The sequence below is a fragment of the Pseudoalteromonas sp. RWi3 genome, assembly GCF_054960735.1.
In genome coordinates, this window is sequence record NZ_JBHNYL010000012.1 from 1 (window position 1) to 57671 (window position 57671).

At 40.3% G+C, this 57671-nt stretch carries 49 protein-coding genes, 1 pseudogene and 1 riboswitch (1 of these 51 running past the window's edge); of the genes and pseudogenes, 24 read left to right on the forward strand and 26 right to left on the reverse strand.

From position 1 onward, the window contains the following. Window positions 1–17: 17 nt before the first annotated feature. From ACFI4Z_RS14310 to nadK, 5 genes are all read right to left on the reverse strand, one after another. On the reverse strand, window positions 18–458 hold the full coding sequence (locus ACFI4Z_RS14310) for a hypothetical protein (RefSeq protein ID WP_462671169.1): 441 nt from the start codon (window positions 456–458) through the stop codon (window positions 18–20). Window positions 459–1018: 560 nt separating this feature from the next. Continuing rightward, window positions 1019–1339, reverse strand: coding sequence for a GRAM domain-containing protein (locus tag ACFI4Z_RS14315; RefSeq protein ID WP_462671170.1), 321 nt, complete (start codon window positions 1337–1339; stop codon window positions 1019–1021). Between the two features lie 588 nt (window positions 1340–1927). Then, the gene (recN, locus tag ACFI4Z_RS14320; RefSeq protein WP_462671171.1) at window positions 1928–3601 is read right to left on the reverse strand and encodes a DNA repair protein RecN; all 1674 of its coding nucleotides are present in this window, start codon (window positions 3599–3601) and stop codon (window positions 1928–1930) included. Window positions 3602–3785: 184 nt separating this feature from the next. Then, window positions 3786–4343 (reverse strand): hypothetical protein, encoded by a 558-nt coding sequence (locus ACFI4Z_RS14325; RefSeq protein WP_462671172.1) that lies wholly within the window; start codon window positions 4341–4343, stop codon window positions 3786–3788. A gap of 78 nt (window positions 4344–4421) precedes the next feature. Next, window positions 4422–5306 carry an NAD(+) kinase gene (gene nadK / locus ACFI4Z_RS14330; RefSeq protein ID WP_394190342.1) on the reverse strand — a complete coding sequence of 295 codons (885 nt, stop codon included), beginning with the start codon at window positions 5304–5306 and terminating at the stop codon, window positions 4422–4424. A 104-nt stretch (window positions 5307–5410) separates the two neighbouring features. On the opposite strand from nadK, the gene ACFI4Z_RS14335 reads away from it, so the two are divergent. Together ACFI4Z_RS14335 and grpE are read left to right on the forward strand one after the other, a co-directional pair. Then, complete coding sequence (locus ACFI4Z_RS14335) at window positions 5411–6376, forward strand: HrcA family transcriptional regulator (protein ID WP_462671173.1); 966 nt, start codon at window positions 5411–5413, stop codon at window positions 6374–6376. 58 nt (window positions 6377–6434) lie between these two features. Further along, complete coding sequence (gene grpE / locus ACFI4Z_RS14340) at window positions 6435–7043, forward strand: nucleotide exchange factor GrpE (protein ID WP_099295749.1); 609 nt, start codon at window positions 6435–6437, stop codon at window positions 7041–7043. Between the two features lie 24 nt (window positions 7044–7067). Here grpE and ACFI4Z_RS14345 read toward each other — a convergent pair whose 3' ends face one another. Further along, on the reverse strand, window positions 7068–8270 hold the full coding sequence (locus ACFI4Z_RS14345) for a Bcr/CflA family efflux MFS transporter (protein ID WP_462671174.1): 1203 nt from the start codon (window positions 8268–8270) through the stop codon (window positions 7068–7070). Between the two features lie 188 nt (window positions 8271–8458). Between ACFI4Z_RS14345 and ACFI4Z_RS14350 the strand changes: the two genes are divergently transcribed. Further along, on the forward strand, window positions 8459–9256 hold the full coding sequence (locus ACFI4Z_RS14350; RefSeq protein WP_099295747.1) for a M48 family metallopeptidase: 798 nt from the start codon (window positions 8459–8461) through the stop codon (window positions 9254–9256). A gap of 97 nt (window positions 9257–9353) precedes the next feature. Here ACFI4Z_RS14350 and ACFI4Z_RS14355 read toward each other — a convergent pair whose 3' ends face one another. The 6 genes from ACFI4Z_RS14355 to ACFI4Z_RS14380 form a co-directional block, all read right to left on the reverse strand. After that, window positions 9354–10130, reverse strand: a complete 777-nt coding sequence (locus ACFI4Z_RS14355; protein WP_462671175.1) for a nucleoside-binding protein — start codon at window positions 10128–10130, stop codon at window positions 9354–9356. Window positions 10131–10274: 144 nt separating this feature from the next. Beyond that, the gene (locus ACFI4Z_RS14360; RefSeq protein ID WP_394191627.1) at window positions 10275–11588 is read right to left on the reverse strand and encodes a Na+/H+ antiporter NhaC family protein; all 1314 of its coding nucleotides are present in this window, start codon (window positions 11586–11588) and stop codon (window positions 10275–10277) included. Between the two features lie 321 nt (window positions 11589–11909). After that, window positions 11910–14123 carry a TonB-dependent receptor gene (locus ACFI4Z_RS14365; RefSeq protein ID WP_462671176.1) on the reverse strand — a complete coding sequence of 738 codons (2214 nt, stop codon included), beginning with the start codon at window positions 14121–14123 and terminating at the stop codon, window positions 11910–11912. 6 nt (window positions 14124–14129) lie between these two features. Then, the gene (locus ACFI4Z_RS14370) at window positions 14130–15428 is read right to left on the reverse strand and encodes a lysine N(6)-hydroxylase/L-ornithine N(5)-oxygenase family protein (RefSeq protein WP_462671177.1); all 1299 of its coding nucleotides are present in this window, start codon (window positions 15426–15428) and stop codon (window positions 14130–14132) included. Beyond that, window positions 15422–16375, reverse strand: coding sequence for a GNAT family N-acetyltransferase (locus ACFI4Z_RS14375; protein ID WP_462671178.1), 954 nt, complete (start codon window positions 16373–16375; stop codon window positions 15422–15424). The genes ACFI4Z_RS14370 and ACFI4Z_RS14375 overlap by 7 nt, the downstream gene beginning before the upstream one ends. Window position 16376: 1 nt before the next feature. Then, complete coding sequence (locus tag ACFI4Z_RS14380; protein WP_462671179.1) at window positions 16377–18101, reverse strand: IucA/IucC family protein; 1725 nt, start codon at window positions 18099–18101, stop codon at window positions 16377–16379. Between the two features lie 90 nt (window positions 18102–18191). Between ACFI4Z_RS14380 and ACFI4Z_RS14385 the strand changes: the two genes are divergently transcribed. The 6 genes from ACFI4Z_RS14385 (at window position 18192) to ACFI4Z_RS14410 (ending at window position 26656) form a co-directional block, all read left to right on the forward strand. Continuing rightward, window positions 18192–19337 carry a hypothetical protein gene (locus ACFI4Z_RS14385; protein WP_462671180.1) on the forward strand — a complete coding sequence of 382 codons (1146 nt, stop codon included), beginning with the start codon at window positions 18192–18194 and terminating at the stop codon, window positions 19335–19337. Between the two features lie 171 nt (window positions 19338–19508). After that, window positions 19509–20309 (forward strand): 4-hydroxy-tetrahydrodipicolinate reductase, encoded by an 801-nt coding sequence (gene dapB / locus ACFI4Z_RS14390; protein ID WP_462671181.1) that lies wholly within the window; start codon window positions 19509–19511, stop codon window positions 20307–20309. 207 nt (window positions 20310–20516) lie between these two features. Continuing rightward, window positions 20517–21653, forward strand: coding sequence for a glutamine-hydrolyzing carbamoyl-phosphate synthase small subunit (gene carA / locus ACFI4Z_RS14395; RefSeq protein ID WP_462671182.1), 1137 nt, complete (start codon window positions 20517–20519; stop codon window positions 21651–21653). Between the two features lie 16 nt (window positions 21654–21669). Then, window positions 21670–24888, forward strand: a complete 3219-nt coding sequence (gene carB / locus ACFI4Z_RS14400; protein WP_462671183.1) for a carbamoyl-phosphate synthase large subunit — start codon at window positions 21670–21672, stop codon at window positions 24886–24888. Between the two features lie 51 nt (window positions 24889–24939). Continuing rightward, entirely contained in the window at window positions 24940–25416 is a 477-nt protein-coding gene (gene greA / locus ACFI4Z_RS14405; protein WP_462671184.1) for a transcription elongation factor GreA, read from the forward strand. A 196-nt stretch (window positions 25417–25612) separates the two neighbouring features. Next, entirely contained in the window at window positions 25613–26656 is a 1044-nt protein-coding gene (locus tag ACFI4Z_RS14410) for a S66 family peptidase (RefSeq protein WP_462671185.1), read from the forward strand. A 27-nt stretch (window positions 26657–26683) separates the two neighbouring features. On the opposite strand, the gene ACFI4Z_RS14415 is transcribed toward ACFI4Z_RS14410, so the two are convergent. After that, on the reverse strand, window positions 26684–27340 hold the full coding sequence (locus tag ACFI4Z_RS14415; RefSeq protein WP_462671186.1) for a nitroreductase family protein: 657 nt from the start codon (window positions 27338–27340) through the stop codon (window positions 26684–26686). Between the two features lie 110 nt (window positions 27341–27450). Between ACFI4Z_RS14415 and ACFI4Z_RS14420 the strand changes: the two genes are divergently transcribed. Further along, window positions 27451–28389: a LysR family transcriptional regulator gene (locus ACFI4Z_RS14420; protein WP_462671187.1), complete on the forward strand. Its 939-nt coding sequence runs from the start codon at window positions 27451–27453 to the stop codon at window positions 28387–28389. A gap of 53 nt (window positions 28390–28442) precedes the next feature. On the opposite strand, the gene ACFI4Z_RS14425 is transcribed toward ACFI4Z_RS14420, so the two are convergent. From ACFI4Z_RS14425 to ACFI4Z_RS14440, 4 genes and pseudogenes are all read right to left on the reverse strand, one after another. After that, window positions 28443–28664 carry a tetratricopeptide repeat protein gene (locus ACFI4Z_RS14425; protein ID WP_462671188.1) on the reverse strand — a complete coding sequence of 74 codons (222 nt, stop codon included), beginning with the start codon at window positions 28662–28664 and terminating at the stop codon, window positions 28443–28445. 5 nt (window positions 28665–28669) lie between these two features. After that, a pseudogene (locus ACFI4Z_RS14430) lies at window positions 28670–29950 on the reverse strand (serine hydrolase domain-containing protein). A 133-nt stretch (window positions 29951–30083) separates the two neighbouring features. After that, window positions 30084–33263, reverse strand: coding sequence for an efflux RND transporter permease subunit (locus tag ACFI4Z_RS14435; RefSeq protein ID WP_462671189.1), 3180 nt, complete (start codon window positions 33261–33263; stop codon window positions 30084–30086). Window positions 33264–33266: 3 nt separating this feature from the next. Beyond that, window positions 33267–34439, reverse strand: a complete 1173-nt coding sequence (locus ACFI4Z_RS14440) for an efflux RND transporter periplasmic adaptor subunit (RefSeq protein ID WP_462671190.1) — start codon at window positions 34437–34439, stop codon at window positions 33267–33269. Window positions 34440–34564: 125 nt separating this feature from the next. Between ACFI4Z_RS14440 and ACFI4Z_RS14445 the strand changes: the two genes are divergently transcribed. Beyond that, window positions 34565–34828: a YkgJ family cysteine cluster protein gene (locus ACFI4Z_RS14445; RefSeq protein WP_462671191.1), complete on the forward strand. Its 264-nt coding sequence runs from the start codon at window positions 34565–34567 to the stop codon at window positions 34826–34828. A gap of 68 nt (window positions 34829–34896) precedes the next feature. On the opposite strand, the gene ACFI4Z_RS14450 is transcribed toward ACFI4Z_RS14445, so the two are convergent. Then, a complete protein-coding gene (locus ACFI4Z_RS14450) occupies window positions 34897–36750 on the reverse strand; it encodes a TonB-dependent receptor plug domain-containing protein (RefSeq protein WP_462671192.1) in 1854 nt (617 codons plus the stop codon). 187 nt (window positions 36751–36937) lie between these two features. Between ACFI4Z_RS14450 and ACFI4Z_RS14455 the strand changes: the two genes are divergently transcribed. Further along, window positions 36938–37456, forward strand: a complete 519-nt coding sequence (locus ACFI4Z_RS14455) for a peptide-methionine (S)-S-oxide reductase (RefSeq protein WP_462671193.1) — start codon at window positions 36938–36940, stop codon at window positions 37454–37456. 61 nt (window positions 37457–37517) lie between these two features. Here ACFI4Z_RS14455 and ACFI4Z_RS14460 read toward each other — a convergent pair whose 3' ends face one another. From ACFI4Z_RS14460 to ACFI4Z_RS14475, 4 genes are all read right to left on the reverse strand, one after another. Beyond that, the gene (locus ACFI4Z_RS14460; protein ID WP_462671194.1) at window positions 37518–38066 is read right to left on the reverse strand and encodes a DUF4136 domain-containing protein; all 549 of its coding nucleotides are present in this window, start codon (window positions 38064–38066) and stop codon (window positions 37518–37520) included. 293 nt (window positions 38067–38359) lie between these two features. Next, window positions 38360–41137, reverse strand: coding sequence for an AAA family ATPase (locus tag ACFI4Z_RS14465; protein ID WP_462671195.1), 2778 nt, complete (start codon window positions 41135–41137; stop codon window positions 38360–38362). After that, window positions 41137–41682 carry a condensin complex protein MksE gene (locus ACFI4Z_RS14470; protein WP_462671196.1) on the reverse strand — a complete coding sequence of 182 codons (546 nt, stop codon included), beginning with the start codon at window positions 41680–41682 and terminating at the stop codon, window positions 41137–41139. The genes ACFI4Z_RS14465 and ACFI4Z_RS14470 overlap by 1 nt, the downstream gene beginning before the upstream one ends. A gap of 5 nt (window positions 41683–41687) precedes the next feature. After that, a complete protein-coding gene (locus ACFI4Z_RS14475; RefSeq protein WP_462671197.1) occupies window positions 41688–42983 on the reverse strand; it encodes a hypothetical protein in 1296 nt (431 codons plus the stop codon). Window positions 42984–43142: 159 nt separating this feature from the next. Here ACFI4Z_RS14475 and nhaD point away from each other — a divergent pair, with 159 nt between their 5' ends. Together nhaD and lysC are read left to right on the forward strand one after the other, a co-directional pair. Next, on the forward strand, window positions 43143–44390 hold the full coding sequence (nhaD, locus tag ACFI4Z_RS14480; RefSeq protein ID WP_462671256.1) for a sodium:proton antiporter NhaD: 1248 nt from the start codon (window positions 43143–43145) through the stop codon (window positions 44388–44390). A 113-nt stretch (window positions 44391–44503) separates the two neighbouring features. Then, window positions 44504–44675, forward strand: a riboswitch (Lysine riboswitch). A gap of 76 nt (window positions 44676–44751) precedes the next feature. Then, window positions 44752–46152, forward strand: a complete 1401-nt coding sequence (lysC, locus tag ACFI4Z_RS14485; RefSeq protein ID WP_462671198.1) for a lysine-sensitive aspartokinase 3 — start codon at window positions 44752–44754, stop codon at window positions 46150–46152. Here lysC and ACFI4Z_RS14490 read toward each other — a convergent pair. After that, a complete protein-coding gene (locus tag ACFI4Z_RS14490; RefSeq protein ID WP_462671199.1) occupies window positions 46126–46875 on the reverse strand; it encodes a 4'-phosphopantetheinyl transferase family protein in 750 nt (249 codons plus the stop codon). The two genes, lysC and ACFI4Z_RS14490, sit on opposite strands and share 27 nt — an antisense overlap. Before the next feature lie 153 nt (window positions 46876–47028). On the opposite strand from ACFI4Z_RS14490, the gene ACFI4Z_RS14495 reads away from it, so the two are divergent. Genes ACFI4Z_RS14495 through ACFI4Z_RS14505 form a run of 3 tightly spaced genes read left to right on the forward strand, consistent with a single transcriptional unit; the run spans window position 47029 to window position 49312 of the window. After that, on the forward strand, window positions 47029–48351 hold the full coding sequence (locus tag ACFI4Z_RS14495; RefSeq protein ID WP_462671200.1) for a sodium-dependent transporter: 1323 nt from the start codon (window positions 47029–47031) through the stop codon (window positions 48349–48351). Window positions 48352–48396: 45 nt separating this feature from the next. After that, complete coding sequence (locus tag ACFI4Z_RS14500; RefSeq protein ID WP_462671201.1) at window positions 48397–48825, forward strand: biotin/lipoyl-containing protein; 429 nt, start codon at window positions 48397–48399, stop codon at window positions 48823–48825. Between the two features lie 7 nt (window positions 48826–48832). Next, window positions 48833–49312 (forward strand): zinc-ribbon domain containing protein, encoded by a 480-nt coding sequence (locus ACFI4Z_RS14505; RefSeq protein ID WP_462671202.1) that lies wholly within the window; start codon window positions 48833–48835, stop codon window positions 49310–49312. A 171-nt stretch (window positions 49313–49483) separates the two neighbouring features. Here ACFI4Z_RS14505 and ACFI4Z_RS14510 read toward each other — a convergent pair whose 3' ends face one another. From ACFI4Z_RS14510 to ACFI4Z_RS14520, 3 genes are all read right to left on the reverse strand, one after another. Further along, window positions 49484–50044, reverse strand: a complete 561-nt coding sequence (locus ACFI4Z_RS14510; RefSeq protein WP_462671203.1) for a hypothetical protein — start codon at window positions 50042–50044, stop codon at window positions 49484–49486. Window positions 50045–50414: 370 nt separating this feature from the next. Further along, window positions 50415–51404 carry a 2-hydroxyacid dehydrogenase gene (locus ACFI4Z_RS14515; RefSeq protein ID WP_462671204.1) on the reverse strand — a complete coding sequence of 330 codons (990 nt, stop codon included), beginning with the start codon at window positions 51402–51404 and terminating at the stop codon, window positions 50415–50417. Further along, a complete protein-coding gene (locus ACFI4Z_RS14520) occupies window positions 51361–51882 on the reverse strand; it encodes a glutathione peroxidase (RefSeq protein WP_462671205.1) in 522 nt (173 codons plus the stop codon). Before ACFI4Z_RS14520 ends, ACFI4Z_RS14515 begins: the two co-directional genes overlap by 44 nt. A 122-nt stretch (window positions 51883–52004) precedes the next feature. On the opposite strand from ACFI4Z_RS14520, the gene ACFI4Z_RS14525 reads away from it, so the two are divergent. From ACFI4Z_RS14525 to ACFI4Z_RS14555, 7 genes are all read left to right on the forward strand, one after another. Beyond that, entirely contained in the window at window positions 52005–52886 is an 882-nt protein-coding gene (locus tag ACFI4Z_RS14525) for an NAD(P)-dependent oxidoreductase (protein ID WP_462671206.1), read from the forward strand. A gap of 198 nt (window positions 52887–53084) precedes the next feature. After that, the gene (locus tag ACFI4Z_RS14530; protein ID WP_462671207.1) at window positions 53085–53723 is read left to right on the forward strand and encodes a thermostable hemolysin; all 639 of its coding nucleotides are present in this window, start codon (window positions 53085–53087) and stop codon (window positions 53721–53723) included. Beyond that, entirely contained in the window at window positions 53723–55195 is a 1473-nt protein-coding gene (locus ACFI4Z_RS14535; RefSeq protein WP_462671208.1) for an AMP-binding protein, read from the forward strand. Before ACFI4Z_RS14530 ends, ACFI4Z_RS14535 begins: the two co-directional genes overlap by 1 nt. Next, the gene (locus ACFI4Z_RS14540; RefSeq protein ID WP_462671209.1) at window positions 55192–55881 is read left to right on the forward strand and encodes a TenA family transcriptional regulator; all 690 of its coding nucleotides are present in this window, start codon (window positions 55192–55194) and stop codon (window positions 55879–55881) included. Before ACFI4Z_RS14535 ends, ACFI4Z_RS14540 begins: the two co-directional genes overlap by 4 nt. Then, window positions 55878–56654 carry an SDR family oxidoreductase gene (locus ACFI4Z_RS14545; RefSeq protein WP_462671210.1) on the forward strand — a complete coding sequence of 259 codons (777 nt, stop codon included), beginning with the start codon at window positions 55878–55880 and terminating at the stop codon, window positions 56652–56654. The genes ACFI4Z_RS14540 and ACFI4Z_RS14545 overlap by 4 nt, the downstream gene beginning before the upstream one ends. 20 nt (window positions 56655–56674) lie before the next feature. After that, the gene (locus ACFI4Z_RS14550; protein WP_462671211.1) at window positions 56675–57322 is read left to right on the forward strand and encodes a hypothetical protein; all 648 of its coding nucleotides are present in this window, start codon (window positions 56675–56677) and stop codon (window positions 57320–57322) included. A gap of 1 nt (window position 57323) precedes the next feature. Further along, on the forward strand, window positions 57324–57671 hold the 5' portion of the coding sequence (locus tag ACFI4Z_RS14555) for a response regulator transcription factor (protein ID WP_462671212.1). The gene runs 312 nt beyond the window's last position; only the first 348 of its 660 coding nucleotides appear in the window; it begins with the start codon at window positions 57324–57326; its stop codon lies beyond the right edge, outside the window.

Below are 57671 nucleotides of genomic sequence, written 5' to 3' on the forward strand. Positions count from 1 at the left end.
CTTTAAGTATTAAAAACTTATCTGGCAAATGGGTCTGGGTTTATTTTATCAACGTACCATTTGCCTTTCTTACGCACCATTTTCACACTGCGCATATCATCAACCTTGTTACCATTAAAGTAACCGGTAAAAATAAGGTTTATATTAGCCTTATCGCCATACTGCTCTCGAAGGCTCATGTTTGTCATATCGACTTCAATAACAACTTCGTCATATTGCATATTAACTAAATTGCGAGCGAATTGTTTAGAAGTACCATAGGACTTCATTATTCTGCCTAATTTAGGCGTAGCCATTGTCATCGCCTTATTTAGATCTTTAGCGTTATACAAGGCATCAAAATACATAGTAGCACCTTCTCCTGGTGTACTTGAGTCACCAGAAGTGGACTCTTCACTGCCACAGCCTTGCAGTGAAAGAATAGAAATGAGTGTAAAAATAGTTAATAAATATTTCATTTTAAATTGTTTTACAGATTCCAGATAATTCAAGTGTGAGACGAATTAATAAAGATGTAAAGTTTAATAGCGGTATTAATTGGATTTAATGATATTTTACAGTACTAAAAGGTTAGTTTATGTTATTACAATTATACTAATGATAATACTCTATAAAAAAGCTAAGTAGACTTATTAAAATAGCCCATAAACTTATGCTAATGAACGAATACTAATGTACTGTTAAAAATGATCTTCTCTAGGTTTAGTTGGTCTTGCAAGGTTGATTTTTAAGCAGTTTGTTTGGTGTTTAGGCAAGGTCAAAGCGTCTATGCTGCGGGTTTTACCCATAAAAAGGTGATAACGCAGCATCAATACCCTTTGTGTTCTGTGCCTACATGGATGGTGGTAAGGAACGCGGGTAGGACGTTTAAGCGTCGCTCGGTTTTTACTTATTTTCACATAGATTTTAGGCATTGGGTAACGTAATAGCAGTTTTCTAGACCAGAAGGTTACATACCCGTACCGCGATTAAGTCGCTCTAGTTTGAATGTATTTTAATCAGTAGAGGCCAACTAACCTTAGTGGTCTGCTCTTAAGCTGTTTAGCCATTGTTCGGGATCGGGTAAAATAAACTCAATATTATGATTCTGTTTCGTTGTAATCTTAATACCGCTTTGTGTTATCGGAATGATACCCGCCACTTTTCCTGTACAGGGTTCAACACGACTAATGGTGTTTAATTTAATTGTATATGAACCTAAATTTAACTGTTTATTGAGTGATTCAAAATGAAGCAAGTGCTCAGTTAATGTTAATCGCCCATCCGCTTTTGCTGAACCAAGCTGCAGTGTTGCGTAGCTGCTTTTTAGCTGCGTTACGTCAGAAAGTAACATACCCATAATTCGCTCCATGATAGTTTGTATCAAATATTATGTTGCTAGTTGGAATGTGTCAAACTTGTAAATGAAACTTTGCTTTCTTGTTGTAAAACTGCCGTTACAAAAAATATTTGTCTCTGTTATGTTTTTGTTGGTGTTTACTCACAGATACAAAAACTGAAATTGCGACCAACATTTGTAAAAATAGTGCAGCTAACATGATGATTAAATCCAATCGACTACTCATAATATGTGTGTTGCTTAATTCTATGAACCACGCGAGTACAAGCATCCCAAGCAACGAAAAATGAATAAATTGTTGCAACTTAACTTTGAAGGCAAGTGGTTTATATTGGCTAAATACCAGTAATACAGAGCTCACTATGGGGGTCAATAATATACTGGCGTAGATAAGTGTTAAAATCGGACCCCATTGAAATTGATTGGTATTTATTGACTGAGCTATTCTTGTCTCACACCCAGCTAGCATAATTAAAGCTAATAACAGGGTTAAGGTCCTTAATAAGTAATTCTTCATATATTCTGTCTAATTTTATAGTGGCTTAAAATGTGTAATTAAATGTTTAACTAAATCAGTCATAAAATGTTTTAGCCATGTGCAGAGATGAGCTCTTTGGCATTCGCTTTTGCCATTTTACTAATGTTGTCACCAGCGAGCAGCCTAGCAATTTCGTCGATTCTGCCATCCTTATTCAAGGATTTCATATGGGTGAATGTTTCGCCGTTTGCAATTTCTTTGGCTACAAAAAACTGTTGATGACCAGAGCTTGCCACTTGAGGTAAGTGTGTCACACAAATGACCTGTGTTGATTTGCCTAATTGGCGTAATAACTTTCCTACAGCAGATGCCGTAGGGCCAGAAATACCCACATCTACTTCATCAAAAATAAGTGTTGGCGTTGTTACTTTTTGCGCAATAATGACTTGTATGGCTAAGCTAATTCGTGAAAGCTCTCCACCTGATGCTACTTTTGATAATGGCTGTAAAGGTTGCCCTGGATTTGTTGAGACTAAAAATGCAATAGAGTCAAAGCCTAGTACTGTAGGCGCGCGTGTTGGTTCTTGGCTCAGTTGAATCTCGAACTGCCCGTTTTCCATCGATAAATTCGCCATACTTTGACTTATCAGTTTATTTAAATCACTTGCTGCTTTTTTCCGGCTCTCACTTAATAAACAAGCGGCCTCTTTATAAAGATCTAAAGACAAGATTATTTCAGATTCTAATTGTTCTAACCGTGATGAATTATTGCTAATTGATTCCAGCTCACTACTGATTGATTGATGAAAATCTACGAGCTCTTCAGGCTTTATATGGTGTTTTCGAGCTAAATCTAAAGCACCACTCAAACGCTCTTCTACTTCAACAAGGCGACTTGGATCTAGTTCAGTTTGATCAGCATAATTTCTAATTTCACGACTGGCTTCTTCTACTTGTACAGCGGCCTCTTCTAATAAAGTCGCTACGCTATTTAAGCTGTTGTCGTAATGTGCCAACTCAGCAAAGCGTTGAGCACTATGCTGTAATATTGAGCAAGCATTTTGCTCATCACTTTCGTATAAATGCTGTAGCTCACGTTGGCACGATTCAAGTATCGTCTGGCTGTGGCTTAACTTATGGTGCTCAGCTTCAATCTGTTGGAATTCATTTTCTTGAAGAGCAAATTCGTCAAGTTCGGCTACTTGGTATTCTAGAAGCTGTTTTTGCGCCGCCTCTTTCAGTTGAGACTGCTCCAGAATAGAGTACTCCTTTTGCAAGTTTTGGTGTTCCCGATAGCGTTTACGCACATTCGCGACCAATCCAGAGTGTCCTGCGTAGGCATCTAACAAATTGAGTTGGTGGTCTGCTTTTAAAAGATATTGGTGCGCATGCTGCCCATGAATCGAAATTAGGTGCTGGCCTAGCTCTTTTAGCTGTGTGGCTGTAACAGGACTACCATTGATATAACTCTTACTACGACCGTTTTTACAAATCACACGTCTTAATAAACATTCGTTTTCATCATTTGTTAATAACTGCTGTTGTAAATAGTCAGTTGCATTAGGCAGGTTAGCAATATCAAAGTGAGCACTAATTTCTGCGCGCTCTGTACCAGGACGCACCGCAGTGGCATCAGCACGTTCACCCAAGCAAAGTGATAATGCATCTATTGCAATTGATTTACCTGCGCCAGTCTCACCAGTAATAGCGGTCATACCACTATGCCACTCGGTGCTGAGATTATTTACAATGGCAAAGTTTTTAATTTCGAGTCCAATTAACATACTGTTCATCCATCCAGTCAATTAACTGTTAATTTATACAGTGTTTCGTTTTTTTGCAAATAAAATTTCTACTTTTGTTCAAATTCCAAAGTAGTGGCTGTTGCTAGAGAAGTGTATTTGAAGTCGGGGATGTGCTTTGAAATGTAAAAGGTAGGGTGCTTTAGCACCCTGAGGTATTTAACTATTAGTTACTCAATTGTTGAGTAAATGACTGAGTATTTGAATCGTCAGAGTCTTGTTCTTCATCTACTTCAGGCACACCTTGATCACTTGTGATATCAGGTGATTCTAATGTTTTAATTAATGAAGGGAGTGTCTCATAATAAAAATCACGGTTATATTCAATTCCCGCATAGGGTAACTCAGCAACAAAAAGAGAAAGTTGCTCAGCTAACTTGTCACGTTCACCGGTGACAAACGATTTAGTCAGTTCGCTATTTACTGTTGAGATGAAAGATTCGACAATTCGTTCTAAATACAATAAGTTTTCATCACTATGGGGTTGTACAACAAAAAAGTTGCTAGCAATGACTTGTAATCGCGGAATATATTTAGGCCTAAGTATATGAGCCTCAGAAAAGTAATTTAATTTCCCTTTTAAATTGCTCGTTACTTCTGCCACACGGTTATTAAACAGCTTTTTTTCCGCCTCTCGTGCATTACGGCGGTTATTTTCAATTACAAGGTATGTACCTAGTAAAGTTATTAATAACAAAATAGCAAAAAATACAACGTAAGTCATCGCTAATAAACATTCCTGATTTATGTGATTATAAATTTCATGGTATTTTGCGCTAATGTATGAGTTAGCGCAATAAAATTAATACAAACGACTACCCCAATTTAGCTTTGTACGTAAAACATGATAGTAAGAGTATTCTTTTGGATGAATAAGCCGGAGTCTTTTATCTGCTTTTTTTATCACGACTTCATCACCTGGTAACACAGCTAGTACTACATGACTATCACAGCTCACTTGTAAGCTATCCGTATTTTCTAAACTTAGTTTTAATCGAACTTCATTATCGGCATCGACGACCAAAGGTCGACTTGATAGGGTATGAGGAAACATTGGGACCAGCGAAATAGCATTCAGCTCAGGGGTCAAAATAGGTCCGCCACCAGATAATGAGTAAGCTGTTGAGCCTGTGGGGGTTGAAACAATTAAACCATCTGAACGTTGAGAAAAGACAAATTCATTATTTATAAATGCTTCAAATTCAATCATATGAGCAACTTTGTCGGCGTGAAGTACAGCTTCGTTTACGGCCGAATTAGCACTTTTGAGTTCAGCATGACGATAGACTTCAACTTCAAGCAAGAAGCGGTTTTCTTCGATATATTGGCCACTTAACACTTGCTCTAGGCTTGCTTCAAAGCCATCAGGGTTTAAGTCTGTTAAAAACCCTAAATTCCCTCGGTTCACACCAATTACCGCAACGTTAAAGCGAGCAAGTACACGCGCCGCACCTAGCATATTACCATCGCCTCCAACAACAATTGCTAAGTCGGCTTTTTCACCAAGCTCAATTAATTTAACGAGTTTGTCTTTAGGAATATCGTCTATTTGCTGTCCAGTTCGTTGCTCAACAATAACAGAAAAGCCTAATGCATTTAAAAAAGTGTACAGGCGTATTAACGTTGCGGTTGCGCCATCGTGATTTACTTTTCCAATTAAGCCTATGGTTTTAAAAGGTGATTCCATGGTATTCACGCAAATAATTATAATAACGCTAGAGTACTTAAAAATGAGTGAATTGAAAACCTCAGAGCCTTGAAATAACTTCTCTTTGCCCCGATATAAGCTTTATGCAGCAAGATGTAGATAATATGAATATAAATCCTCGAGATCAGCAAATATTTTCCGCCGTTATGAGCTTGTATTGTGATGGTGAAGGCCTTCCCGTGGCATCCAGTAAAATAGCAAAACAAAAAGGCATGGCAGTGTGCTCGGCCACCGTGCGTAATGCCATGTCTCGGCTTGAAAAAGTAGGTTTACTATACTCACCCCATACATCTGCTGGGCGCGTTCCGACCAATGCAGGTTTTGAGTATTGGTTAACGGAGTTTTTTGCATTAAATGAGATTGCTCAATATTGGCATCCAGCGCAGTCAAAGCTTGTAGAGTTAGCCCACGATTTAAGCCAGCGTTTTAAAGTGTGTTGTTGTGTTGGCTTGCCTCAAGTCCGCTCTCAGCATGTTTTCAGAGTAGAGGTGCTTGATTTCGACAGTAATGATTGGCTCATATTATTGATTGATAGAGCAGGTCAAAGCCATAATATTTGTATTCACAAACCTGATGATTCATCAGACGCTGTTCGATATCAATTTGCCACTTGGCTCAACACGGTATTTAGTCAACAAACACTCATGGAAGGCTTGTATCGTATGCAAGCAATGGCAAATACAGCGCCACGTAATTGTCATGACTCATTAACACAATGGACCCGCGAATTAAGCCAGAAACTTGGCTCAGACAATAGTATTGTGGTGGGTGAAAATTACTTATATAAGCAAATGGATTGTCAGCAAAGTTTAAATATTGGCGTGTCATTTTTAAATTATGTTGAAGATAAACTGGCTTTTAAAAATGGTGTTTCTGTGCTTAATTCAGAACAACTGCCATTTGCAGATTGCTCTGAGTTAATGGTAATTAGTGTGCCGTATTTTCAAAATCAAGAATATCAAAGTCGTTTTTGTATAATTTGTCCAAAATCGGCGCAAATTGAAGCAATCATCCAAGAATTTAAACTAATCGAGTCATCTGACTCTTGAATCTTTTTATTCAATCCCCATAATTACCGCAATTGAAAAGAATTGGAGTACGTTTATTATGTCTGAGCAGACAAAATCACCAGAGCAAGAAGTAGAATTAAACGAAGAGTTAGAGCAAATGCAAGCAGACGTTGAAGCGGCTGTAGAGGCTGCTGATGCGCATGAAGCTGAAGAAGTTAGTCCAGAAGCTGAAATCGCCATGCTTTACGCAGAGCTCGAAGCGGCAAAGCAAACAATCAATGATCAGAAAGATGGTGTTGTTCGTGCTGCAGCTGATGTTGAAAATATTCGTCGTCGTGCAGCGCAAGATGTTGAAAAAGCGCATAAATTTGCTTTAGAAAAGTTTGCTAACGAACTACTTCCAGTGATTGATAACCTAGAACGTGCAATTGAATTCTCAGACAAAGAGAACGAAACACTTAAGCCGTTACTTGAAGGCATTGATATGACAGTGAAGAGCTTTAATGATGCTGTAGCTAAGTTTGGTGTTGAAATTGTAAACCCACAAGGTGAGCAGTTTAACCCTGAATTTCACCAAGCGATGTCTATCCAGCCAAGTAATGATGTGTCACCTAATACAGTACTAGCAGTGATGCAAAAGGGTTACACTTTAAATGGTCGTTTACTTCGCCCTGCAATGGTGATGGTGTCAAAAGCCGCTGAGTAATCTAAAATATTCTAGGAATGCCCGTTAATTACGGGCATTTTTTTTGCTTTGTATTCGGTGCCAAACTTGAGCAAGTAAAGTTAGCACTAACGCACTGAACATTAAACTTGAAAAGGGCACGGCACTTTGCGCATGCATTAAGGCTAGTATTGGCCCAACAAGTGCACCACTGCCAAAGCGTAAAGTACCGATGACGGCGGTTGCCGTTCCTGACTTTTCTTCAAACTGCATTAAGATAAGGGCATCTGCATTACTGGCAATAATACCTAGGCTCATCATAAGAGGTGCAATAGCCGCGACTATAAAGTACAGCGATAAATGAAGCACGCTAAATGATAACAACGCGCTTCCCGACATAAACCCTACAAACAAACCATAATAGAGCATCTTTCTAGAGCCTATTCGCGGTACTAAACGAGTATTTAAAAAGTTACCAAACATCAGTGCCATTACATTAAAAGCAAACAATAAACCAAATAATTGTTCAGATACTGAAAAATAATCAAGGTATACAAAGGGCACAGCAGTTAAAAAGCAAAAAAAGCCAAAAGAAACAAACATTGAGCTGGCTATGTCTGCACGCGCATTTTTATTTTTAAATACGGTTTTATAACTATCAAAAAAAAGTGCAAAACCTGAAAGTGGGCTTTTAAATATTGGAATATCAATTAAGTATCTTTGAGTTAGCGCTAAAATAGTAAAACTATAACAAGCGAGTACAATAAAAATCGTCTGCCAATGAGAAAGCCCCATTATCATTGAGCCGACAGTTGGCGCAACGAGAGGTGCCACCATCATGATCATGGATACATAAGACATGCCTTTAGCCGTGTCTTTTTGATAAATATGACGAATAATACCTGGCACAACCACAGTTGCAGCTGCACCAGTAAAAGCTTGTACTACACGTAAAAACCAAAAAAGGTGTATGTCATTACAAAATGCTAAAGCAAGGGAGCTTAATCCAAATAAAGCTAACCCGATCTTTGCGAGTACTCGCCGTCCTATTTGATCGGCAATTGGGCCGAAGAAAAGCATTCCTAGTGCGTAACCAGCAAGGTACAAGCTTAGAGATATTTGCACATTAGGCATACTTGTATTGAGATCGTTTGCAATGATTAGCATCGCAGGTAAATACATGTCGATTGCCAGAGGGGTAATAGCAACGATACTCGCTAAAAGAGGGAGTAAGATGCGCTTGTTAAGCACAGAAGATTGTATTTGCATGCGCCACTCGAAAACAGAATTTGGTGCGCATTGTATCAGCGGGATTTACAATGCGATAGCCAGTGTATGGATTAGTTTGTGATTAATTTTGTCAGTGTGGTTAGGGGGTTGAATAGTAATATTATGTTAAGGCGATATTTGCTATATTGAAACAATATCAATAAACGGAATGTTAGTTGGGAAATACAATGAAAAAACTAGTTTTAGCAGTACTCGCAACAGCCGTGTTAGCCGGGTGTAAAACATCACCAACGGGTCGGACACAAATCGCTTTGTATAGCGATCAACAAATGAGCCAAATGGGTCAGCAAAGCTTTGCTCAAATGAAAGAAACCCAAAAAGTAAATAAAGATCCAGCTGTGAATGCGTATGTTAAATGCATTACCAAGGATGTAATTGCTGTTTTGCCTCAACAATACGCAAGCCAAAATTGGGAAGTGGTCGTCTTTGAAGACGATTCAGCCAATGCTTTTGCATTACCAGGGGGCTATATTGGTGTTCATACGGGGTTACTTAATGTAGCTAAAAACCAACACCAACTTGCAACAGTCATTGGTCATGAAGTGGGTCATGTTATCGCGGAGCATTCAAATGAACGTGTATCACAAAGTTCACTGTTGCAAACAGGCATGCAGGTAGGCAGTGCAGCACTTGATATAGGCGATGTAAAATACCGTAATGAGATAATGCAAGGACTCGGTTTGGGTGCACAATTTGGTATTATTTTACCATTTAGTCGCTCTCACGAGTCAGAGGCGGATATTATCGGCTTAGACTTAATGGCTAAAGCAGGGTTTAACCCGAAAGAGTCAGTCACATTATGGCAAAATATGAGCCAAGCTGGAGGTGGAGCAACGCCTGAGTTTATGTCGACTCATCCAGCACCCGGTAATCGTATTAAAGAGTTACAAGCAAACATGTCAGGTGCGGTAGTAGCAAAGAATAATGCCAACAAGTCAGGAAAAACGCCAGCCTGTACGCTCTAGTTTGCCGCCATAGTAGTTTTAAATAAATTTAAAAGGCACAACATGCAATGTTGTGCCTTTATTTTTAGCTTCGCGAGGGAGAAGTTTTAGCTAGTCCTTAAAACGTCCACTCTATATGCAATTGTGGAACTGACTCGGTGGTATCTGTACCAAGTTTGTTATGCCAATATTGCCATTCTAATCCAAGCAGTAAGGTGTTTTCTTTCATGCTCATAGCGTGGCCTAAATCCCAAGTAATAATTGGCTGAGCTAAAATCCAGGCTTTTACATCTTCACCAAACTCATTCTCACGTGCAGCGATGTACTCCACGTGACCTGTTACGTTGAATTTTTGTGAGCCGATAGCAAATGGGTATCCCCATGCAACATCCAACATCCAGCTATTTGTTTCAATTGGCGCCCCACCACGGGCTACACCATCATTATCATCAATGTATGCTGTAACCAATGTAGACAGAAAAGTAAAACCAGGCGCTTGCCAGTTTACTTTTACACCTGGTAAATACTTCAACACCTTTGAATCGCCAGCTGCATTAAAACCAGCCGTTAGGCCAATATCTGCAATTGCGCCGTATGACATATCGTTGCCAGATATTTTCGACAGGCTAAACGTTGAGTACCATTCACCATAAAAGTCTTTATCTTGGTAGCCATCATCAGTGGCATCGTTAATGTAATCAATGAAGAAAAAGTTATCGCCATAATCATAAGCCGAAGCGTGCTGTAGTGATGCGATAGTGGTATTTGACTCTTGCCCTGTAAATGGGTTTTTAAAGTCACCATTGTTAAGGTGTAGTGCAGTGGTGCTCCAATTAGCCGCTTGGCTAGAAGCGCTGACCAAATAAATGGCAGCTAAGGCAACGGTTTTTTTCAATGTCTTGTCTCAAATCTAAGGTTGTTATATGCACATGTTTCACTTTATGACTAACTTAGTTTTAATCTTAAAGGTGCAACATGCTCTAGTTCAAGACAAGATTATAGCAGATACACCCAAAGTTGAGCGTATCTGCTAAAGATATTAAGCTTTGTTGCGTCTTAGGCAAATTACAGTAATTGCTGTAAACGCTAGAATAAAACAATAGTATGAAGATGTAGAAACTTCCCAAGGGCTAATTTTAAAGGTAGCGCCGAGTAATAACGCTTGAGCGCCATAAGGCAATGAGCCTTGAGTAACACAGGCAAATATATCCAGCAAGCTTGCTGAGCGTTTGCCGCTAATTTTACCATCAGTCGCTAGCTTTTTAGCCACAGGTCCCGCGACAATAATTGAAACTGTATTGTTCGCAATACACAGGTTACTAGTCATCACAAGCGCTGCAATCCCAAGTTGGTCAGCTACTTTTCTGTGCCATTTAGCAATGATTTTTGTAATTGCTTGAATTTTGCCTGCTAGGTAATCAAGACCACCATTAATGCGGATAAACTCAGACAAGCCACCGATAAACATTGAGAGCAAGAAGATTTCTTGCATATCAGTAAAGCCTTTATAGATATCTTTTACGAAGCTTGCCCCTTCGTAGCTGCCCGTAAAGCCCATAAGCGCAGCAAAAATGATTCCGCTAAATAGCACAACAAAAACATTGAAGCCCATTACGGCAAGCACGAGTATAAAGGCATACGGTAATACTAATAACAGATCATACTCTTTCGCTTCAACGGCTTGCGATGCTGGTGTTAAAAAGACCAGTAACGCGATAGTAAGTATTGCTGCGGGTAGGGCGATTTTTAAGTTTTCACGAAACTTATCTTTCATTTCGCAACCTTGAGTACGTGTGGCAGCAATTGTGGTGTCTGAAATGATTGATAAATTATCACCAAACATGGCACCCGATACGATAGTACCTGCCATTAGGGCTGGATCTATCCCCGTTTTCATTGATACTGCATAAGCAATCGGACCAATCGCTCCGATAGTTCCCATCGAAGTACCCATAGCGGTTGATACAACTGCGGCAATCAAAAATAGACCAGGCAGTAATAAAGCTGGAGGGATAAGCGATAAACCGGCGTTCACAACAGCATCAACACCGCCGGTTGCCCCTGCAACAGCAGAAAATGCACCTGCAAGGAGGTATATCAAACACATAGTAATAATGTTGTTATGCCCAGCGCCTTTTATAAAGGTCTCTACACTGTGATTAATGGTGTTTTTATTTAGGATAAACGCCAGCATTATCGCTGGTAAAATAGCCACAGGGGCGGGTAATTGATAGAAAGCGTAATCGACCCCTTGTGATTGCAAATACAGACCAGCACCTAAAAATAGGGCCACAAAAGTAAGCAGGGGCAGCAAAGAGAGTTTTGCTTTAGTTTTATTAAATGATGGCTGCATCATATTCCTCGTTAGATAACTCATAAACAACTACTACAGCCAAAATATCCTTCTTTTAGCAGCATTTCGTTGTTCTCTTATCAAAGTGATAAGTAATTCAACAGCGCCCGCAAGCCAAAGACCAAATCGGCGCAAAGAGGGAAGTTTAAATGTATAGACGGCTAAAGTCTATGGGTATCTGTTATTATTATTTTTTAAAAGGGTTTTCTGACTATTACATGAGTTTAAAATAAAATCTAGTTCACTTATGTCCGCAAAGATAAAATTAAAAATATTATAAGCCGCGTTAGCGGCTTATAATTTCACATCAAACCGTTTGTTTTAAAAATTGTATTGATACGTTAAAGCGAAGCTTCTTCCACGACCTTTATGGTCATAAAGTGCTTCTGGGCCATATTTAGGGCTGTAGAAGTAAATGGCTCGTTTACCCCATTGTGTTGTGTAAGTTTTATCAAGCACGTTATTGATAGAGAAGTATACTTGGCCGTGTTCTAGCGGGTATCGCGCTGTCAGGTCTAAAAGCGTATAACCATCAATTTTTTTATCCGCATCATCTTCTAAATCAAACATTGTTTTGCTTTGTAAGCGAAGATTAAAGTCCGCTTTTTGCCAACTAATATAACTGGTTAGTTTTGAGCTTGAGGCTTGTGTAACCGTGACTTTTTCCCAATCACCTTGCGCGTTTTCAGCTTCTTTTGTTATTAAATGCGCAGAAAATCCCGCTTGCCACGCGTTGTCAAAATCATAGTCTAGTTGTGCCTCAATCCCTTTTGTGCGGGTTTTAGAGTCTGATACAGAGATAAGCAATGTCTTAGAATTATATGAAATTTTGTGATCTGAAGTGCTGTAATAGGCAGCCAGTTGTGCACGTAATGCTCCGTCATCAAAACGCCAACCAAGTTCCATAGAGTCGGTCTTAATACCTGAAAGCGCAGAACTATTTACATCAACTACACTGCCTTCAACTAATGTTAATGCAGTTGTGCTGGTTGATTGCTCATAACTGCCTTTGCCATAGTATTTTGCTACATTGGGTAGCTCAAAAGCTTCAGCTGAGTTAAACCACATTTGTTGGTTATCGTTTATATCGAAGATGACACCTAAATTAAATAGTCCAACGTCATAATCTGTGCTGCCGCCTTTGATGGCTTCAGCTTCTGACGCAACCCCTGTCTTCACTTTAATTGCAGCGCTAGTAGCAACGAAATCATTTACAGTATTATCCATTGATTGTTGGCGGTAACCTACAGCAAGGCCTAGATTGTCTAGTAGCTGATATTGTAGTTGAGCGAACAAAGCACGGGCATTAACTTTAAAGCCAGGGTAGCGGTCAACCCCGTACAGTTCATTCATTACCAACCCGCCCGAACTTTGCGCAACCTCAGTATCGTAATAAGTTTGTATAGCCTCAAACTCTTCACTATCATAGTCAAAGCCGTAAGCGTAAGTCAGTTTGTCTGCTTTTCCAGACATAACCACTTTAAAGCCGTGCGCATCGGTGTTCTGCTCTGAGCTTGAGAAACTTGAAATCGCGTTGCTTTTTAGACGGGGGCGAGGATAAAAATCAAAAACCTCTTCGCGCATAAACGCTTGTATATTTAAAGTTTGTGAGAAAAGCTCTTTATTTACATAGTTGAGATTAATCAATGTGCGTTCTGTTTTTGGAATATGGTCAGATTCAAGCCCTTTTCTAATTTCAACACCTGCCATATCACCAAATAACGCATTAGCGTTTGGGCCAAAATACAAACCATGCTCACCATCACTTTGGTTTTCATATTTTTGCACCATGGCTGAAAGTGATTGGTTTGCTGTAAATTGATGAGATATCGACGCCATTAAATCAAGACTTTCAGAGTATTGCAGGCCACTTTGAGTTGTATCCATTATTATAGGGTTACTTTCACCGTCATACATGGCGTCAGTTTTATTATAGGCAATTGAAACGCGACCTTTAGTGTGTTTGTTAGCAAAGCCATATGCTCCGGCTAAGTTTGTGTCAAAATCATCACTGCCAGCAAAGCCAGAAACAAAACCGACTTTAACAGCATTGTCTTCGGTGCCTTGTTTAGTAATGATATTAATTACACCACCGGTGCTGCCACCCCCATATATAGCGGTTGCCCCTGAAAGTACTTCAATTCGTGATATGTTAAATGGATCAATAGCATCAAGGTGGCGGCTAATACCACGAGAAGAGTTTAAAGACACGCCATCTATCATTACCACCATTTGGCGACCACGCATATTTTGGCCATAGTTAGTTCGGGTTGTACTGGCTAGATCAAGGCTTGGAATTAGTTGCGCTAATGACGTTTTAAAATCATGGCCTGCATTGATTTGTGCTTGCAGTTGTTCAAGATCGACAAGCCATACAGTTCCAGCAATATCTGATATTTTTTGCTCTGTTCGGTTAGCCGTTATAAGGATTCGGTCTAACGGTTGCTGCACTTGCGTTTGTGTTTGTGAGGCCGCATATGAGTTAAATGCACATAGAAGGCTAGAGGCTACTAATGTAAGAGTATACTTTTTCATGTTAATTTAAACTGCCGTTGTTAAAGGTAAAAAATGAGATGAGTTAGGTAATGTCCAGTCGATAAAGCTTTGCGTTTCACTGAGATCAAATAAAGTTTTGTTTGCTAAATGGTTAATAATTGTGGCACTTCGCCATGCCATTAAACTCAGTTGAGGTTCGGCGATGCCATGGCTATCAAGGCCAGCATTGACTGCGTATATTTGGTTTTCGCTTTGGTGCTGCCATTTAATATTAAAATGACTATCTAGCTGAAGTCCGCCGTCTTCGTTTAAGTGAAGTAGTGGCTTTAGTGGTTCAAGGTATGCGGGTAATTTAGACTCAAAGCCTGTAGCTAAAATAACATAATCAGCATTAAGTACTTCATCGCTTTGATTCAATGTATTATGGCACTTCACAGTAAAGCCGTTATTATTAGGTGAGATAGTTTGCGCTGTCCGATTGGGGAGTAAATGAACCCACTTTTCTTCACCTTTGACGTCAAAGTGTTGATATAAATATTGATAAATTTGTTTTAAACATTCTGTTGTAATACCGTCACTTGCAAGCTTTTGGGTTTTAATCTCGCGTTTTTTGCTTAGCTCAGGTAAATCAAAGAAACACTCAGTATATTGCGGAGTAAAAAATTCGTTTGTAAAAGTAGCTTCATCAAGAGGCTGATAGTTAGGGCGACGGGAAACCCAATATAACGAACTCGGTTTGCCCCAATATTCCCCTAAGGCATTAAGTACAATGTCTGCACCTGTTTGCCCCCCACCAATAATAGCGACGCTTTTATTTGTTAAATCAATATCACGGCTCATAATCTCCGCTGCGTGAAATACTTTATCACCCAGTTGCGATACGAATTCGTGGGGAATGTATGGCGCTTTACCAGTTCCCAAACAAATGTTTTTCGCAGTGTATTCGCCACTATTCGTTGTAATGACAAACTGACCGTTGGAATAGTTGATTGCTGAGACTGCATCGTTAAAATTGAGGTTCTTTAATTTGCTTGCTGCCCACGCCATATAGTCAGAAAATTCGGTTCGGCTTATCATGGCAATATCAGTTGATAAAAATCGGTAAAACCGCTTTTTATCAACTAAATAAGACAAGAAACTTACGCGACTGGTCGGTGCAACGGCTGTTACCAAGTCTTTTAGATAACATGTTTGCATGTGGGCATCGGGTAACAGTAAACCTGGATGCCATGCAAAACTGGGTTTGTTATCAAAAAAACGATAATTAAGCTCGTTGGATTCGTTCAAAAGTGCGGCGATGCTTAAATTGAATGGACCAATTCCGATCCCTGCTAGATCTAACATTGAAAATTCTCCTTGTAGAATTTAACTTTTTCGATTGATATAAGCGCTGCACGCTTATGCGGGAACTCAAATTCATATTCCTTTATAAATCCAAGTTTAGTGATTTGATTGAACAATTTTTGATTGTCGTGTCTTGGTTCAAGAACAATTTTTTGTGTCATGGGGCAGTCTAAAAATATAAAATGACTAATAGCTTTACACCATGCTTTAAAAAAGCGCGTGCCCCTATATGCGTCATTACCTACTAACAGGTGCAAGCCTCTGTCGTATGCTTGCCATGCGTAGTAGGGCGCGATCCTATCTTCAGCAGCCCAATAAACTTCAAAATAGCCAAATGCTTCGTCGTCAAAGTAACCAATTAAGGGCAAGTTAAACGGGGTATTAAATTTATCGGTTAGATAGCTTTTAAGTTCTTCTTTGGGTAAGTCCATCTCCCAAAACTCACTAACACGGGGGTGGTGCATCCACTGGTGAAAAATGCCTATATCTGCATCAGGATCCGCTACTTTAAAGCTTATGAATTTGCCTAGCTCGTTATCAAAGCGACGATAAACTTCTTGCGTTAAATTAATAGGGCGCTTAGGGCTCACTCTTTGAGAATCGATGTGATTAAACAGTGGTCTTTGTGTTTCATTTAAGCCATTCAAAGGATGACTATAAAATTCGAACCGTGACAAGCTCTCAGTGTTAAAAGCACGAACCAACGCTTGCCATGGTTTAGATTGTTGCCATTGTTTTTTTGGCAATTGAACGTGTTTGATATGATCGTTTAGATAAAAAAGGGCATCAAGCAGGCATAGCAACTGTGTCAAGGAATGAATGTTTTCATCATATTCAGCAACAAAGTTATAACCAAAGCAGATTTCACCCTGAAGCGATATATTGTTGTAATGATCAACCACACCTGAAGGAGATTTTTCAATGGGAAGGTGGTGCTTTAATAACATGCTAACGCTCCTGTTGGTCGGTTTGAGCGACTAAATTAGGCATGTCAAAATAGATGATTGCAGGGTCTTCGATGGTATTTTCGTTATCACCTGTTAAATAGCAGTAAAAATTGCCTTTACATTGGAAATGAGGTTGTTGGAGTACTTGTTGAAGGCAGATTGGATCGATTGCAGAATTCGCGATACTGGCTAATGTGCTGTGTAATTTGTTACACCAGGCTTGTTCATCACCAAACCCTAACATCGAAAGAGCAGCGATAAGCGCGTAGCTACTGTTTATAATGACGTAATAAGGAAAGTAACGTGATATTTGATCTTGACTCCAGTGGTGTTCAATTTCACCGGAAATGTCTTTACAGTATGCACTAAACTGCTCAACCCCCAATGTAGAAAAGCCAATGCCTTGGCAGTCACGAATAAAGGTTTTGAAAGGAAGTCCTTGGTTAAATTCAATAACGATATTTTGCTGGTGGGCAAGGCACACTAAGCCTAAATTTGATTGCAAATCAAAGAGTGGCAAGATGACTTGCTCACTAAACTTTTTAAACCAAAGCTCAGCAGCCTCAGGTAATGTGACCTGCTTATTTAGGCTCACCTGCTTAAGTTGCTCAAGTAATAGGTGATGTTCATCGTCAATTGGCAATTGACAAAGTGTGGCTAATACGAGGCTTTCGTTTTTATGATTTAGTTGTTGGTTCTCTCTGAATAAGAAAATGCTTTGCTCGATCACCTGATCATTAAAACTCAAGCCACACCAAGCAGGCTCTTGTAGAACATTAAACTCAGGGTACTGTGCTTGCCATTCTTTATATTTGTTAGTCTGGCATGCATCAAAAACACGTAGTCCACGTTTACATTCTTTGACTGATAAGGTTCTAACAGAGTTAGTCAATTTAATATTTAAAGAGTATTTCAGTTGAAATGTGACGTCGGGTTGACAAATTGCGCGAACAGATGAGGTGGCCGACCATGCTAAACCATGCTCGCCTAATTCAATTATGAGCTTGTCATTTAACAGCATTTGAATAGTAGAAAGCGTTTTTAAATGCTGCCATTGCCATGGATGCATCGGAATTACTGCATATTGATCATTGTGTTTGCTCAACAGTTGAGGGGCACTTTGAGAAACAAGCTCTGATAAGTAGCCATCAAGTGAGTCGCCATCTGATTCACCAACCACTATGCTTTTTGAAACGCGTAACCACACAAGTTTAAATTTTGCTGCAAATTCGGGGCTATATTTAGCCCATAAATCATCGGTGAGTTGTTGTCGACTTTTTGCCGCAGGGTGAAAGTTGTGTCCCGCCAGAAGGCCTTGTTCAGCCTCAATAAAGTTCAAAGGACCCGTTTTTAATTGTGCAAGCCTAGGATGATTATCTAAAGATTGAGCAATGAAGCGTTGACTTTGAAGCACTTGGGTAATGAATTCATCAATTTGGGATTGAGAAAATGCAGCGCTGTTATCAGCTCGAGGCATTAATAAGCGTATTGCTTGTTCAAATTCAATGCTGGTTTGCGTGTTATTGGATTGTAGGAGCACGTCACCGGTAAAGCCGTGGACTCCTAATTTTGAAAAATAATGAAGTGGTAACAGAAGTTGGTGCTGCTCTTCAAGGCGAATGCTAATTGCTTTAAGCCCCTCAGTGTGGGGGATAACATCCCAATTGCTATTTTCTCGCAAGTAGGCGTTGGCAAAACTCGACCAATAAAAACTTTTATTTAACACTGTCTGAATCCTTAGAACAATAAAGTTATTGCGAATGATAAGGGTTTGCATTACTGTGTCAATGAAAATTTGACCCTTTTTTGAGAACTTATGAAAAATCGCGTTATTTGGTTGGTGGTCGGTGGTGGATTGTTAGGTGTGAGCCAACAGATTGCGTTAGTTGTGTTGCCGCTTTTAGCTGATGTAATGCAAACTCCCTATGAGGCGCTTGTTAATTGGCAGGCTGCTGGTTCATTTCTATTTTTATTTTCAAGTGTTTTTTGGGCTAAAGTGGTCGCAAATAAAGGCTGTAGCTTTGTTATAAAAGTGTCATCTGCAGGATTTATTCTCAGCAATTTACTGCTGATGTGTGTGTGGTTAGTACAAACAAATTATTCAGTCGAATTAATGTTAACCCTGTTTATTTTGAGTCGCATTGTGCACGGGATATTCAGCAGTGGGGTTGTGCCTCAATTGCAAATTAGTGCTTTGCAGATTTTTTCAAAAAATAGTATTGGTGCTTTAGCAAAGGTCAGTTTAGGTGGCACTTTAGCGAGGTGCCTCACACCCATAGTATGTTTAGGTTTATTACTTGTTTCGCCAATGTGGGTATTTGCACTGCCGATCATATTGGGTGTGTTTGTATTATTGGCAACACCGGTGATACCTCATTGTGATATAAAAGCTCATGAACCAGTAAAGCCCAATCAACAGTGGGGGCTGCTGGCCGTTGCATTTATATGTTCATTTAGTCTTTGTTATGGGCAATTCAGTCTTGTTCAAGTACTGTCTAAAACCCTCACAGATAATAGCGTTGCAGTCAGTCAGTGGGTGGCAGTAAATCTCGCATTAACAGCGGGGTTGAGTACATTTTTTCAATTATATTTTATTAAAAAACAAAAGATTGATTCAGAATCCTTGCTTGTTTTAAGTGTCGGGGCTGCTCTTTTAATGGCTTTGATTAGTTCACTAATGAGTTCTATTATGGCGCTTTGTGTGTTTATTGCATTTACATTCGTTGCACTCAATAGTGCAACGCTAGCTTATACCAATATCATTGTTTCAAAGGCAGGGAAGCAGTTCACAAACTATATAGCGACACTTCATACCGTGGGTTATGCAGTTGGCGCTTTATGTGTCAACTTATCGTTGAGCATGCCTTATGGTTTAGTCAGCGCTGCATTAATGGCAGCATTTAGTTTTATTTTGTATCGATTTATCGCTCATGTTCATTCAACGCGAGCGAGCTCTATTTAAAAAGTGGTAATGATTGTTCAATGGTATTTGTAGTAATATGCCAAAATTCACATAAGACACGAGTGTCGTTGGGATTAAAAGAGATTTATCCAATGCAGTGCTTATGATGCCACGAAAGTCGACATCACGATGGATGCGGTATAACAATAAAAATTTGAATGAGGATTCACTATGACAAAAATTGCTGTTTTCGGCGCGAATGGCCGAATGGGTAAAGTATTATGTGAAGCAGCCAATGCTTCAGCGGGTAACGAGTTAGTGGCTGCCTACGTGCGTGAAGGAAATGATTTGATAGGTACGCACGTTAAAAGTGTCGTTAATTGTGTTGATTCAAATATCATTTATACACAAGAAGATTCAGGTTTTGCTCATGTTGAGGTAGCGATTGACTTCACGTTGCCTGCGGGTATGAAAAACCACTTAGCTTTAGCATTGAAAAATAAAATCCCAATGGTTATTGGTACAACCGGCCTCAATGGTGAAGATATGCAAGAATTAGCCGATGCAGCAAAACATATCCCGATAGTTTTTGCTCGCAATTATAGCGTTGGGGTTAATTTACTGCTTAACTTAGTACAAACTGCCGCTACTAAGTTTGGCGATGATTTAGATATTGAAATATTTGAAGCGCATCACCGCCATAAAATTGATGCTCCATCAGGAACTGCATTAGCCATTGGTGAATCAATTGCAAAGGCGAAAGGGTGGGATCATGATGAAGTTGCTGTTTATGATCGTAGCCAAGTTGAGCAAGCCAAATCACAAAAAGAAATCGGCTATTCAGTGCTCAGAGGTGGCGACATAGTTGGTGAACACACAGCATATTTCGCAACTTCTGGCGAAAGGCTTGAATTAACTCACAAAGCAAGTTCAAGAATGACCTTTGCATTAGGCGCTGTAAGAGCTGCAGGCTGGTTGAAAAACAAACCAGCTGGACTTTATGACATGCAAGATGTGCTTGACTTGAAGTAGTTAAGGTGCCTTTTTGGCGGTTTGATGTGTTTTTCAGCTAATAGCGCTTATTTTTGCTATTTAATGAATTACCGTTAGACCTAAAGCGTAAATTGCTATAAAATAGCGCCAATTTGCCAAAAATTCATAATTGCGTGTTTCCAATCGCTATAAACGGGTAGTAAAGCAAATGACTTTACTCCCGTTTTTTACTGTTAGGAGGTTAACTTGACTAAATCCGCTCTGTTAGTTCTAGAAGACGGCACAGTGTTTCGCGGTACTGCAATCGGCGCTGACGGCATGTCAGTCGGTGAAGTAGTATTCAATACGTCTATGACTGGTTATCAGGAAATCCTGACTGACCCTTCATACGCGGAACAAATCGTAACTTTGACGTACCCACATATCGGTAATACGGGTACTAACAGCGAAGACGAAGAAGCGGGTCACATTTGGGCGAAAGGCCTAGTGATCCGTGATTTGCCACTGCTAGCAAGTAATTTTCGTAACGAGCAATCGTTAGATGATTACTTAAAACAACGCAATATCTTAGGTATTGCAGATATCGACACTCGTAAACTGACTCGTATTTTGCGCGATAAAGGTGCTCAAAATGGCTGTATTATAGCTGGTGATGATATCGATGAAAGCAAAGCGCTCGCAGCTGCGCAAGCCTTCCCAGGCTTAAAAGGCATGGATTTAGCAAAAGTAGTCTCAACCAAGGAAAATTTCGAGTGGCGTGAATCAAGCTGGACATTAGGCGAAGGGTTTAAAACCTTAGACGCGGCTGATGAAAAGTTTCACGTTGTCGCCTACGATTTCGGTGTAAAACGTAATATCTTACGTATGCTTGTAGACCGTGGATGTAAACTAACCGTTGTACCTGCGCAAACCTCAGCAGCAGACGTATTAGCATTAAACCCAGATGGTATCTTTTTATCAAATGGTCCAGGTGATCCAGAGCCATGTACATACGCAATTGATGCAATCAAAGCCTTTTTAGAAACAGATACGCCAATATTTGGTATTTGTTTAGGGCACCAATTATTAGCATTAGCATCGGGTGCAAAAACCGCAAAAATGAAGTTCGGTCATCACGGTGGTAATCACCCAGTGAAAGACTTAGACCGCGACGTTGTAATGATTACTGCGCAAAACCACGGTTTTGCTGCTGACGAAGCAAGCTTACCTGCTAACCTTCGTGCAACGCATAAATCATTGTTTGACGGTACATTGCAAGGTATTCATCGCACCGATAAGCCGGCGTTTAGCTTCCAGGGTCACCCAGAAGCAAGCCCAGGCCCGCACGATGCAGCCCCATTATTTGACCACTTCATCGACCTGATGCAAGCGCGTAACAACTAATTAGACTGGAGTAATAATGCCAAAACGTACTGATTTAAAAAGCATTCTTATCCTAGGTGCTGGCCCGATTGTAATCGGCCAGGCCTGTGAATTTGACTACTCTGGTGCTCAAGCGTGTAAAGCACTTAGAGAAGAAGGTTATCGAGTTATCTTAGTTAACTCGAACCCTGCAACAATTATGACTGACCCTGAAATGGCTGATGCGACGTACATCGAACCAATTCATTGGGAAGTTGTTGAAAAAATCATTGAAAAAGAAAAGCCTGATGCAGTCCTTCCTACTATGGGTGGTCAAACTGCATTAAACTGTGCGCTAGATTTAGACAAGCACGGTGTATTGGCTAAGCACGGCGTTGAGCTAATTGGCGCAACAGCAGATGCTATCGATAAAGCAGAAAACCGCGAACGTTTCGATGTTGCAATGAAAAACATCGGCTTAGAATGTCCGCGTGCTGAAATCGCACACTCAATGGATGAAGCTCGCGACACTATGACGCGCATTGGCTTGCCATGTATTATTCGTCCTTCTTTCACTATGGGCGGCACCGGTGGCGGTGTGGCTTACAACATGGAAGAATTTGAAGAAATCTGCGAGCGTGGTTTAGACCTTTCACCAACCAGTGAATTATTGATTGATGAATCATTAATCGGTTGGAAAGAATACGAAATGGAAGTTGTTCGCGACAAAAAAGACAACTGCATCATCGTTTGCTCTATCGAAAACTTTGACCCAATGGGTGTTCATACAGGTGACTCAATCACCGTTGCACCAGCACAAACATTAACCGACAAAGAATACCAACTAATGCGTAACGCCTCTATGGCGGTACTGCGTGAGATTGGTGTTGAAACCGGTGGTTCTAACGTACAGTTTGGTGTAAATCCAGTTGATGGGCGTATGGTTATCATTGAGATGAACCCTCGTGTATCACGTTCATCGGCGCTTGCTTCTAAAGCAACGGGTTTCCCAATTGCTAAAATCGCAGCAAAGCTTGCTGTAGGTTACACCCTTGATGAGCTACAAAATGATATTACTGGCGGTAAAACTCCAGCATCGTTTGAGCCGTCAATTGATTACGTTGTAACAAAAATTCCTCGCTTTAACTTTGAAAAATTTGCCGGTGCAAACGACCGTCTAACAACGCAAATGAAGTCAGTGGGCGAAGTAATGGCGATTGGTCGTAACCAACAAGAGTCATTACATAAAGCATTACGTGGTCTTGAAGTTGGCGCAACGGGCTTTAATCCGATTGTGGCACTTGATGACCCGAAAGCAAAAGAAAAAATCATTCGTGAATTACGCGAGCCGGGTGCAGAGCGCATTTGGTACATTGCTGATGCAATGCGTCACGGCATGAGTGTTGATGATGTATTTGAACTGACTAAGATTGACCCTTGGTACTTAGTACAGATTGAAGATATCCTAAAAGACGAAGCAAAAATTTCAGAAGTAGGCATGGCTGGCTTAAATGCTGACTTCCTACGTAAATTAAAGCGTAAAGGTTTTGCAGACCCTCGTATCGCTGAAATTGCCGGTGTATCTGAAGCTGAAATTCGTAAAAAACGCCATCAGTTGAACATCGTGCCAGTTTATAAACGCGTAGATACCTGTGCTGCAGAATTTAGCTCTGATACTGCTTACATGTATTCATCATACGATGAAGAGTGTGAAGCTAACCCATCTGACCGTGATAAAATCATGGTTATAGGTGGTGGTCCTAACCGTATCGGTCAAGGTATTGAGTTTGATTACTGTTGTGTACACGCAGCGCTTGCGCTTCGTGATGACGGTTATGAAACAATCATGGTTAACTGTAACCCTGAAACGGTTTCTACTGACTATGACACCTCAGATCGTTTATTCTTTGAGCCAATTACGCTTGAAGACGTACTAGAAATCGTCCGTGTTGAAAAGCCAAAAGGCGTTATCGTGCAATACGGTGGTCAAACACCACTTAAACTTGCTCGTGAGCTTGAAGCTAATGGCGTGCCAGTAATTGGTACTTCACCGGATGCAATCGACCGTGCAGAAGACCGTGAGCGTTTCCAGCAGTTAGTTGAGCGTTTAGACCTATTACAGCCAGAAAACGCAACCGTGACTTCAACAGAAGAAGCGATTGCTAAATCAGCTGAAATTGGCTTCCCACTGGTTGTACGTCCTTCGTACGTACTAGGTGGCCGTGCGATGGAAATTGTGTATGACGAGCAAGACTTACGCCGTTACATGACAGAAGCTGTATCTGCATCAAACGAAGCACCAGTTCTACTTGACCGCTTCTTAGATAACGCGATTGAAGTTGACGTTGACGCGATTTGCGACGGCGAGCAAGTAATTATCGGCGGTATCATGGAGCATATTGAACAAGCTGGTGTTCACTCAGGTGACTCAGCATGTTCATTACCTGCGCACTCATTAACGCAAGAAGTGCAAGATGTTATGCGTAAGCAAGTAACTGATATGGCACTTGAGCTTGGCGTAGTTGGTTTGATGAATACTCAGTTTGCTGTTAAAGATGGCAAAGTGTATTTAATCGAAGTAAACCCACGTGCAGCCCGTACAGTACCATTTGTATCTAAAGCGACAGGTGTAGCACTTGCAAAAGTAGCGGCACGTTGTATGGCTGGTCAATCACTTGCAAGTCAAGGGATCACCAAAGAAGTTATTCCACCGTATTACAGTGTAAAAGAAGTTGTGTTACCGTTTGCTAAGTTCCAAGGTGTTGATCCAATTCGTGGCCCAGAAATGCGCTCAACGGGTGAGGTCATGGGTGTTGGTGATACTTTCGCCGAAGCATTCGCTAAAGCACAATTAGGTGCAAGCAATACTTTACCACGCGGCGGTCGCGCGTTACTATCAGTACGTAATAGCGATAAGCCACGTATTGTAGAACTTGCTAAGACCATGACTGATCTTGGTTTTAAAATAGATGCTACAGGTGGTACAGCCGAAGCCCTTAAAGCTGCGGGTATTGAAGTACGCCGTGTAAACAAAGTATTTGAAGGCCGCCCTCATATTCTTGATAACATCAAGAATAAAGAATACAGCTATATCGTAAATACGACCGAAGGTCGCCAAGCGATCGAAGATTCGAAGGTGTTACGTCGTGGTGCATTGCAAAACAAAACCAATTATACGACAACCTTGAATGCGGCATTTGCTAACTGTACTGCTAACCAAGCGGACGACCGCAGCAAAGTGACGTCAGTTCAAGAACTACACCAGCGATTGAACTAAGGAAATGTGCCAAGGCCGTTATTCGCGGCCTTGGGATTAAGTGAGAAAAGTATGCAAACAATTCCGATGACAGTTCGTGGCGCAGATCTTATGCGCAAAGAACTTAACGAATTAAAAACAGTTACCCGCCCTAAGATTGTAAATGATATTGCAATTGCACGTGAGCATGGTGACTTAAAAGAAAACGCTGAGTATCATGCTGCGCGTGAGCAACAGGGTTTTTGCGAAGGCCGTATTCAAGAAATTGAAGCGAAGCTTTCAAACGTACAAATTATTGATGTAACTAAATTACCAAACACAGGTAAAGTTATTTTTGGCACTACTGTAACAATTGTAAATGTTGAAACAGATGCAGAAGTAACATACCAGATTGTGGGTGATGACGAAGCAGACATAAAAAACAATCGTATTTCGGTAAACTCACCAATCGCACGTGGTTTAATTGGTAAACAAGCAGATGATGCTGTGATCATTAAAACCCCTAATGGCGACGTTGAGTACGAAGTTATCGACGTTGAGTACGTTTAAATACTTTCCTGACTTAGTGTTTAATACCAAACTATCTCAAGTTTAGGTATATAAAAACCGCTGCATTTTCGCAGCGGTTTTTTTATGTGTGAGCTAAATTAGACACAGCTTGATTATTTCGGTAGCTTAGAGCCTTGTACTAACCATCCCATTAAGTTTACATTTTTAGTGGCGCAGAAGTTTACCAAGGAGTTTTATGGAGCCAATTATTTTTCCTGTACCTTTGGAACAAGGTGATAAAATAGCGATTTGTGCATTTTCAAGCAGCGTAGATGCTGCATTTCAGCCACGTTTAGATAAAGTTTTGCAGGGACTTAAAACTCGAGGCTATGATGTTATTGAAGGAGAGTGTCTCAGAGAGCTCAAATCAGCGAAAGATCGCGCTGATGAGTTAATGGCTTTTCTCATGGATGATGAAATAGCAGCTGTCATGCCACCATGGGGTGGTGAGTTAGCGATGGAAATACTGCAATACATCGATTTTAATGCGCTTAAAAAATGTCGTCCAAAATGGGTTGTTGGTTTTTCAGATATCAGCACCTTTATGTGTGTTCTAACAGCTCGTTGTGGCTGGGCAACTTTACACACCGCAAATCTAATGCAGCTTCACCCAGACGAAAATGACAGTGCGTGTTTGCAAGTGTTTGATACTTTGAGCCTTTCTAAGGGTGAAGTGTTCGTTCAAGAACCCGCTAAGTTTTACCAAAGAAAGGATATAGATTACGCAAACGCCCCTGATACACTGTTTGATTTAACAGAGCCTAGCCAATGGCGGTGTTTGAATTACAAAGATAAGCGAGAGATAGAATTAACTGGGCGACTTTTTGGCGGCTGTTTAGATACTCTTAATGTATTACTTGCCACACCTTATCTAGACTTGCATGGCTTTAAACAAGAGTTTGCTCAAGAGGGGCTGGTACTTTATTTAGAAAATGCAGAATTGTCACCGAGCGCAGTTGCGCGCAGCTTAATGGCGTTGAAACTCAATGGTGTGTTTGCGGACATCAATGGTATTGTTTTGGGGCGAAGTGCCTTAGTAAAATCACCTTACCAAGATATTGATTATTATGATGCAATTGAGCTTGCGCTTGGTAAATGTATTTTCCCAGTAATCATTGATGCCGATATAGGCCATGTTGCACCTAATATGAGTCTAGTTAATGGCGCTTTTTGTACTTTGAAAGCGAAAATTAATAAAGGCTTAGCCAGTGAAGTGACAGTAACAACTTCATTAAAATAGGCCCATAAAAACCATGGGCCTTACAATTTATAAAACAGTGATAACGCGCTCTTTTGCTAAACGAGACTTAGGCAGTTTTGCGTTGTAGTCTTCTTCACTATCATGGTAGCCAATAACTAAGGCTACATCGCAAATATAACCACCCAGTTCTTGTTTAAACTCTTCACCGATCAGCTCTGCATCAACACCTTCCATTGGGGTAGAATCAATACCTAAACGTGCCGCTGCGTGCATAGTGTTGCCTAAAGCAATATAAGTTTGTGCTTTGGTCCACGAAGCATTATTGCCATTGTCATCTGTGTTTAAATCAACAAAAGCAAATGCGCCGAATGCTTGTTCGCGATTTTCTTTTGGTGTGCGACCATTTTTGATATCTGTATCGATGACTTGTGCATAATCATCGCGAGTATAGGTTGGGTTGTAAGCAAATAAAATGGTATGCGAAGCTGCTTTTATATGAGGTTGATTAAATTGAAATTTATTTTCAAAAGTACGGTGCATCCGTTCTTTTGCTTGATCAGATTTAATAACAATAAATTTCCATGGTTGAGAGTTTATAGATGAAGGAGAAAGACGCATAGCCTCAATTAGCACGGCTAAATCTTGCGCAGATACGCGCTTAGTTGCATCGTACTTTTTAGCCGTATAGCGTGATTCTAAGTCTGTAATAATAGGGTGTGTCATAATGCTTTCCTGGTTAAATCATTGTGATCGTCTGAAAAGGATAATAGCCCTTGCATTGTTTTTGATAAACAGCATAATTATTGAATCATTATCAAAATAAAATAGATAATATGCAGTTAGATGATTTAAAACTGATATTGAAAGTCGCTGAATTTAAAAGTATTACTTTAGCCGCTGCCAAACTAGATATGCGAACTGCCACAGCAAGTGCTGCTATCAAACGTGTAGAAGCAGCATTAGGTGTTGACCTTTTTGTACGTACAACACGCCACTTAAGACTCTCAGCAGCTGGAGAGCGATACATACCACAATGCGAGCAAGCTTTGGCTGTGCTTGAAAACGCACGGCAGAACTTAAAAGGCGAGCATGATGAAATTGAAGGTGAGCTAAGAGTCGCGCTATCGTCTGATTTAGGGCGCAACTTAGTGATCCCTTGGATTGATGAAATAATGGATACTTACCCTAAGGTCAGCTTACGTACCCACATAAGTGATAGTAATATAGACTTTTATCGTGATTCTGTAGACATCGCATTACGCTATGGCTCGCCTAGTGATGCAAACGTGTTTGGCTTTAAAATTTGCAATGCTCCGCGTTTATTATGTGCAACTAAAAGTTATGTCCTTGAGCATGGAAATCCGCAACATCCGGACGATTTACTGAGGCACGAAGGTCTTTTTTATCAATTACAAGACATAATTAATAATGTGTGGGAGTTCACTGACGGCCAAAATAAATACAAAGTGAAAATGCAAGGTAGGCGTGCATCTAACGATGGCGATTTAGTGAGGCGTTGGTGCGTTGCTAGCAAAGGACTTGCAGTTAAATCTGCATTAGATATTGCAGATGACCTCATCAATGACAGGGTAATAACATTAATGCCTAATTATCAACATACCTGTGGAGAGCTGTGGCTTATTTGCCCAACCAGACAATCAATCACACCTGCGGTGAGGTTGCTGCGCGATGCATGCCGCGAAAAAGCAAAAGCAAAACTTACAGCATTAATAGATAAAGGTATTCTCGATAAGAGTGTTTTGAAGGACTAAATTTAAACGCGCTTGAGTAAACACAAGCGCATTTTTTATATTTCAATAAGTTGTTATTGACTATGTTTTTTAATTCTACGCAGCTGATTAATAGCCTGTTGAGCGCTTTCACTGTTAGGGTCTAATTCAAGTGCTTGTTGGTAACTTTGTAAAGCAAGTGAATATTTTTTTGCTGCCATATATGCTTCACCTAAACTATCGTGGGTATTGGCTGAATCTGGGTATTTAGCAGCATTTAGCTCAAATATAGTAATTGCGGCCTCCAGTTTTTTCATAGCCATCAATTCATAGCCGAAATAATTAATGCTTCTTTCCTAAGGGCGATTTTTTGCACATCCAACTGGTTATATTTGCTCTTTAGTTTTGCAATGCCGCCAGTTTGCAAAGCATTATAAAGTTGGCTCTCGACATTTTCAGTTGCGCCTTTATGTGGCTTGTTATAAAAAATATCGGTCAAACCTCTGCTCATAGGTGTAAGTGGTGCACCGCCAGTATTATTAAGAATAACGACCAATAATTGATCTTCAATGATTCGACTGATAAATGCGTTGAATCCATCAATTCCTCCGCCATGCTGAATTTGTGTGAGAGGTTTACCATATTTATTAGACTCTAACTTATTTACTTCCCAGCCTAGAGCATAATTACGTTGTTCGGAAACCGTATACATTTGGCTTTTCAATTCTTCATTTAATAACGTGTTTGTGTAAAGAGCCTGATCCCATTTAACAAGATCCCGTGCAGTTGAGTACATGGAGCCCGCAGCGTAGGGGATTGACATATCTAAGTAATCAGCATTTTTATAACCATCTAAATTATTGCTATACCCTGATGCACGCTGTGGGATTATTTTTGTGTGTGAGTCATAACATGTATCATGCATATTTAGCGGCGTTAAAATACGCTGCTGGAGTACATCTTGATAGCGCTTTTGAGTTATCGCTTCAATAACCGCGCCTAAAATAAAGTAGCCTGAATTGCTATAACGAAATTGCGTGCTGGGTTCAAATAGTAGGTCTTCACTACACAATAATTCAATAAATTCATCAACAGTTTATGGATTACGGCTAATTCGTGTTCTAAAGTCTTTTGCTCGTGTGTAGTTATCAAGCCCTGATGTGTGATTTAGTATCTGCCTTATAGTAATTTTATTACCAATATCTTTACGGTAGTTGGGCAGGTATGTGCTTAAAGGCGCATCGAGTTGTATTTTACCTTGTTGTACTAATTGTAAAATAAGCAATGCGGTAAACTGTTTAGTAATCGAGCCTATTCGAAACTTTGTCTCAGCAGTATTTTTAATATCCCACTCGAAATTAGCGTGGCCATAGCTTTTTTCAAAAATCACGTTACCTTGCTTTGCCACTAACACATTGCCGTTGAATTGTTTTAGCTGATAAAACGAACTAACAAAATTATCCATTTCATTGGCAACTGATTTAGCCTTTACTACCTGTGCAGTGCTTAGCAATACAATCGCAAGCAAGGCAAAATAGAGAGTACAAACGGTGTTTTTCATCGTTATCCTGTAATAAAGTCGATTATTTAATGAACTATTCATATCGCGGATAGCAGACAAAGATAAATCTATATCGTGTTGATTTATTGTGATTAAATCACCGGTTGTTGCTTTTTAACATATAAAAAAGCCCGCGCTGTAAACAACGCGGGCTTGTTGGTTGGGATGTTAAATTTTATAACTGAGTAGGGTTAGCTTTGTTATCAATAACACCATTCTTTGTATAAACATCGATAACAGGGTTTTTACCGCGAACTTTACGAATCACACGTTTAAGATCCTCCAGTGCGACATATTGGCACGGAATTAAAATTAGAGTAATTACTGTGGCAAACAGTACACCAAACGCAAGCGATACAGCCATTGGAATAACTATTTTTGCTTGTAAGCTGGTTTCCATAATGATTGGAAGTACGCCAATAAACGTAGTAATTGAAGTCAGTAAAATAGCTCTAAAGCGACGTGCGCCTGCTTGCATAACCGCATCTTTTATTGAAACACCATCAGCGCGGGCTTTGTTAACAAAATCAACCATAACTAATGAATCGTTCACAACAACCCCCGCTACCGCGATGATGCCAAAGATTGATAAGCCGCTCATGGTCATTCCTAAAACCATATGACCAAACATAGCGCCAATGACACCGAATGGGATCACTGACATGATGATTAATGGTTGTGAATAAGAACGAAGTGGTATTGCTAGTAATGCGAATATAATCATCATTGAAAGTGCAAAATCGCGTACTTGCTCAGCCACACTGTCCATTTCTTCTTGAATACGTCCAGCAACACTACTTTGCACGCCTGGGTAATTCTTAAGTAGGGCAGGTAAGTATTCATCACGTATCTCTTGTGCTATTGCAAACGGTTCAACTTGCTCAGAATTAACCGCTGCCCAGACATTAATTGTACGTTTTGAGTTTTCGCGGCGAATACGGTTAACACCATCAACTAGATTTACTTGCGCAATTTCTGCCAGTGGCACTTCAGCACCGCTTGGCGTAATTATGCGAACGCTTTCAATATCACTGATTGAGTTACGTGCTTCTTCTGGATAACGGATCATCACCTTGATTTCTTCGCCGTTACGTAAAATACGTTGTGCTTCAAGCCCGTAATAGCTAAAACTAACTTGTGATGCAACATCTGACAGTGTCAGCCCCATGCTGTAAGCAAGTGGTTTAAGGTCAAGTTGTACTTCGTCAGTAGCGCTTTGCATTGAGTCATTTACATCACCCACACCTTCCATGCTATTTAGTTTTTCTTTCAGCTTGGCCGCAACCTCTTTAAGTTGCTTAGTGTCCTTACCTTCTAAACGGAAGCTAATATCGCCATCATCCCGACCACCATTCATTATGCTGTCTTGAATTGTTAGCGTTTTAACACCAGGAAGAGGTGGCATTTGTTCACGCCATAAGGCGCTAAGCGCAAACGTATCGATAGGGCGTAAATCAGGCTCAATCAATACCGCCATGATGCTCGCATTGGTGCGGCCACGCAGGCTCACTGATAAATCGCGTACCATCGCTGTGCCATACTGTTCTTTTAGTTGCTCATCAACATTTAAAATAACTTGTTCAATTTGTTGTGCAGTTGCCAAGGTGGCTTGCTCAGATGATGCTAAATTCATTTCCACAGAAATACGTGGAAAATCATGTGGGATCTTAGGGTTGGCAACAAATTTAACTAAACCACCGGCGAACATACCGCCACTCACAATCAGTACACACACAAATCCCATGATGACGGCATAACGATAATGAATACAGCGAGCAATAAACGGTGTGTAGTAACTGTCAACAAAGCGTTTTAACCCGCCATCCATCACTGTACGTAAGCGATAAAGTGGATTTTTAGGATTTGGCTTACGCACTTTCATTGCAGCTAAATGAGCAGGCAGAATCAGCTTGGACTCAATTAATGAGAAAATTAAGCAGAGAATAATAACCCCACCAATGGCTTTAGAAAACGCCGCCCCAGGGCCTGTCGCTAATGTTTGTGGTAAGAAGGCTGCAATGGTGGTTAACACCCCAAAGGTTGCAGGCATTGCGACACGTTTAACGCCACGCACGACGTTATCAAGAGAGTGGCCGTGTTTTTCAATCTCAGCACTAGCAGACTCGCCAACAACAATGGCGTCATCAACCACTATTCCCAGTACCAGTATGAATGCGAATAATGACGCTAAATTGATGGTGACATCTAAAAAGCCCATCGGCATCATTAAAAAAGCACCTAAGAATGATACAGGTAGCCCCATCATTACCCAAAACGCCAAGCGTAATGGTAAAAAGAGTGCTAGTACGACCATAACTAATATGCCGCCCCATACCATGTTGTCGATCATCATATCTAAACGCCCTTCAAGGTAGTACGTTAAATCAACAATGGGTGTTAATTTTACGCCAGCAGGAAGAGTGTCAGCTTTATCCGCTAAGTATTGTTTTAAAACTTTAGCGACTTTAGTTATGTCTTGATCTTTTGATGCATTTATTTCGAAAGAGAGGGAGTTCTTGCCGTTATATTTAGAGTATTGTAAACCTTCTTCAAAGCCGTCATTAATCGTGGCTACATCCCCTAAATAGACTTGTGCGCCGTCAGGTAATAATATCAGAGGCAGTTTTTCAAATTCATTACCACGGTAGGCTTGTTTTTCAACACGCATCGAAATATAGCCATTTTCAGAGCGTATTTGCCCCGCTGACATATTCGCTGAAAAGGCACGAACAGCGCTTGATATATCTCTGAAGGTTAAGCCATATTCACGCAGTTTATCTGGGCTTACTTCAATGCCTATTTCGTAGTCTAAGCCACCGTTAAAATTAACGAGGTTAATTTGTGGTAGTGCTTGCAGCTCATCTTTTATGTTGTTACCCAGCTCTTTAAGCTGATAATTACTCATATCACCGTATAGTGCGAGTATCATTACTTCTTGCTCGAACTTATTGTGACGAACAATAGGGCGTTCCATACCTGCAGGAAAGGTATTGATAGCGTCAACTTGCATTTTTATTTCGTCGAGTACTTCCTTAGTATCGTATTTTTCATCTACTTGAATCCATGCTTGTGAAAAGCCACGATTTGAATAGGTGATTTTACGTTTTAAGCCTTCTAGCCCTTCGAGGCCTTCCTCAACTTTAATTGTTATACCTTCTTCGACCTCTTGAGGCGCTGCGCCAGGGTAGACTGCTTGTACGCTGATCCAGTTATTTTCAAACTGTGGAAACATTTGTTTGCGTATTGAAAAGGCCGTTAAGATACCGCCTACTAAGATAAAAATCATAAGTAAGTTTGCAGCAACGGGGTTGCGTGCAAACCAGGCTATTAAGCCTTTTTCACTGTGAATGGTCATGGCTTACTCCTCTTTTAACGCAAGCTGTGTTGCGCCTTTAGGAGATACTAAATCATTCAGCTTTACTTGCATCCCTTCGGTAGGGAACTCCAACGCGGAGGTAATTAATTGTTCACCTTGATTGAGTCCTTCATTGGCGATTACCATGCCATTTTGTTCGCGGACAATGTTGAGTGTTTTGAATGATAACGTTAAATCATCATTCAATACGGCAATTTTGCCGCCTTTTACAAGGTGATGTGGAACAACGATTGCGTTAGCTAATGTTTGCCCTGTAATAGTCGCGTTAATGTATGACCCAAAACGCAGTGGTTGTTTACTTTGATAAGGTGTATTTACTTGAGCAACCAGATAACTCATGCGACTTTTCTGGTCAATTACCCCTTCGCTGCGCACAATTTTAGCTTTCCATGTTGTTGGCTTTCCAGCATATTCAGCGGTTAGCGTTACAGTTGCGCCAATGCCTCCATTTTCTAAATATTGGAGCTCTTTGTCGGCAACAGGTAAACGGATTTCAGCAATTGATGTAGAGCTTAATGCGCCAAATTGGCTACCAGGATTAACAACACTACCAAGGCTGATATCACGCGCAGCAATAATGGCATCGTAAGGTGCTTTAATATAGGTGCGTTCTAAGTTTCTAACAGCACGCTTTTCAGCAGCTTGAGCAGCACGGTAACGTGCAAGCTTTTCAGCTAATTGAGGTTTACGTAAATAAAGATTAGAAGGGATTACTTGGTTAGAGTCATCTTTTATACGATCCCATTCAGCTTTTGCTACATGTGCTTGAGCACGTTCAATTTCTAAATCAGCGCTCGCTTGCGCTAAACCAGCTTGTGCTTCAATAAGTGCAGCTTCATAATCATTTGGGTCAATTCGTGCTAAAATGTCGCCTTGGCTAACAAATCCACCTTGTACAAATTGTTCTGATACATAGACAACTTGACCACTTACTTGGGCGACTAACTGTGTATGATCTTTAGCTTTAACGACACCATACGATTTTACATCTAAGCTAATGGCATCAAGGTTTACTGCATCAGTAGACACGAGCGGACGAGTATCTTGTTCTGGTTTTTCTTCTGGTGGCTGTTTCATTGATGAGAAACCAGCTGCCAGTGCTATGCCGCCGACCAGTACGGCAATAGGTAGAATTATTTGTTTTTTAGTAGCCACGGGGCTTTCCTCATAATTAGGTGACAGCCTAATGATAATGAATAAAGTATTTATATGTCGTGTGAAGATGTAACAAGTCATTACATCATTAACAAAGTAGTGGTATTGGGTAAAAAGGGGTTAATATGAAAACACAAGCTATGAGTTGTCGACTGGGGTGCGGAGCATGTTGTATTGCACCTAGTATTAGTTCTCCAATTCCTGGTATGCCAAATGGTAAAAAAGCCGGTGAACGATGTATTCAATTAGATAACAATAACTTATGTAAGTTATTTGGTGATGAAAGCAGGCCAAAAGTATGTAGTGATTTTACTGCTACTTTTGATGTATGTGGGCAAACGAATGAACAAGCGTTAACTTTAATTACAGAACTAGAGCAAATGACGTGATTTTTTGAGCTGTAAAAATAATAAAACCGCGTAAAAACGCGGTTTTTTTGACATATCTTTTTTGCTCTTTACCAACTGTATGTTGCACTGAGAGTGTATTGTTTACCGCGACCTGGTGTACCGGGTATTTCTTCAAATGACTCACCCCATAAGTTATCAGCAGCAAGCGTAATAAATAAATTATCAAACCCCGTAGGTGTCACTTTTAAGGTTAAGTGGGTAAAAAGCGCCGAGTCATCGCTGCTACGCAAAGCATTTTCATGCTGTTTACGCCATTCATTATCAATACGAAACTCTAACATATTCGTAGGCGCCCACACTGCGCCTAGGGTAATGCGGTGATCAGGAAAGTTTAATGCATAAAAACTGGCATCAATATTCTGTGCGCCATACGTTTCTGACTTGTGCAGATAGGCATAGCTGCTAACCAGTTCAACAGTATCAAACTGTTTAGTTACTAAAATCTCTAATCCAGAGGTGTCAATATCAACGGGGTTTGCGGCGCGGGCAAAGACAGAGTCAAAGCTGTAAGTCCAATCTGTTAAGTTTTCATCTTGGCGATAAAACAGCGCTGAGTTTAGTTGCCAAGTTTGCTGTTCAAGTAACAAACCAAGCTCTAAGTTTTGTGTGGTTTCTCGCTTAAGGTTGTAATTGCTTCTGAATAACCCACCAGAATCACTTCCGCCAATAGCTGTGTAGCCTGCAACTTGGCTTGCTTGTGCAAACGATAAATAAACAGTGCGCTCAGAGCCATCATTATTTACTGTGTTCCAGTTTATATCGCCTAATAGGGAAAATTCAGAATCATCTCTATTGGTATCATCATAGGCTGCCCCTAGACGAACTGTGAGTAATTGATTATTGGCAATAGCTGTTTGATATTCAGGCAACACACTTAATTTATAATAATTGCGCGAGGTAAAGTTATTCTCAAGCGTGGTTGATTCAATTGAATCCTCAATAAATTGAGCTGAGTAGTTTAAAGCAAATGATTGACTTTGGGCATGACGACCTGAAAAACCTATCGATTTAACCTCTGTTTCATGGAAAGCTTCGAAGGCACTTGGGTTTTCACGAGAATAAATATAATGATCGTTATTTTTACGATAATAAGCTGATACTTCAAATGAGCTATCAGCTGCATAGTTTTGCTGATGATTAACTAAAAATAGTTCAGTGTCTAAGTCTTCGGTTTCATTTACACCAAAAGGAGTATACATATTTGGCCAACCAAAAAACTTTTGCTGTGAGCCATAAAAAATATCAGTTTGTGATTGTGGCCCACTCAATTGCACGCGCCCTGAGACACGACTAAAGTCATGATCGCCATACTCTATGGTGCCGTCGCTTTGTGAGTGTGAATATTCACCTTGAAAGCCCAACTGCCAGTCTTTCATACCTTTAAGAGGCATGGTAACTCCCGCATTCACGCTTTGTAGATTAAAGTCATTTGAACCAACACCCAAGGAAACACTGCCACCGGTGTTGATTGGTGTCCAACCAAAGTCAACTGTTCCCACTGAGCTATTCATGCCATAAAGCGCATTATCAACACCAGTAAATATTGCTGGGCCACTGAGCATTTGTGGGGCAATTGGGATTTCAGCAAAATAATGTCCAGACTGCGGGTCGAATAAAGTCGCACTACCAACGCGAAAGCCCGTGTTTTCAAAAATACCACCACGTATTGTTACATCGGCTTGCGCTTCAGCCATATTACGAGATTGCAAATCAACGCGTGGATCATACTCTAAGTTAGACACAGGGGCATCGAATGTACCTACTGGTAATTTGTTTGCAGTTGGGGATGCACTAACGGTAATTTTTTCTATTTCTACTAACTCATTTGCATCAGTAGCAAGAGCATAGCCTGATAGTGAAGTCATTATTGCAGGGATTATAAAGTGCGGGGCACGTCTCATTTTTACTTATCTTCTTTTGTGTTTTAATGCTAACAATTAAATGCATATCACTTTTTTGTGCGTGATAATATAAGTGCATTGTAGGGGACTGCCGTATTGTACATTAATGCACAAAAACTGCATGCGAAAATAGCCAGTCCAGCGGGTGTGTCTATGGTTCAGTTTTGAGAATTTAGGTTATTTATCAATGAGCAAAAAACATAAAGTAGATAAAGGGATAAGCTATCAGCACAGTACGATTTATTTTGCTGGTGGTTGTTTATGGGGAGTGCAAGAGTTTATGAAGCATTTACCCGGCGTGGTAAACACACAAGCAGGGCGAGCAAACGGCACCAGCAATACAACAGACAGTGAATATGATGGGTATGCGGAATGTGTAAAAGTCACTTTTAACCCTGAAGCCGTCGAACTAGCACAGTTGTTTGATTATTTTTTTGAAATTATAGACCCTTACAGTGTCAATAAGCAGGGGGAAGATGAAGGACAAAAATACCGAACGGCTATTTATAGTCAACAGTCTGAGCACTTAACAGCAGCTAGTAATTACATTAATCAGCGTGACGATGCGAATAAGATTGTCGTTGAAGTAAAGCCGTTAACAAATTACGTAAAAAGTGATGAACAACACCAAGACAGATTGAGTCGTTTTCCAGGTGATTACTGCCACATTCCGCAGGTTTTACTGCATAAATATAAAACGAATTAGTTTGCTTTCAAACACAAAAAAGCTCACCAAAAGTGAGCTTTTAAAAACCTTGTATAACGGCTTATTTATTTAGCTTTTCAGGCGGGAAACCACTTAAAATACTCGCAACTGCTTTATTAACAGCTTCGGTACGTTGCTCAGGCGACTGTTTTTTGATTAAACGACCTTCGCGAGCACCTCGCCACACAAGCTGATTAGATTGACGGTCAATAACATCTAAAATTAGCGTACCCACATCGTACTCTCGAGTTGTCGTTTGCGTATTATACCCCATGCCCCAGTAATTCCAGCGAGCAGAGTAGCCAACATTCACCGTGTCTACGTCAATTTTAGTATCAACTGATGCATGGTAATTAAGTAACACATCGGCTGTAGATGTATCGACCATAGCCATACCTTGCGCCTGTAGCTGGGTGTTCACAGCCTCTCGAACTCGTTGTTCCATTAGAGGGCTAATTTGGTAATTACCAGCATTCTTTAAGGTTGCCTGTGGCATCCAAGCAAATGTTTTATAGTTGCTAAAATCAACTGATTTATCATAATCAACATCAGGGGTTTTAGCACATGCAGCAAGCAATAATACAGCTACAGCAATTAATAGGTTTTTCATGGCGTTTGCTCCTTGGCAAAAGTTTTTCCAGTCGTTTGATAACATAACATAAAAATAATTTTACGGAATGTGTTTTTGTTACTTTCTAAGTACATACAATTAAGTAACGTGAACTGTAACGTCGATTTATCGTCCTTCATAATTTAGTCTGAAAAGTTAAATCATAGCTATCATTTTAAAATAATATGGCATGAGGTATTTAAACCTTTTTTCAGGTTGAGTAATAACAATGCAACAATTCTAGTTGTTATTTACTGAACGATAAATTAACCCTAATACCTCACGCCTATATATTAGGTATGTTCTACTTCAATCCAGTCTTTTTCATCTACCCAGTTTTGTGCGCCATCTTTGACCGAACGAATTGGCACAATATAATCGCAACTGATTTGCGGTTTAACTGAGGCAAAAATGGGCACAAAGCCAAAGCTTAGCGCGGTTTCAATAATCGCTTTTTGGTTTTGCGGATCGATATCAGCCGCTTCATCAATATAGATGGGAATACGGTATAGGTTTTGTTCTTGGTCGCTTAATAAGTAACGAATAAACAACATGCCACATAATAATTTAATGGTAATTCGTGTGCCGTTTGAACCCGCAGAATCAATTTTATCAAAGTGCTCTGTCTCACCAGCGCGGTTAACCACTTCAAAACGAATATCAAATAAGTCGGTCAGTGTTAGCCCTGCTTTTTCTGAAGCGAATTGAATTAAGTGATCTTTAGCTGCGTTTACTGCGCTTTCGTTGTTAGGTTCTTGGCTCAGTAAATCAAGGGTATCGCCTTGCTCAAATTGATTGGAAGTGCTGATGATCGTATCAATACTGTCAACCAACATTTTTCGCGGTATGACGTTAATTTTGAACGCCTGTAAGTTTGAAATACGGTGCTGGCTGATACCTTTATTAAAACTATTCATTTCACGGCGCAGGCGGTCTAAGTCTTCGCGCAGGCCTTTAATGGTTGCGGCTACTTCGGTTAGTGCCACGCGCGCTTGGCGCTCAACGGCGTCACGCTCGTTATCAATATTATGAAATGCACTAATTAATTTTTGGTATTTAGTAAACTCGTCGTTTTCGTTATCAAATTTAGTGATACCGGCATTATAAATATGCAAATAGGTATTACGTATGTTGATATCAAAATTACGCAGCTCTTGGCAGTCTTTATTAAAGTGATGGACTAAATCGCTTAAGTTATCAAAGTCGATTTGAATATCAATCATGTAAGGAGTGACTTTACCGCTGTATAAATCAAGGGTATGGTCAATTCGCTCAGATTTAACTTGGCGCAGACGATCGGCTTGGCGCGAAATAAGCTCTTTTTTAGATTTTATTATCGAACGTCTATCAGCAATTGAACCACTGTTTTTTTGAATATCTTGTAAGTAGTCGTCAACCTGATCGCGCTCGGCTAATAACTGCTCTTTTAACAGGGCTTGGGCGTCAATTGATTGCAACATGATTTCAAATTGTTCAAAGCGTTTTAATGCACTTTCACAGCTCATTAGTTCATCGTACAGCGCGTCTTTTTCTTTTTGTTTATCAGCGACATTTGCGGCCACTTCACGCTGTTGCTTAAACTCTTTGAGTGAATGTTCAAGTGCTGTTAACTGAGCCGTTAATTGCTCTTTGTTCTCACCGGTTTGCATTTGTACAGGTGATAGCTTTTTAAGCTTAATGGTCGCGCCGGGCAGGGTAAGTACGCCGCCTTTTACGTTATCAGACAATTTCGCTAAAAATTCGCCGAATGCATCTTCATCAGTTATATCAATGTCGCCATTGCTAGTGGTTGCAAAGGATAAAATATCAGGATTTAAGATACGTGAAACTTCTTCCACTTCTTTTAATGATAAGTCCTCACGCATGCGTGTGAACAAATTAAACTCAAGGTTTTTTAGCTGTAATTTTAAGCTCTTAATTTGTTTCTGCGTTTCACTAATCCTGAAATCAAGCGTGTGCAAGCTTTGCCCTTGTGCACTATTAATAGAATGCGATAAAGACTCGTAATCTTGTTTTAGTTGGCTTAGGCTGACTTTTAAGGTTGCCATGTTGACCAATTCAAACTCTGCTTTTAGTGCATTAAAGTCTAAAAACCATTGCTCAATTTGGGTTTGTTTGCGTTCAATATCACGCGACTGCTGCACATAGAGCTGCTGCTTTTGTTCAAACTCGTGTTTTTCATGCTCAATGTCCTCAAGGGCAACATTAAGCTCGCTGAGTTGCGCTTCTTGGTAAGTATCAAAGTCTATTAAAGCCTGGTCTATTTTTGGCGCATACGCAGCGAGTTTACCTTTGAGTACAGTTTGGTTTTCAAGCATAGATTCAAGCGCATTAATCGGCTCTTGCATTGATTCAAGGGCTTTCAACTCACGCTTTGCGCGGTTTACTTTATCAAATGAACGGCGCCAAACTTCATAAAAATCAACTTTTGAGTTAGACATATGGCGCTCAAACACACGCAGCATAAAGCGTTTTACATCGGCAGCACCGAGCTTGTGTAGATTTAGAATCCGACGGAAAATTTCTTTATAAATAGCCGAGTCTTGCACATTATTAAGCGGGATCATTTTTAAGTTAATGTCGCCATCAAACGGCGTTGCGCCGCCAGTAAGTAGGGCGTTTAGCTCTTGAGCTTTAAGCTCAATTGGATTAAAACCTTGCTCCTTTAAGTGGTTAAAGAGCTTAGTGAACTTAATGATGGTTTTACCTTGGGTGTAGTGCTCAAGATCAAGTTTGCCTTGATAGCAAAAAAACTGATGCGCGTAGCCGGCTATTTTACCTAGGCCTGCAACACCAATAACGACCGGGCCTTGTGGTAGGTTTGCCTCAAGTAAAATGTATGACTGATCAGATGAAAAATAAAACTTACGGGTTTCATCTAAGTCATGGCCATCCCACTCAGTCAGGCGTAAATCGTTAATAAGCGGAAATTGCAAAGCGTTTATAACTGAGCTTTTACCGGTGTTGTTTGGGGCACAAATAGAGCTGCTTTTATCAAGGGGGATAACACACTTGGCGTAACCTGCAGTGTTTAAAAGCGCCAGTTTACTAAGGCCGTATAGATTTTTCATTATTCGTCCTCGCCTAGGTAGGTTTCTTCGTTCACTTCCATTAACGCATCAATATAGCGATAAACCGGGGCTTGCAGCATAAAACCGCCTTCAACTTCACGGGCAAGGCCAAGTCGGATCATCCGTAAATATACATCTTTACGTAAATCAGAACCTGAGAAAATTTCGAGCTGGTCAAATAAATGTTTGTTCATCTGCACTAAGGTTTGCATGAGCTCTAAATCGTTTACTTCATCAAATAAGGCACGCATGGGGTCTTTACCGGTGTTAGCGAAGTGCTCAATTAATATGTAAACGGTGAGTGCGATTGCACGAGAGATTTTGCCCATGTTTGGCGTGCTTTCATCGCTCGCAAAGTAATAGAAGCCACGACTATCATGCTTTAACTCATGGCCGAGAGAGCAAAATAATGCACTGTATTGCTCAATGTGTTGATCAAGTTCTTGCCACATCAAGGTGTCTTGCTCGCTAATGTGGTAACCCGTTACCAGCTTTTTATTGATAGCTTGTAGATGGGTTAATTCATGTAAATTAATTTGGGTCATAATAGTTACTCATTCCCTGTTTGGTTTTGTTCTGCGTCAACAGGTTTGGTATTAGAAGGCTTAGTATTAAACGGAAAGAGTGAAAAGTGCTGTCCGGCGATTTTAACCCGCATTTTTTCATCGCTTTGACTGATTTCAATATCAGTATCGCTAACGAGTTTTTGATATAAAAACAGCATTTCGTCGGCTTCAAGTTCAGGGTAGCTCTCACCCAGAAACGTTAATAAAGGCTCTGGCTTTTTACGCTTAGCATTAAAACGCTTTTTAAAGCTGGTTTTAACATTGTTATAATCTGGAATATTGGGTGTTACATATGCTGGTACATTTTGTTGGTCAGGCAATTCATATTCACTGTGTTCAAATTCTACCAGGCCTGCCATGTAAGCGACCATATGGCGTTGCTGACCCAATGAAAAACGTTGTGCGTCAGAAACAAAATGCGGTTGCACGCTACTTAGCATGTTATCCACGCCATTTTTACGAATTAAACCAAGTACCTTCGCAGCTTGGCGAGTGATCATATTATTACGGCGTAATTCTTCACGCAGGGGCATCAGCATATCGGCACTTTTACGTAAGCTTATCCGACCAACAAGGTGCATTTCTAAAATTCGCGTACGTAATTGCTCTAGCATGCGTTTATCTTGGTACGCTTTGCCTGAGCGTTCGATATGCGCTATTTGGGCACTTATTTGTTCTTCAATGGTGTTAAAACAGGCGTGGAAATCGCCGCGAATATCTACCATTTCAAGCATAGGTTCAATGTATTCATCAAAGGCTTCAATCACGGCTTTGTAACGCTTTTGAAGCGATTGCACTGCATTGTTAGCTTTAGCTTGCTCAACAATATTTAAAATGGCATTTTCGTTATGTGCAAACAGCTTCATTATTTTACGCACCCGATCATCCATAATACGGCTAAAGCGGCGTAACTCGTCGTAATCTTCAATTTCTCCCGCATTAGCAAGGCGGTTACCCAACCGGGCTAAGTCATCTACTAAAACACTAATTTCCTGTGCTAACCCTAAATGTTCTTCTTGTAATAAAAAGGTCGCAAAATCGGCAATTGCACGATTAATTTCAAGTTGTGACGATTTCGCCAAAGGAATAATAATGTCTTGATTTAAAAGTCGGTTAGTTTCTTTATAAATACGCTCATTTGACCAAGTTGGTTGTTTTTGTTTTATCGCATTTTGTACGTCTTTTAAGCTAAAATCAGCCATCTTAAAACGTTTAAAAAGTAGTTCCAACATCCCCCAATGCTCTGTGAGAGTATTTAGTAACTTTTTGGCTGGGATCATAACGCTCCAGTAAATCTAATATAGGCTGTATCAGCGATTAGTTAAAAATAGGTAAATGGCAATAGTTTTACAAAGCCTTTGGTGCTAGACTGCGCGCCGTGTCACACAGGTGACATAAGAATGCAATTTTTACATTTTTCTAAAGGTTGTTCAAACACCATGGTAACGTCAATTATCCTAACCCTGATAGCGGTCGCATTTGTGCTCATCGTTATAGAGGATATTATCCATGTAAACAAGGCCAAAACTACGCTTTTCTTTGGTACTTTATGCTGGATTATCTTATTTATCTCGCCGCTAAACGGGCAAAGCCCCGAAACTATACAACATCAACTTGATCACAATATTTTAGAGATTGCCACACTCTGGTTGTTTTTAATGGCTGCAATGACTTTTGTTGCCTATTTGAACTCCAAAGGTTTTATCCAAAATATTGTGCACAGAGTTATGCCAAGCGCAATCAGCGAACGAAGGCTGATGTTTTTAATAGGTGGGTTTTCTTTCTTATTTTCGTCGATTTCAGACAATATTACCGCTACGCTAATTTCTCTTGCTGTGGTGATGTCGTTAAAACTCGATCCGAAAAAGTTGATTAAATACGCTACGTTAATCGTTTTTAGTGTGAACTCTGGTGGGGTGTCACTGATAACTGGTGATGTAACTACCTTAATGATTTTCCTCGATGGCAAAGTAAGCATTGCTAACTTGCTATTGCTTATTGTGCCTGCACTGACAAGTGTGGCACTGTTGGCCATTATGTTGTCGTTTGGCTTAAATGGTGCTGTTGAGTTTACTAAACAACAAGAGCGCCGCATTGAAAAAACTGATATCACCATCGCGGTTATTTTCTTATCAACCATTATGGCTACATTAACACTGAGCGTGCTTTACCATGTACCGCCGTTATTGACCTTTTTGTTTGGTTTGTCACTGATGTTTTTAACTGCACAGTTTTTAATGCGCAAAAAAGACGTAAACAAAAAAATCATCGATTACATTCGCGAAATAGAATACGACACTTTGCTATTTTTTGTTGGTGTGTTGTTACTTGTTGGTGCATTAAAAGAAGTGGGTATGCTAAGTAAGTTCACGCATCTTTATGAACTAATGCCAGCGCAATATGCAAATTACCTAATGGGTATTTTGTCAGCTGCTGTTGATAACGTGCCACTGACAGCTGCACTACTTAAAGCCGACATTATGATGAGCCCACAGCAGTGGCTATCGTTTACATATGCCACAGGCGTGGGTGGCTCTATGCTTATTATTGGCTCAGCCGCGGGTATTATCGCTATGAGTAAAGTAAAAGCGTTGACGTTTATGAGCTATTTACGTATGTCGGTTTATTTATTGATTGCTTATACAGTAGGTTATGTTGGCTCTTATGTTGCGGGGAGTTTTATTTAATCGAGGGAGATTTAATAAAACAACTTGACAGCTAGACGTCTAAACGATAACTTTCAAAGCCCACTTTACAGTGGGCTTTGTTATTTTGGCTGTTTTTTAAAGCGGTTAACCTAACATTCAGAAGAGGTGCGATATTTAGGTACTTAATGTGAAGCGACGTCTGCTTTTGATCATTAAGGAGGGAAATACTCGCCGAGAAGAACAACTGACGTCACAGTGGTTTTTCGGTTTATGGGGCTGAATCCTCAAAACTGTCACCAATTTAGGTGGAGAGCTTCTGGCAGTGGACTTTTCTTATCAAGCACCCCCTTGCCAAGTTCTTCTTGTATTATCGTGGTAAAACGCCACAACAGGAGACGACATGAATACCCAAGTAGTTACAAATAACTCGCAACAATTAAGCAATACAAAATCAGATTACGTTGTCGCTAAGTTTGGTGGCACTAGCGTAGCTAATTTTGACGCTATGAGCCGTTGCAGTGAAATTATTGTAGCTGATAACACAGTGCGCGTTGTAGCGGTAAGTGCCAGCGCCGGTGTAACAAACCACCTTGTTGCTTTATGCCAAAAAGACTTAACTGCCCAAGAGCGCAGCGAACACATTGATGGTGTGATTGCTATTCAAGACGCCATTTTAAATGAACTGTCGCTTGATGCTGATTTAGCTCATGGTTTTGACGAGACAATTAAAGCGTTTAAATCGCTTGCCAGCGAAACGCTTAAATCTAAGCAACAACACGATGAGTTGCTTAGTTTTGGTGAGCGTTTGTCGTCGTATTTATTTACCCAAGTACTGCGCCTAAATGGTTTAGATGCGGTGCGTTTTGATGTACGCCAAGTGCTAAAAACAGATAGCCAGTTCTCAAAAGCAACGCCAGATGTACAAGCGACTGCAATGGCGGCAAAAGCGCATTTAATCCCATTATTAAAAGAACAGGTTGTGGTTACTCAAGGTTTTATTGGTAGTGATGCCCATGGGCAAACAACCACCCTTGGTCGTGGTGGTTCAGATTACAGTGCGGCGTTATTAGCAGAGGCTGTTAACGCGAAGAGTGTACACATTTGGACAGACGTTGTGGGTATATTTAGCACCGATCCGCGTTTGTGTGTCAAAGCCACGCCAATTGCCCGTTTAAGCTTTGATGAAGCGGCAGAAATGGCGACCTTTGGCGCAAAGGTGCTGCACCCTGCAACAATTTTACCAGCGAGCCGCAGCCACATTAGCGTATTTGTAGGTTCTAGCCGTGAACCGGAGCGTGGTGGTACCTGGATTGAACGTGAAAAGTCACAAGTACCCGGTATTCGTGCTGTAACCCAGCGTAAAAACCAAATTTTGTTAACTCTTAAAAGCCCAGAAATGCTGTTAGCCAGCGGCTTCTTAGCCCGTGTATTTACGATATTAAGTGAGTTTAATATCTCAGTTGATTTAGTGACAACCTCTGAAATCAGTGTTGCAATTACCCTTGATAACGCGCCAAATGCCTCTCGCCCTGAGCTTGATCAAGAGTGCTTAGATAAACTCGCTGAGTTTTGTCATGTGTCGGTTGAAAACAACCTAACCCTGGTGGCACTCATTGGCTCTGAAATTCAGCTGCGCCAACAAGAAGTAAACTTAATGAATGTGCTTAGCGACTTTAACATTCGTTTAATTTGCCACGGTGCTAGCAAACACAATTTATGCTTTTTAGTTGAACAAGCAGAATCAGATTTAGTCGTGCAAGCTATTCACAGCCGTTTACTTGAGCTCGAACATGCCGCTTAACTGATTTAAATTATCAATATAAAAGCACTGCCAGTCAGTGCTTTTTTTATTCACGATCGATATATCAAAGCCTTTAAACTCACAACTTTTAGCATTTAAATTAGCCGTTGTAAGCTCGGTGAAAACATGTGGGCTGAGCAGCTGAGCAATAGGGCGGCTAGTCGCTTTTGCTAATGCTTCTTTTAAGGTCCAAATCCTAAAAAAACGCTGGGCAGCACATTGCTCGGTTTGGGTAATTAAGTCGACTTCTTGCTGGTGATAAAAATGCTTAGCCAGTTTTTCAAACGGGCGTTTTAAGCTTACCTTCTCAATATCAAAACCAAATTCGACCTGCTCAATATTCAGCGCTGCACCCACAAAACCATTCGAATGAGACAAACAACTACTTAAAACGGTATTGGTATTTTTGATGTGTAATAAAAGTTTGCTGCTTTGCTCGTCAAATTCAGAGCTAATGTGATGAGCGGGTGTATCGGCAAATTCAGTAAAACAGTGTTTCACTAAAAACTTAAGCAGTAAACGCGTGGCGAGGTACTCTTGCTTTGCTTTACTGCTTTTTCTGCGTTCAATAACAGCTTGCTCAAACGGGCTTAGTAAATCAGCTAATGGGAAATCAGCAAGGTCAATAGATTCTGCGCTGAGTAGCACAACACACTGCGTATTAATATCAGACACACTAAATGGGTTTACAGTAAGGTGCTGCTCAAAGTATTGGTTAGGCATAAAGTCCAGCTGGCTAGCAATGAAAATATAAAAACTGGGTATAAAATGCGCATTTAGCGATGGTCTGTCCCAGCATTAGCAAATTTATTACTCAGTCGTGGTGAAATATGGTTTAATTCACCTTAATGAAAAATAATAACAGATAGTAGATGTATGGCACAATTGCGTGATGGTTTTCAAAGCCGCCTTGGCTTTGTTTTAGCGGCGTCTGGCGCTGCGGTTGGTTTAGGCAATATTTGGGGTTTTCCGACCCAAGCGGCTAATCACGGCGGTGGTGCGTTTTTACTGGTTTATTTTATTGTTATATTTTTACTGGCAGTGCCTGCTTTATATACCGAGCTTTACTTAGGGCACCAAGCGCAAGCTAATCCAGTTAAAGCACTTAAAAACGCATGGCAAGATCAAGCACCAAAAGTAGGTGCGGCAGCGGGTTATTTAGGCCTAGCGGGCGCTATAGTTATGCTAAGCTTTTATTCGATAGTAGCAGGGTGGATGCTTGCCTATGCGCTTGAGCCCATTACTACCTTCTTCGGTTTTACCGATATAAGTAATTTTTTACAAACAGACTCTATGGCGCGTAACTTTGTATTTACGCCGCTAATGCTTATTTTAACTGCTAGCATCATTTTAAAAGGGGTGAAATCAGGGATTGAGACTTGGTCTCGCCGTTTGATGCCAATGCTACTAGTTTTATTAGTTGGGCTGATTGCCTACATTGCCACTCTTGATGGAGCCAATGAAGGGTTTGCAGCCTATTTAGTGCCTAATTTTAGCCATATACTCGACCCAAACTTGATAATAGCCGCCATGGGGCAGGCGTTCTTTTCATTGTCGCTTGGTGTAGGTTGTATGATGATATACGGCTCTTACTTACAACCCGATGCCAATTTACCGCGCTTAACTGCCTCGGTAGCGTTGCTTGATACTGGCGTTGCATTCTTAGCAGGGTTGTTAATTATCCCTGCTATTTATGTGGCGCAACACAACGGTGTACAAGTGTTTAATGATGGTAAACTCATTGGTGAAGGGCAGCTTATTTTTGCAATTTTACCAGAGTTGTTTAATACCATGGGTGAAATAGGTTTAGTGGTAGGCTTATTGTTTTTTGTTTTAATGTCGATAGCGTCATTGACTTCAACCATTTCATCGACCGAAATCCCCGTTGCATTTTTAGTTGAAAATCATCAAGTAGAACGTAAATCAGCGACCTTTATTGTGAGCCTCACTGTGCTTGCAGCCTCTTCATTAATTATATTTAATTTTGATTGGCTATTTGGTTTAGTGATTATGGTGTTAACGCAATACCAACTGCCATTAATGGGCTTGTTTTATTTTGTTACAGTAGGGTGGTTGTGGCGCCGTGGTAACCAACTGCATCAAGCAAGCAGTGGTTTTAAGTTTTGGTTTGCCCAGTATATCCGTTTTGTATGCCCAATTTTAATGACCGCTGTGTTTGCTAATGTAGCGTTTGGGTAATAGTTTAGCCGTCAGTTTTAGCGGTATTACATCCAAGGAGGGATTATGAACAAAGAAATTAAAATACCGACTTTGCCTGACTCGGTAGCAACAGCAAAAATTACTAATCTCTATGTTAATGAAGGTCAAGTAGTCTATGCAGACGATGTACTGTTTGATGTTGAAACAGATAAAGTCGTGTTAGAAGTGATGGCAGATTGTAATGGCATTATTGAAAATATAACGATTGAAAATGGTAACCATGTTGATGCAGACCAAGTTGTGATGACTGTTAAACAGCTTACTGACAGTGAACTGCCAGCACGACCCACAGTTGAGCAAGCTCACAACAGTAAACAGTTAAGAAACGACTCAGAAGAAGAATGGGCTGTTTCTCCTTGGTTGAGTAAATTAAATATTGTGTTCTGGGTAGTTGGTTTTATTATAGGTGTGGCTGCAGGCGCTTTAGGCACTCTTATAATGCTGGGTAAATAGGTTAAGTATGACCAATTATGTAAACCACCCACTATATGGCAGCGAGCCAATTTCTTCTGGTAATAGCTATATTAAGCAAGAAATCGATAATGCCCATTGGCGCTATAAAAGTGTTCGCTACTTTCCAGAAACTGCAATCCCCGCAGTTATCGAAACACAAAGTTACAGTGTATACCCAAGGCAACTCTACATTGATATAGCAGAGCAATGTGTCGATTGTCACAGAACTTTTATATTTTTTGCGAAAGAGCAGCAATACTGGTTTGAAGAATTAAAGTTTTGGATTGATGCACATGCAATCAAGTGCTGTGAATGCCGAAAGAAAACCCGTGCAATAAACCGGCTGCAAATTAGCTATGCAAACTTAATCATTAAAGAACACAGAACGTTTGACGAAACGCAATTGCTCAAGTCCAGCGCACAGCAACTGTTTGATTTAGGTTTGATCAACAAGGTAAATAAACTAAACGCTATTCGTAAAATGTAAGTATTAGTAGTTAAGCTTTAACTTGAACTGTCAGATTTGATCAGCAGAAATCAATCAAATCTGACAGTCGCATTTATGCCAATTTCCGGACGTTCGTAACGGCAAAATCAGGTGCGAGCGCCGCAGGCGGGAGTCCCTTGGTTTTTTTATTATGTTGCGGGTTTATCAAACTTAACAATTAAAGTTTCTCACAAAAGTTAGTTTTGACTTTAATTCATCTAGCGTTTCCAAACCTATCGATTCAACAAAATCTTTTTCTTCATTAAATTCTGAATTAAATTTCTCAAATAATTTACATATAGACCAATAAGCAACGATTTCAAATCTTCTGTAAGCAATATTTTTTGAAAGTTCGTCGTCATCATAATAATAATTTTCATACAAAACTTCAGGTGTATTGGCATCAGATAAATTAGCGTAATGACTAAAGCGATAAATTCTATTATCTACTGCAAATTGGATATTATATTCAAGTTCAATAAAAGAAATACCATCATCAATATTTAATGAAACACCATCATTACTAAAGTCCAAAAATGCTACAGAATCAGAGCTTAATTCATAAGACTTAAAATCAACTGCTTCATCATATAGATAAAAATTGAACTGACTAATATCTGAGTATTCCATCAACTCGCTAATTCTATTCTCACTAGTTAAGCCAGATTTTCCAAAATAATAAGCGAAGGCGAACATCAATAAAACTATAAAAATAATAAAAACAACAATCATTAAAATCCTTCAATAAAAAATATCTTAGTAAAAATATAGTTTTAACAAATTGCCTAAGGTATTACTATAACTAAGTTTTCTAAAACTTTTAGGTAGAGTTAATTGTACCAATATGCGCGCGCCGCTCATTTTCATGAAAATATGCGAAAAGAGTAGTTTAACCAATCAACTAACTCTATATATTTACCAATCTAAATGACCGGTTATCGCTCATAACAGCCTGCCAGCTAAACTCTAAATAGTGTTAGAACAGATATGAGCTACTTAAACTTACAGGCTTAAACAAAGCTAACTTAGTTGATTTTTCTGCCTTGTTTTTAAACTTTGACCTAGCACCTAGCACCTAGCACCTAGCACCTAGCACCTAGCCTTATTTAACCTCATTACTCAGCGGCTGGTTATTGGCAAATTCAATTGCGTTATTAATGGTGGTTTGGGCTATTTCAGTCAGTGCTTCTTTGGTGAAAAAACCTTGATGCCCGGTCACTAACACATTAGGAAAGCTCACTAAACGTGAAAATATATCGTCTTGCATGATTTCGTCGCGGCGGTCTTTAAAAAAGAGCTCTGATTCTTGCTCGTAAACATCGAGGCCTAAGTAGCCTAGTTTCTTGCTTTTGAGTGCGCTAATACAGGCTTTACTATCGACTAACGCACCGCGTGAGGTATTAATAAGCATTACACTTTGCTTCATTTTACTAAAGGCGTGCTCATCAATTAAATGGTGTGTTTGCTCATTAAGCGGGCAGTGTAAAGAGATTACATCACTTTGGTTAAGTAATGTATCAAGGTCGCAAAGCGTATAATCCCCTTGCTCAGCGTAGGGGTCACACACTAAAACATGGGCACCAAAGCCGTTAAGAATTTTGACTAGTGCTTTACCTATTTTACCACAGCCTAAAATGCCAATGGTTTTTTTAAACAGGTTAAACCCGAGTAGGCCGTTTAAATCAAAGTTGTCTTCACGTATGCGGTTGTATGCTTTATGTGTTTTACGATTTAAAGTTAGCATTAATGCGATACAATGCTCTGCCACTGCTTCAGGGCTGTATGCGGGAACACGACACACTTTGATCCCATGGTGTTGTGCAGCCGCTAAATCAACATTATTAAACCCAGCACAACGAAGTAAAATGCATTTTACCCCGTGTTCAGCTAACTGTTTAATCACTGCTTCGTTGACTACATCGTTAACAAACACACAAACCGCATCAAATCCTTTGCATAAAACAGCGCTTTGCTCTGTTAGCGATTGCTCAATATACGATAGAGCAATACTAGGTTGATTTTCTATGCAGGCATCAAAAAATGGGTGCTCATATTTTTGCGAACTGAAAAGCGCTATTGTTGTTTGCGTCATCAAGGGTACTCTCTATCACCATTTTTAAGGTTTCGGGCTTTGTGCGCGGTGCATAGCGCACAGATAACTGACCCTGAGAGTTTATTAGAAACTTTGTAAAATTCCATTTTATTGCACGATTTTGCGCAATACCTCGGGTCTGTGCTTTTAGGTAACTAAATAAAGGGTGGGTGTCTGGACCATTTACCATTACCTTACTAAACACAGGAAAACTAACATTGAATTGCTCGTGATAAAAGCGCTTTAGGTCGGCATTTTCAATTGGTTCATTGTGGTCAAATTGATCACATGGAAATGCCAATATAGTAAATCCACGGTGTTTGTATTGCTGATATAGTTTTTCTAAAGCCATCAATTGTATTGAAAAACTACATTTACTGGCTGTGTTAACGATTAATACTGTTTTGCCCTTTAACTGACTCAGTGAAAAATCTTCGCTGTTATTAAGAGGGGCGCTGAATTGATATATGCTATCCATAGTGAACCTATTGTTTGCCGTCCATGAAGAAATTTAATGAAGTCTTTTTCATTCGCTTTTTGTCTGTTCGGTTGAGATAATCAAAGTATCTTTTTAAGTTACCACTGAAATAGGTCAATTTTATGTCAATGAATGTTTCGTTTATCGGGTTAGGTGTAATGGGCTACCCAATGGCTGGGCACCTTGTTAGTGCTGGGCACACAGTGACGGTTTATAATCGCACTACAGCCAAAGCGCAGCAATGGGCTGAGCAATACAATGGCGAATTTGCGCTCACTCCGGCGCTTGCTGCGCAAGGTGCTGATATTGTGTTTATGTGTGTAGGTAATGACGATGACTTACGTTCGGTGGTTTATGGTGACGAGGGTGTGCTTGCTGGCATGGCTGCGGGCACAATTTTAGTGGACCACACAACAACTTCAGCAGAGGTGGCGCGTGAAGTATCAGCAAAAGCTGCACTTAAAAATATTGCGTTTATTGATGCGCCCGTATCAGGCGGTCAAGCAGGGGCTGAAAATGGCGTATTGACGGTAATGGCTGGTGGCGATGAAGCCGTATTTGCCAAAGTACAACCTGTGATGGCTGCGTTTAGCAAGTTTAGCCAGCTACTAGGTAAAGCGGGCTCTGGGCAACTTTGTAAAATGGTTAACCAAATATGTATTGCTGGCGTGGTGCAAGGTTTAGCTGAAGGCCTTCACTTTGCTAAACAAGCAGGGCTTGATGGTGAAAAAGTAATCGAGACTATCGCAAAAGGTGCAGCAGGCTCTTGGCAGATGGAAAACCGCCATAAAACAATGCTGGCGGGTGAATATGAGTTTGGATTTGCTGTGGATTGGATGCGAAAAGACTTAGGTATCGCACTCGATGAAGCAAAAAACAATGGCGCTACCTTACCCATGACCGCAACGGTAGATCAATACTACGCTGATGTGCAAGCGCTTGGTGGCGGCCGCTATGATACATCGAGCTTGTTAGCACGTATTGAAGCGCTACATAAAAAATAGATAATTAGATTGCCGGATAACAAATCTACCTTCAGTAATTGACTAGCGGGTAGATGTGCTTTGTTATCTCTGAAATCTTCGCTTAAGTAATCACTGACCCAAACATTGTTTGGTTTTTTTATAAAAATTAATTTTTCTTAAGGTTTATTTAAGTTTTGCTCGTTAGATTTTAACCATAGTCTAAAAAGAGCGAACACTATGCAATCACTTCAAGTTACTAACTTGCCTGTTACGAACACAAACGATTATGTGTGTGCAAATGCAAACATGCCATTGCGTTTGCAATTAGAGCACGTCGTTAAAGCGAGTTTTGCCAGAGCCTACGGCGCTAATATTAAGCAGTTTATGCCGGTATTATGCCAATTAAGTATTGCCGCTGATTCTTGCACATTAGGACTTAGAGCTTCTACTGAAACACTATTTATTGAGCAATACTTACCAGAGCCGATTGAAACCTTTGTTGATGTACCGAGGGAAGAGATTTACGAGCTTGGTAATTTATGTTCAACCAATCGCAAAGCAACTCTCACTCATTTTGTACTAACGACTGAAGCACTTTACCAAATTGGCGCAAAACGCTTAGTATTTTGTGCCACTGCAAAGGTGAGAGCATTACTAAAAATGCTCTCAGTTAATTGCACTGAGATTGCATTAGCCAATAGTCGGGCAATTGATAACCCAGCTGATTGGGGCACTTATTATGAAAATAAACCAACACTGTGTGTGGTCGATTTAGCGGCTGCTCATGAGTGCGTAATAAATACACCTCATTTATTTAATATTAAACAGCATTATCAACAAGCGAGTTGCCAATTAGCATCTCAATTGGAGGCCTAATGGGGTTTTTATCGCAACTACCACACGCTGAGCTTGATACTGTGATTGTTGATCATCATGATCAACAGATGCGCCCAATTAGTAAACAGACGCTGATGCAAGCAGTGGCTGAGTTAATTATCGATTTTAAAGCGCTTGATATGTCAGCCGTGGCGTTTGTAATGGACAATACGCCTGCTTGGTTAATTGTTGACTTTGCATTGATTGAGTTACAACACTTAAGCATTCCGCTGCCAACCTTTTTTAGCTCACAACAGCTAACTAATAGCGTGAATAAAAGCGGCGTCTCACATTTTATCAGCGACACCCATTGTGAACTTGATGGCTTAGAATGTATTGCGACTTTAAGCGTGTTAACTCGCTATCCGCTGTATATCTATAAAGTATGCGCTCCGGGCCCCATAGCATTTTTTACAGGTACCCAAAAAGTGACGTTTACTTCAGGCTCTACCGGTGAGCCAAAGGGAGTGTGTTTATCTTTACAAAGCCAATTACAAGTGGCGACCTCATTACACAAAAAAATAGCGTTAAAACAGCCCAAGCACCTGTGTTTATTACCATTGCCAGTATTACTTGAAAATATTGCAGGGGTTTTTGCACCGTTATTAGCCGCGGGTGAAGTGCATGTTATGACACTGCCAGAATTAGGCTTCTCAGGGGCAAAATTAAATGATGCCAGTCAATTGATCAATGCCATTGATCGTGTGCAACCGAATACGCTAATTTTGGTGCCGGAGTTATTGACCTGTTTAGTTTGGTTTACCAAGCAGGGATGGACAGTACCAAAGAGTTTGAAGTTTATTGCCGTTGGTGGCGCTGTACTCAGCAGTGAATTGATCACTGAAGCGCGTAGTTTAGGGTTACCAGTTTATCAAGGTTATGGCTTATCTGAAGCTTCATCAGTTGTGAGCTTAAACACGCCAAATGATGATGACATAGAGTGTGCAGGGCGGGTATTAAATCACTTGCAAAGCAAACTGGTAGACGGGCAGCTATTTATTAAAGGCCCCTTATTTTTAGGCTATTTAGGTCAACAGCCCCATGATCAAACAAGTTGGTATGCAACCGGTGATTTGGTTGATCAACAAGACGGTCGCTTAACTATTAAGGGGCGTTTAAAAAACCAAATTATTACTAGTTTTGGACGCAACATCAGCGCTGAGTGGCCTGAATCTTTGCTACTTAGTAGCAGTGAAGTACAACAAGCTGTTGTTTTTGGCGAAGGTAAGGCGCATTTAGTGGCACTTATTTATGCATCAGTAAATATGACTGATGCGGTGTTAGCCGAGCATTGTCGAGGCATTAACGCACAATTACCTGAGTATGCCCAAATTAAAACATTTCATCGTTTAGCTGAACCACTTAGTACAAAGCGGGGGTTATTAACCAGTAATAACCGGCCTAAACGCCAAGCAATAGCAAACTATTACCATACACAATTAACAGCACTGTACAGTGAGGCAATATTATGAGCAATTTTTTCGAGACATTAAAATCACAAACCCAAGCAGAGCGCGAGTATTTACTGGCTGCTCCGATCATTACTCGCGTATTTAACGGACAAGTAAGCATAACTGAGTATGCTTCATTTTTAGCACAAGCCTATCATCATGTTAAACATACGGTGCCATTAATGATGGCCGTGGGGGCGAAATTATCGACTGAACAAGAGTGGATCCGCGAGGCTGTTGCAGAATATATAGAAGAAGAAATAGGTCATCAAGAATGGGTGCTCAATGATATTGCAGCCTGTGGTTTTGATAAACAACAAGTACGTCAAAGTGCTCCCAAATTTGCCACAGAGTTAATGGTTGCTTATGCCTACGATACAATTAATCGGGGTAATCCTTTGGCATTTTTTGGCATGGTGCATGTGCTCGAAGGCACGTCAATTGCGTTAGCCGATAATGCGGCAAGTAACATAGCCAATATGACCGGATTACCTAAAAAGGCATTTAGCTATTTAACATCTCATGGCGCTTTGGATATTGAACATGTGAAGTTTTTTGAAGATTTGATGAATAAAATAGAGTCACCTGCAGATCAACAAGCAATTGTTTATGCCGCTAAATGTTTTTATAAGTTATATGGCAATATTTTTCGTGAATTAGATACAGATCCACAATTTGTAAGTAGCGACTTGGAGCAAATTGCATGAACCGTCCACTTTGCGTGTTAACAGGTGCGACAGGCGGAATTGGTCAAGCAGTGGCATTAAAGTTGAATCAGCATGGCTGGCGTTTACTGTTAGTGGGTCGTCAGCAAGCACAGCTTGAGGCATTACAGGTTAAGTGTGGCGAAGGCTGTGAGATATTCATTGGTGATTTAACATCCGCACAGACTCGCCAAAATTTACTCGAACATGCTAAATCACTTGGCAGTGCAACAATGCTTATCAATAGCGCTGGCATTAATGTGATGCAAGGTTTTAGTGAAATGACGGAGCAGCAAATAGATGACTTACTGATAGTTAATTTGTCGGTGCCAATTAAGCTATGCCAACTATTTTTACCACAAATTTTGGCTAAAAAAGGCTCAATAGTTAATGTGGGATCATCATTTGGCAGTATTGGTTACCCTTATCAAACCTTATATTGCGCAAGTAAATTTGGGTTACGAGGAATGACCGAAGCGCTGGCCCGCGAACTCAGTCACTGTGATGTAAAAATACTATATTTAGCACCTAGAGCTACTGATACAACTATCAACTCAGTGCAAGTACGGGCGATGAATAAAGCGTTAGGCAATACAATGGATCCACCTGATAAAGTGGCAGATGCGCTTATTTCATTATTGAAATCTGGTAATTCACGCAGTTACGTTGGTTTTCCAGAGCGCTTATTTGTCAGACTAAATGGGGCATTTCCATCCATAGTGGATAACGCAATTGCAAAGCAACTTCCTAAAATTAAAAGTTTTTTTGCAGATTAAATTGATAAAGGTGAATGATTATGACTAAACTACTTTATACTAGCTGCTTGTTATCTGGGATATTTTTAACTGGTACTGCGCATGCTGATCTTGCTAGCGAATTAGCTCAAGTGCAAACCAGTTGGGCGACTGTTAATTATGAGTTAGTAGATAAAGCGCAGCTCAATGCATTCGAAAAGTTATCAGAGCAGGCCGCCGGGTTTGCAAAAACCTACCATGACAAGGCTCAAAGCCATATTTGGTATGGTATTGTGCTATCAAGTTACGCTGGAGCAAAAGGGGGCTTAGGTGCGTTAGGATTTGCAAAAGATGCTAAAGCACAGTTAGAGCAAGCCATAGAAATTGATGGCAATGCGTTATCAGGCTCTGCTTACACCAGTTTAGCGACTCTTTACAGTAAAGTACCGGGTTGGCCAATTGGGTTTGGTGATGATGAAAAAGCGAATGAATTATTCAACCAAGCGCTTGCTCTTAATCCAAACGGCATAGATAGTAATTATTTATACGCGGCATTTTTGTATGACGAAAGAGAGTACAAAAAAGCCAAAAAACATTTACTTGCCGCCCGGCAAGCACCAGAACGCCCAGATAGGCCAAAAGCGGATTTATATCGCCAACAAGAAATAACTCAACTGTTGGCCAAAGTCGAGAAGAAACTAAAGAGATAATATGCATTTATTGCTTGTTGAAGATGATAAATTGGTGGCTGAAGGCTTATGTCGATCACTTCGCCAACAAGGCTACAGTGTTGAGCATTGTGCGAGTATAAGTTCAGCCTTGCAATGGTTACAAAACGACGAAATCGAACTGCTAGTATTGGATTTAGGCCTACCTGATGGCGATGGTATTGATGTTTTAAAACACGCCAAAAAGCATCGCCCTAATTTACCTGTAGTAATCTTAACGGCACGCGGTAGTATTGACGACAAAGTACAAGGATTAGATTTAGGTGCTGATGATTATTTAGCTAAGCCATTCGACCCTGCTGAATTATTTGCCCGTTTAAGAGTCGCTAGT

Excerpts from the sequence above, each read along its gene's own strand:
- nadK (WP_394190342.1), bottom strand. The coding sequence starts at position 5,306 with ATGGAATCACCTTTTAAAACCATAGGCTTAATTGGAAAAGTAAATCAC.
- ACFI4Z_RS14450 (WP_462671192.1), bottom strand. The coding sequence starts at position 36,750 with ATGAGACGTGCCCCGCACTTTATAATCCCTGCAATAATGACTTCACTA.
- lysC (WP_462671198.1), top strand. The coding sequence starts at position 44,752 with ATGAATACCCAAGTAGTTACAAATAACTCGCAACAATTAAGCAATACA.
- ACFI4Z_RS14370 (WP_462671177.1), bottom strand. The coding sequence starts at position 15,428 with ATGTTAGATCTAGCAGGGATCGGAATTGGTCCATTCAATTTAAGCATC.
- ACFI4Z_RS14315 (WP_462671170.1), bottom strand. The coding sequence starts at position 1,339 with ATGGGTATGTTACTTTCTGACGTAACGCAGCTAAAAAGCAGCTACGCA.
- recN (WP_462671171.1), bottom strand. The coding sequence starts at position 3,601 with ATGTTAATTGGACTCGAAATTAAAAACTTTGCCATTGTAAATAATCTC.
- ACFI4Z_RS14325 (WP_462671172.1), bottom strand. The coding sequence starts at position 4,343 with ATGACTTACGTTGTATTTTTTGCTATTTTGTTATTAATAACTTTACTA.
- ACFI4Z_RS14530 (WP_462671207.1), top strand. The coding sequence starts at position 53,085 with ATGCAATCACTTCAAGTTACTAACTTGCCTGTTACGAACACAAACGAT.
- ACFI4Z_RS14490 (WP_462671199.1), bottom strand. The coding sequence starts at position 46,875 with ATGCCTAACCAATACTTTGAGCAGCACCTTACTGTAAACCCATTTAGT.
- ACFI4Z_RS14520 (WP_462671205.1), bottom strand. The coding sequence starts at position 51,882 with ATGGATAGCATATATCAATTCAGCGCCCCTCTTAATAACAGCGAAGAT.
- ACFI4Z_RS14350 (WP_099295747.1), top strand. The coding sequence starts at position 8,459 with ATGAAAAAACTAGTTTTAGCAGTACTCGCAACAGCCGTGTTAGCCGGG.
- grpE (WP_099295749.1), top strand. The coding sequence starts at position 6,435 with ATGTCTGAGCAGACAAAATCACCAGAGCAAGAAGTAGAATTAAACGAA.
- ACFI4Z_RS14420 (WP_462671187.1), top strand. The coding sequence starts at position 27,451 with ATGCAGTTAGATGATTTAAAACTGATATTGAAAGTCGCTGAATTTAAA.
- ACFI4Z_RS14510 (WP_462671203.1), bottom strand. The coding sequence starts at position 50,044 with ATGATTGTTGTTTTTATTATTTTTATAGTTTTATTGATGTTCGCCTTC.
- ACFI4Z_RS14525 (WP_462671206.1), top strand. The coding sequence starts at position 52,005 with ATGTCAATGAATGTTTCGTTTATCGGGTTAGGTGTAATGGGCTACCCA.
- ACFI4Z_RS14455 (WP_462671193.1), top strand. The coding sequence starts at position 36,938 with ATGAGCAAAAAACATAAAGTAGATAAAGGGATAAGCTATCAGCACAGT.
- ACFI4Z_RS14460 (WP_462671194.1), bottom strand. The coding sequence starts at position 38,066 with ATGAAAAACCTATTAATTGCTGTAGCTGTATTATTGCTTGCTGCATGT.
- ACFI4Z_RS14365 (WP_462671176.1), bottom strand. The coding sequence starts at position 14,123 with ATGAAAAAGTATACTCTTACATTAGTAGCCTCTAGCCTTCTATGTGCA.
- greA (WP_462671184.1), top strand. The coding sequence starts at position 24,940 with ATGCAAACAATTCCGATGACAGTTCGTGGCGCAGATCTTATGCGCAAA.
- ACFI4Z_RS14360 (WP_394191627.1), bottom strand. The coding sequence starts at position 11,588 with ATGCAGCCATCATTTAATAAAACTAAAGCAAAACTCTCTTTGCTGCCC.
- ACFI4Z_RS14425 (WP_462671188.1), bottom strand. The coding sequence starts at position 28,664 with ATGAAAAAACTGGAGGCCGCAATTACTATATTTGAGCTAAATGCTGCT.
- ACFI4Z_RS14550 (WP_462671211.1), top strand. The coding sequence starts at position 56,675 with ATGACTAAACTACTTTATACTAGCTGCTTGTTATCTGGGATATTTTTA.
- ACFI4Z_RS14545 (WP_462671210.1), top strand. The coding sequence starts at position 55,878 with ATGAACCGTCCACTTTGCGTGTTAACAGGTGCGACAGGCGGAATTGGT.
- ACFI4Z_RS14505 (WP_462671202.1), top strand. The coding sequence starts at position 48,833 with ATGACCAATTATGTAAACCACCCACTATATGGCAGCGAGCCAATTTCT.
- ACFI4Z_RS14445 (WP_462671191.1), top strand. The coding sequence starts at position 34,565 with ATGAAAACACAAGCTATGAGTTGTCGACTGGGGTGCGGAGCATGTTGT.
- ACFI4Z_RS14345 (WP_462671174.1), bottom strand. The coding sequence starts at position 8,270 with ATGCAAATACAATCTTCTGTGCTTAACAAGCGCATCTTACTCCCTCTT.
- ACFI4Z_RS14470 (WP_462671196.1), bottom strand. The coding sequence starts at position 41,682 with ATGACCCAAATTAATTTACATGAATTAACCCATCTACAAGCTATCAAT.
- ACFI4Z_RS14335 (WP_462671173.1), top strand. The coding sequence starts at position 5,411 with ATGCAGCAAGATGTAGATAATATGAATATAAATCCTCGAGATCAGCAA.
- ACFI4Z_RS14465 (WP_462671195.1), bottom strand. The coding sequence starts at position 41,137 with ATGAAAAATCTATACGGCCTTAGTAAACTGGCGCTTTTAAACACTGCA.
- ACFI4Z_RS14540 (WP_462671209.1), top strand. The coding sequence starts at position 55,192 with ATGAGCAATTTTTTCGAGACATTAAAATCACAAACCCAAGCAGAGCGC.
- ACFI4Z_RS14475 (WP_462671197.1), bottom strand. The coding sequence starts at position 42,983 with ATGATCCCAGCCAAAAAGTTACTAAATACTCTCACAGAGCATTGGGGG.
- ACFI4Z_RS14375 (WP_462671178.1), bottom strand. The coding sequence starts at position 16,375 with ATGTTATTAAAGCACCACCTTCCCATTGAAAAATCTCCTTCAGGTGTG.
- ACFI4Z_RS14495 (WP_462671200.1), top strand. The coding sequence starts at position 47,029 with ATGGCACAATTGCGTGATGGTTTTCAAAGCCGCCTTGGCTTTGTTTTA.
- ACFI4Z_RS14535 (WP_462671208.1), top strand. The coding sequence starts at position 53,723 with ATGGGGTTTTTATCGCAACTACCACACGCTGAGCTTGATACTGTGATT.
- dapB (WP_462671181.1), top strand. The coding sequence starts at position 19,509 with ATGACAAAAATTGCTGTTTTCGGCGCGAATGGCCGAATGGGTAAAGTA.
- ACFI4Z_RS14410 (WP_462671185.1), top strand. The coding sequence starts at position 25,613 with ATGGAGCCAATTATTTTTCCTGTACCTTTGGAACAAGGTGATAAAATA.
- nhaD (WP_462671256.1), top strand. The coding sequence starts at position 43,143 with ATGGTAACGTCAATTATCCTAACCCTGATAGCGGTCGCATTTGTGCTC.
- ACFI4Z_RS14435 (WP_462671189.1), bottom strand. The coding sequence starts at position 33,263 with ATGACCATTCACAGTGAAAAAGGCTTAATAGCCTGGTTTGCACGCAAC.
- ACFI4Z_RS14415 (WP_462671186.1), bottom strand. The coding sequence starts at position 27,340 with ATGACACACCCTATTATTACAGACTTAGAATCACGCTATACGGCTAAA.
- ACFI4Z_RS14515 (WP_462671204.1), bottom strand. The coding sequence starts at position 51,404 with ATGACGCAAACAACAATAGCGCTTTTCAGTTCGCAAAAATATGAGCAC.
- ACFI4Z_RS14500 (WP_462671201.1), top strand. The coding sequence starts at position 48,397 with ATGAACAAAGAAATTAAAATACCGACTTTGCCTGACTCGGTAGCAACA.
- carB (WP_462671183.1), top strand. The coding sequence starts at position 21,670 with ATGCCAAAACGTACTGATTTAAAAAGCATTCTTATCCTAGGTGCTGGC.
- ACFI4Z_RS14385 (WP_462671180.1), top strand. The coding sequence starts at position 18,192 with ATGAAAAATCGCGTTATTTGGTTGGTGGTCGGTGGTGGATTGTTAGGT.
- ACFI4Z_RS14310 (WP_462671169.1), bottom strand. The coding sequence starts at position 458 with ATGAAATATTTATTAACTATTTTTACACTCATTTCTATTCTTTCACTG.